The 42,660-nt window shown below is 43.9% G+C and carries 35 protein-coding genes; 17 read left to right on the plus strand and 18 right to left on the minus strand.

Going from position 1 to position 42,660, the window contains the following annotated elements; genetic code table 11:
* Window positions 1–179 precede the first annotated feature (179 nt).
* Window positions 180–1,646, minus strand: a complete 1,467-nt coding sequence (locus tag LPH68_RS16725) for a glycoside hydrolase family 10 protein (protein ID WP_151923492.1) — start codon at window positions 1,644–1,646, stop codon at window positions 180–182.
* Window positions 1,647–1,755: 109 nt separating this feature from the next.
* On the opposite strand from LPH68_RS16725, the gene LPH68_RS16730 reads away from it, so the two are divergent.
* From LPH68_RS16730 to LPH68_RS16740, 3 genes are read left to right on the plus strand one after another with little or no spacing between them, the layout of a single operon-like run.
* Window positions 1,756–3,186, plus strand: a complete 1,431-nt coding sequence (locus LPH68_RS16730) for a carbon starvation protein A (RefSeq protein WP_087323873.1) — start codon at window positions 1,756–1,758, stop codon at window positions 3,184–3,186.
* Complete coding sequence (locus tag LPH68_RS16735; RefSeq protein WP_004300962.1) at window positions 3,183–3,413, plus strand: hypothetical protein; 231 nt, start codon at window positions 3,183–3,185, stop codon at window positions 3,411–3,413. The genes LPH68_RS16730 and LPH68_RS16735 overlap by 4 nt, the downstream gene beginning before the upstream one ends.
* A 4-nt stretch (window positions 3,414–3,417) precedes the next feature.
* Window positions 3,418–3,903 (plus strand): outer membrane beta-barrel protein, encoded by a 486-nt coding sequence (locus LPH68_RS16740; protein ID WP_004300961.1) that lies wholly within the window; start codon window positions 3,418–3,420, stop codon window positions 3,901–3,903.
* A 96-nt stretch (window positions 3,904–3,999) separates the two neighbouring features.
* Here the strand turns inward: LPH68_RS16740 and uvrA are convergent, their stop codons facing one another.
* The gene (gene uvrA / locus LPH68_RS16745) at window positions 4,000–6,771 is read right to left on the minus strand and encodes an excinuclease ABC subunit UvrA (protein WP_004310291.1); all 2,772 of its coding nucleotides are present in this window, start codon (window positions 6,769–6,771) and stop codon (window positions 4,000–4,002) included.
* A 16-nt stretch (window positions 6,772–6,787) separates the two neighbouring features.
* On the opposite strand from uvrA, the gene LPH68_RS16750 reads away from it, so the two are divergent.
* Complete coding sequence (locus LPH68_RS16750; RefSeq protein ID WP_182425092.1) at window positions 6,788–8,374, plus strand: glycoside hydrolase family 10 protein; 1,587 nt, start codon at window positions 6,788–6,790, stop codon at window positions 8,372–8,374.
* Window positions 8,375–8,485: 111 nt separating this feature from the next.
* On the opposite strand, the gene LPH68_RS16755 is transcribed toward LPH68_RS16750, so the two are convergent.
* The 4 genes from LPH68_RS16755 to purL form a co-directional block, all read right to left on the minus strand.
* Window positions 8,486–9,034 carry a chromate transporter gene (locus LPH68_RS16755; protein ID WP_004300958.1) on the minus strand — a complete coding sequence of 183 codons (549 nt, stop codon included), beginning with the start codon at window positions 9,032–9,034 and terminating at the stop codon, window positions 8,486–8,488.
* 118 nt (window positions 9,035–9,152) lie between these two features.
* Window positions 9,153–9,695 (minus strand): chromate transporter, encoded by a 543-nt coding sequence (locus LPH68_RS16760; RefSeq protein ID WP_004300957.1) that lies wholly within the window; start codon window positions 9,693–9,695, stop codon window positions 9,153–9,155.
* On the minus strand, window positions 9,692–13,696 hold the full coding sequence (locus tag LPH68_RS16765) for a response regulator (protein ID WP_151923493.1): 4,005 nt from the start codon (window positions 13,694–13,696) through the stop codon (window positions 9,692–9,694). Before LPH68_RS16765 ends, LPH68_RS16760 begins: the two co-directional genes overlap by 4 nt.
* A 268-nt stretch (window positions 13,697–13,964) precedes the next feature.
* The gene (purL, locus tag LPH68_RS16770; RefSeq protein WP_009040525.1) at window positions 13,965–17,669 is read right to left on the minus strand and encodes a phosphoribosylformylglycinamidine synthase; all 3,705 of its coding nucleotides are present in this window, start codon (window positions 17,667–17,669) and stop codon (window positions 13,965–13,967) included.
* 258 nt (window positions 17,670–17,927) lie between these two features.
* On the opposite strand from purL, the gene LPH68_RS16775 reads away from it, so the two are divergent.
* The 11 genes from LPH68_RS16775 to LPH68_RS16825 all read left to right on the plus strand — a co-directional run bounded on the left by LPH68_RS16775 (window position 17,928) and on the right by LPH68_RS16825 (window position 28,262).
* Entirely contained in the window at window positions 17,928–18,581 is a 654-nt protein-coding gene (locus tag LPH68_RS16775) for a LysE family translocator (protein WP_004310295.1), read from the plus strand.
* 11 nt (window positions 18,582–18,592) lie between these two features.
* On the plus strand, window positions 18,593–19,138 hold the full coding sequence (locus tag LPH68_RS16780; RefSeq protein WP_004304427.1) for a DUF4924 family protein: 546 nt from the start codon (window positions 18,593–18,595) through the stop codon (window positions 19,136–19,138).
* Complete coding sequence (rfbD, locus tag LPH68_RS16785) at window positions 19,139–20,005, plus strand: dTDP-4-dehydrorhamnose reductase (RefSeq protein WP_004304426.1); 867 nt, start codon at window positions 19,139–19,141, stop codon at window positions 20,003–20,005.
* A 97-nt stretch (window positions 20,006–20,102) separates the two neighbouring features.
* Window positions 20,103–21,677, plus strand: coding sequence for a peptide chain release factor 3 (locus LPH68_RS16790; protein ID WP_004304425.1), 1,575 nt, complete (start codon window positions 20,103–20,105; stop codon window positions 21,675–21,677).
* Between the two features lie 77 nt (window positions 21,678–21,754).
* Window positions 21,755–22,345 (plus strand): RNA polymerase sigma factor, encoded by a 591-nt coding sequence (locus tag LPH68_RS16795; protein ID WP_004304424.1) that lies wholly within the window; start codon window positions 21,755–21,757, stop codon window positions 22,343–22,345.
* A gap of 10 nt (window positions 22,346–22,355) precedes the next feature.
* Window positions 22,356–23,195: a FecR family protein gene (locus LPH68_RS16800; RefSeq protein ID WP_004304423.1), complete on the plus strand. Its 840-nt coding sequence runs from the start codon at window positions 22,356–22,358 to the stop codon at window positions 23,193–23,195.
* 983 nt (window positions 23,196–24,178) lie between these two features.
* Window positions 24,179–24,439 carry an OadG family protein gene (locus LPH68_RS16805; protein WP_004311386.1) on the plus strand — a complete coding sequence of 87 codons (261 nt, stop codon included), beginning with the start codon at window positions 24,179–24,181 and terminating at the stop codon, window positions 24,437–24,439.
* Window positions 24,440–24,465: 26 nt separating this feature from the next.
* Window positions 24,466–26,301 carry a biotin/lipoyl-containing protein gene (locus LPH68_RS16810; RefSeq protein ID WP_230297031.1) on the plus strand — a complete coding sequence of 612 codons (1,836 nt, stop codon included), beginning with the start codon at window positions 24,466–24,468 and terminating at the stop codon, window positions 26,299–26,301.
* A complete protein-coding gene (locus tag LPH68_RS16815) occupies window positions 26,301–27,536 on the plus strand; it encodes a sodium ion-translocating decarboxylase subunit beta (RefSeq protein WP_004300937.1) in 1,236 nt (411 codons plus the stop codon). The genes LPH68_RS16810 and LPH68_RS16815 overlap by 1 nt, the downstream gene beginning before the upstream one ends.
* Before the next feature lie 131 nt (window positions 27,537–27,667).
* Entirely contained in the window at window positions 27,668–27,931 is a 264-nt protein-coding gene (locus tag LPH68_RS16820) for a hypothetical protein (RefSeq protein ID WP_049703533.1), read from the plus strand.
* Window positions 27,921–28,262, plus strand: coding sequence for a hypothetical protein (locus LPH68_RS16825; protein WP_008025994.1), 342 nt, complete (start codon window positions 27,921–27,923; stop codon window positions 28,260–28,262). Before LPH68_RS16820 ends, LPH68_RS16825 begins: the two co-directional genes overlap by 11 nt.
* Before the next feature lie 107 nt (window positions 28,263–28,369).
* Here the strand turns inward: LPH68_RS16825 and LPH68_RS16830 are convergent, their stop codons facing one another.
* The 6 genes from LPH68_RS16830 to LPH68_RS16855 all read right to left on the minus strand — a co-directional run bounded on the left by LPH68_RS16830 (window position 28,370) and on the right by LPH68_RS16855 (window position 34,872).
* Window positions 28,370–29,641, minus strand: coding sequence for a TolC family protein (locus LPH68_RS16830; RefSeq protein ID WP_032851517.1), 1,272 nt, complete (start codon window positions 29,639–29,641; stop codon window positions 28,370–28,372).
* A gap of 48 nt (window positions 29,642–29,689) precedes the next feature.
* Window positions 29,690–32,722: an efflux RND transporter permease subunit gene (locus LPH68_RS16835; RefSeq protein WP_074705402.1), complete on the minus strand. Its 3,033-nt coding sequence runs from the start codon at window positions 32,720–32,722 to the stop codon at window positions 29,690–29,692.
* Window positions 32,723–32,788: 66 nt separating this feature from the next.
* A complete protein-coding gene (locus tag LPH68_RS16840; protein WP_004300926.1) occupies window positions 32,789–33,844 on the minus strand; it encodes an efflux RND transporter periplasmic adaptor subunit in 1,056 nt (351 codons plus the stop codon).
* Window positions 33,845–34,034: 190 nt separating this feature from the next.
* Complete coding sequence (locus tag LPH68_RS16845) at window positions 34,035–34,130, minus strand: smalltalk protein (RefSeq protein ID WP_149939068.1); 96 nt, start codon at window positions 34,128–34,130, stop codon at window positions 34,035–34,037.
* 49 nt (window positions 34,131–34,179) lie between these two features.
* A complete protein-coding gene (locus tag LPH68_RS16850; RefSeq protein WP_074705404.1) occupies window positions 34,180–34,689 on the minus strand; it encodes an HU family DNA-binding protein in 510 nt (169 codons plus the stop codon).
* Window positions 34,690–34,725: 36 nt separating this feature from the next.
* Window positions 34,726–34,872, minus strand: a complete 147-nt coding sequence (locus tag LPH68_RS16855) for a hypothetical protein (protein WP_008771318.1) — start codon at window positions 34,870–34,872, stop codon at window positions 34,726–34,728.
* Window positions 34,873–34,922: 50 nt separating this feature from the next.
* On the opposite strand from LPH68_RS16855, the gene LPH68_RS16860 reads away from it, so the two are divergent.
* Window positions 34,923–35,117, plus strand: a complete 195-nt coding sequence (locus LPH68_RS16860; protein WP_004304415.1) for a DUF4248 domain-containing protein — start codon at window positions 34,923–34,925, stop codon at window positions 35,115–35,117.
* Between the two features lie 3 nt (window positions 35,118–35,120).
* On the opposite strand, the gene LPH68_RS16865 is transcribed toward LPH68_RS16860, so the two are convergent.
* The 5 genes from LPH68_RS16865 to LPH68_RS16885 form a co-directional block, all read right to left on the minus strand.
* The gene (locus LPH68_RS16865; RefSeq protein WP_008644865.1) at window positions 35,121–36,920 is read right to left on the minus strand and encodes a DnaB-like helicase C-terminal domain-containing protein; all 1,800 of its coding nucleotides are present in this window, start codon (window positions 36,918–36,920) and stop codon (window positions 35,121–35,123) included.
* Window positions 36,921–36,948: 28 nt separating this feature from the next.
* Window positions 36,949–38,253 carry a Lin1244/Lin1753 domain-containing protein gene (locus LPH68_RS16870; RefSeq protein ID WP_151936529.1) on the minus strand — a complete coding sequence of 435 codons (1,305 nt, stop codon included), beginning with the start codon at window positions 38,251–38,253 and terminating at the stop codon, window positions 36,949–36,951.
* A 338-nt stretch (window positions 38,254–38,591) separates the two neighbouring features.
* Window positions 38,592–38,957 (minus strand): SH3 beta-barrel fold-containing protein, encoded by a 366-nt coding sequence (locus LPH68_RS16875; protein WP_004311392.1) that lies wholly within the window; start codon window positions 38,955–38,957, stop codon window positions 38,592–38,594.
* A 306-nt stretch (window positions 38,958–39,263) separates the two neighbouring features.
* Window positions 39,264–39,695: a hypothetical protein gene (locus LPH68_RS16880; RefSeq protein ID WP_004300918.1), complete on the minus strand. Its 432-nt coding sequence runs from the start codon at window positions 39,693–39,695 to the stop codon at window positions 39,264–39,266.
* A 733-nt stretch (window positions 39,696–40,428) separates the two neighbouring features.
* Complete coding sequence (locus LPH68_RS16885; RefSeq protein ID WP_004300910.1) at window positions 40,429–40,836, minus strand: hypothetical protein; 408 nt, start codon at window positions 40,834–40,836, stop codon at window positions 40,429–40,431.
* A gap of 193 nt (window positions 40,837–41,029) precedes the next feature.
* Here LPH68_RS16885 and LPH68_RS16890 point away from each other — a divergent pair, with 193 nt between their 5' ends.
* Entirely contained in the window at window positions 41,030–42,244 is a 1,215-nt protein-coding gene (locus tag LPH68_RS16890; RefSeq protein ID WP_004300908.1) for an ATP-binding protein, read from the plus strand.
* An 80-nt stretch (window positions 42,245–42,324) separates the two neighbouring features.
* Here LPH68_RS16890 and LPH68_RS16895 read toward each other — a convergent pair whose 3' ends face one another.
* A complete protein-coding gene (locus LPH68_RS16895; protein WP_004300906.1) occupies window positions 42,325–42,579 on the minus strand; it encodes a type B 50S ribosomal protein L31 in 255 nt (84 codons plus the stop codon).
* Between the last annotated feature and the right edge of the window lie 81 nt (window positions 42,580–42,660).

A 42,660-nucleotide genomic window follows, 5' to 3' on the forward strand; every position in this document is an offset into this window, starting at 1 on the left:
GGGCAGGAAGCAAACTACTGAGAGCCAAGATTCTTTATTCACAATAGAAGAAGTACCACCAAATTTGACGAAGAACCGTTTTTCAACTTTATAGTAGGAAAAACTTTCGTTCATTTCTGCACCGTTTCATTCTTTTTTATACTGTTTTGAAACAAATAAGTCGATTCTAAATACTTGGTTTACTGCTGGACCGTTTGCTCCTGTGTCGCTGTACTTTCATTTCCATAGCGGTCAATAGCCGTCACTGCGAAGTGCTTTTTTGCATTCCAAGGCAGGATAGGGGCATATACGTAACTCGTCTCTCGAATATTTTGTGCAACGATATTTTCTGGTCGGTTGATATCTACCGGATAATCATTAGAAGCATAAATAACATACATGGGCTTGTTGCGCTGATCGTTATCAGTAGCAGCCTGCCAGGTTAATTCCGTATATCCATTATCAATGTGAGTAACTTTCAGTACAGAAGGAGCAGTTGGCGCAATATTATCTAACCATGGCATCGGAGGCTGTAAAGCAGGGTATGCATAAAAATTCTCGGATAATTCATCATAAATCCCCTGCGTGTTCTCCATCAGGTATTTCACCCGGTAATGCCCTTCACCCGCCATTTTCTGCTTGCGGATAAAGTTCATCTGACGATCTATTTCGTCGCGTGTCCATTTACCTTCATCGGGATGGAGAAAATAAATGCCGAGTCCCGGAATCACCTGCCGTCCGTTGCTCTGTTCCTGCCAGTCGAGGGCGAAAGGGTAGAAATTGTTTCCCTGGAAATACATCATCGGATAAATCTGATCCATAATACCTTCTCCCATCCAACCTTGCGGGTCCTGATAAACGGTAAAGAAAGCATTCCATCCACGGGAGGGGTAACGAGAAGTATCACGGTATTTACCTACCGGGCAGGTACTTACTTTCACCCAAGGCTTCATAGCTTTTACACCTTTATATATATAACGTACAATTTCGGAGATATTATCCCGGCGCCACTGATCCAGTGTGCGTCCTTTATTGTATCGTCGGAAATCATATTTATCAGGAAAAAGAGGAGCATTCTCCGGATAACGCAGATAGTCGAAATGCACTCCGTCCACATCATAACCGCTAACGACTTCCCGCACCAGTTTCATCAAGTACTCCTTCGTTGCCGGATGTCCCGGATTGAGGAAATATTCGCGCTTGTAAGGAACGCATATTTCTTTCATCCGCTTGGTGACAGACTGACTGCCGAGCGAAGCAACATGCTTCTTATTTCCTAGTGGGATAGTTACCATCCAGGCATGACATTCCATCCCTCGCTTATGACATTCTTCAACGGCAAAAGCCAGTGGATCATATCCTGGATTTCCTCCTGTCTTTCCGGTCAGGATCGAATTGAAAGGTTCGATTGCCGAAGGATATAATACATCTCCACGAGTACGGGTTTGAAATAGGATAGTGTTGAAGTTGGCAGCCTTCAACTTATCAAGAATATCTATTAACTCTTCTTTCTGCTTGCGGATTGTTTGAGGGGTTGTTGCACGTGTGCGAGGCCAATCCAATCCGTACACCGCTGTCACCCATGCGGCACGAACTTCGTGCTTGGGTTGCGCAACAATTGAGAGGAAAGGAAGCAAAAGTGAAAGAATGAAAATAGTATAGCGCATATCCTTTATTTTTTGTTTTAAATCCCTGCAAAGTTAGTAAAAGTGTCGGTATTGTTGGGCTGTTTCGTGAGATTATGTTACATTTGCCAAGTTAAAAAAACGACACGCTATGATTACATTTACTCTATGCCTGCTGGCGTTGATAGTAGGCTATTTTACGTACGGACGCCTCATGGAACGCGTCTTTGGTCCTGACGACCGTAAAACACCGGCTCTTACCAAGGCGGATGGAGTGGACTATATTCCATTGCCCACCTGGAAGATATTCATGATTCAATTTCTTAATATTGCCGGATTAGGTCCTATTTTCGGAGCAATCATGGGAGCGAAATTTGGTAGCTCTTCATACTTGTGGATTGTGCTGGGAAGTATTTTTGCGGGGGCAGTGCATGATTATTTTGCCGGAATGCTTTCTTTGCGTAATGGGGGTGAAAGCCTGCCGGAAATTATAGGTCGTTATTTGGGACTGACTACCAAGCAGGTGATGAGAGGATTCACTGTCATTTTAATGATTCTGGTGGGTTCGGTTTTTGTTGCAGGTCCTGCCGGATTGTTGGCAAAACTCACTCCGGAAAGTTTGGATGCTACGTTTTGGATTATCGTTGTATTTGCATATTATATTTTGGCTACTTTGTTGCCTGTTGATAAAATAATAGGTAAAATCTACCCATTGTTTGCGGTTGCCTTGTTGTTTATGGCAGTAGGCATTCTGGTGATGCTCTACATTAACCATCCGGCTTTGCCGGAGTTATGGGACGGATTGCAAAATACTAACCCGGAAGCGAGCGAACTTCCTATCTTCCCGATTATGTTTGTGAGTATTGCTTGTGGTGCCATTTCAGGTTTCCATGCTACGCAAAGCCCATTGATGGCACGTTGTATGACTTCGGAACGGCATGGACGTCCGGTATTTTACGGTGCAATGATTACCGAGGGCATTGTTGCTCTTATTTGGGCTGCTGCCGCTACTTATTTTTTCCATGAAAACGGAATGGAAGAAAGCAATGCTTCTGTTATCGTTGATGCCATCACAAAAGAATGGTTAGGGGCAATCGGCGGAGTACTCGCTATTTTGGGGGTGATTGCCGCTCCGATTACTTCGGGAGATACGGCCTTCCGTTCGGCACGTCTGATTGTGGCGGACTTCTTGGGAATGGAGCAAAAAAGTATGCGCCGTCGTTTGTACATTTGTATTCCGATGTTTGTAGTGGCTATTGGTTTGCTTTTGTATAGTTTGCGTGATGCAAACGGATTTAATATGATATGGCGTTATTTTGCCTGGGCAAATCAGACATTGGCTGTGTTTACCTTGTGGGCTATAACAGTTTTTCTGACGGTATCCAAGAAACCTTATATCATCACTTTGATACCGGCACTGTTTATGACATGTGTATGTTCTACTTATATATGTATTGCTCCTGAAGGATTGGGACTTTCGCATACAGTTTCCTATGGCATTGGTATAGTGTGTGTAGTAGTTGCGGCAGTTTGGTTCTATATCTGGATGAATAAGCAAAAAACAAGAAAATTATCAGAATGAAGAAAATAAGAAAATCAACAGGAGTGGCGCTTGCATTCCTTATTTATGTATCCGTAACAGCGGCTTATTTGTTGCCTCGTAATACGGAGGTCAGCCTGACAGAGAAAATAATTACGGTGGCAGTTTCTTATGTCATCGTTCTTCTTCTTTGGCTGGTGCTTCGGAAAAAGGAACAAATGCGCGAACGCCGCAAAAAAGACGAACAATCTATTCACTTAAAAAAGTAAGTTTATGAAGAAATTAGCTTTGGCTCTTTGCTTATTGGCAGTCTCTTTTACTGCACAGGCGCAATTTGAGAAAGGAACTACGATTATTAATCCTTCATTATCGGGGTTGGACTTTTCGTATAGTAAAAACGATAAAGCAAAATTTGGAGTTGGTGCACAGGTCGGTACATTTTTTGCCGAGGGTATTGCCTTGATGGTAAATGCTGGAGCCGACTGGTCGAAACCAGTAGATGAGTATACACTGGGTACAGGAGTACGTTTCTACTTCAATAAAACTGGTATCTATCTGGGTGGCGGACTCGACTGGAACCGCTTCCGTTGGAGTGGTGGAAAACATCAGACAGACTGGGGACTGGGCATCGAAGCCGGATACGCTTACTTCCTTTCGCGTACGGTGACCATTGAACCTGCCGTTTATTATAAATGGCGTTTCAATGATGGAGATATGTCGCGTTTCGGTGTGAAGATTGGATTCGGTTTCTACTTGTAAGAGAGATTGATTTTTTTCATATATTAAGCCCTGCAGATATAGAACTTCTGCAAGGGCTTAATTACATAGATGTATTATTATAGTTTTGACGATTGCTTATCCTAGTTTTTCTTTCAGAAACTGCCCTGTATAGCTTGCTCCGCAGGCAGCAACTTCTTCCGGGGTACCCACTGCTACGATATTTCCACCCTTATCTCCACCTTCCGGTCCGAGATCGATTACATAATCGGCACATTTGATGACGTCCATGTTATGCTCGATGATAACGATGCTGTGTCCCCGGCGAATCAATGCGTCGAAAGCATCCAGCAGTTTGCGGATATCATGAAAGTGTAATCCTGTAGTCGGTTCGTCAAAGATAAACATCGTTGGGTCAGCTTTCTCCTGACTTAAATAAAATGCGAGTTTGACACGTTGGTTTTCACCACCGGAAAGGGTAGAAGAAGCCTGTCCTAATTTGATATATCCCAGTCCTACGTCCTGCAAAGGAAGTAACTTCTTCACAATTTTCTTCTGTCCATGTTCGTTGAAGAACTCAATCGCTTGGTTGACGGTCATCTCCAATACATCGTAGATGCTTTTATCGTTGAATTTCACTTCCAGCGTGTCGGATTTGAAACGTTTTCCGTGACAAGATTCACACTCCAACACCAAGTCTGCCATAAATTGCATTTCTACAGTAATGGTTCCTTCTCCTTTACACTCTTCGCAACGTCCGCCTTCGCTATTGAAACTGAAGAATCCGGGGGTATATCCCATTTGTTTCGCCAAAGGCTGTTCGGACCATAGTTTGCGGATTTCGTCGTAAGCCTTGATGTAAGTCACCGGATTTGAGCGCGATGATTTGCCAATCGGGTTCTGGTCTACAAATTCTACATTCCGCAGGTCACGCAAACTTCCTCCGATTGAAGTGAATTCTCCCGGTCGGTCACTACATTCGTCTAATTCACGTTTCAATGCCCGGAAGAAAATATCTCTTACCAATGTACTCTTCCCGGAACCGGAAACACCCGTAACAACTGTCATTACATTGAGAGGGATACGTACGTTTACTCCTTTCAGATTATTCTCACGTGCGCCTTTCAATTCTATATAGTTATTCCATGGCCGGCGATGCTTCGGAACGGGTATTTCATCTTCTCCTAAAAGATAACGTACCGTATAACTGTTGCTTCCCTTCTTTAAATCCTTCATATCTCCCTGGTAGACAACTTCTCCACCTAGGCGTCCGGCATTGGGACCTATGTCGATAATGTAATCGGCTGCACGGATAATTTCTTCATCGTGCTCTACCACCACTACCGTATTTCCTAATTGTTGCAGTTGACGCAACACATGGAGCAGACGGTCTGTGTCACGGCTATGCAGTCCGATACTTGGTTCATCGAGAATATAAAGACTACCTACAAGGCTACTTCCCAGCGAGGTTGCCAGATTGATACGCTGGCTCTCTCCACCCGATAAGGAATTACTAAGCCGGTTCAAAGTCAGATAGCCCAAACCTACATCAATTAGAAAACGAATCCGGCTATTTATTTCAACCAGGATACGTCGGGATACGTTGTTGTCGTGTTCGTCCAGTTCCAAATGATCGAAGAATTCCTTCAGCTCTGTGATAGGCAAATCTACCAGTTCGGAAATGTTTTTTCCACCCACTCGTACATATCCGGCTTCCGGTTTCAGGCGGGTGCCGTGGCATTTCGGGCAAAGCGTCTTTCCCCGGTAACGCGCCAGCATCACCCGGTATTGTATCTTATATTGATTCTCTTCCAGCATCTTGAAAAAATCATTGATGCCGTGGAAATATTGGTTGCCCTCCCAAAGTAACCTGCGTTGCGCGTCTGTCAACTCATAATAAGGAGTGAAAATGGGGAAGTCGAATTTCTCCGCATTATGAATTAATTCTTCTTTCCATTCACCCATCTTTTCGCCACGCCAGCATACGATAGCTCCTTCATGCACCGATAATGAACGATCCGGAACGACTAAGTGCTCGTCGATGCCGATTACTTTGCCGAATCCTTCGCACGCCGGACAAGCGCCGATAGGCGAGTTGAATGAAAACATCTGGTCGTTCGGTTCTTCAAAGATGATGCCGTCCGCTTCGAATTTAGTGCTGAAAGTATGAAGTTTCGTAGTTCCATCCGATAGAAAAAAACGCAGCATACAGGTTCCGTCGCCTTCATACATGGCTGTTTCGGCAGAATCAGTCAGCCGGCTGATGGCGTCTTTGCTGTTGGCAACAGCCATACGGTCCACCAGTAGATATACTTCATCACCTGCCACAGGCGTATATTCATCAATACGCTTCATCTCACCGTTCACTTCGATACGGTTGAACCCTTGTTTCAGGTCTATCTCCAGTTGCTGTTGCAAGGTGCGGTCTTCACGCAGGCGGATGGGTGTCAGTACCGTATATCTTGTACCTTCCGGGTATGAGAGCATGCAGTTGACAATGTCTTCTGTAGAGTGCTTCTTTACTTCTTGTCCGCTGATGGGGCTATACGTTTTCCCTACCCGTGAATATAACAGGCGTAGATATTCGTAAATTTCAGTCGAGGTGCCCACAGTAGAACGGGGATTGCGGCTGTTCACTTTTTGTTCGATAGCAATGGCGGGAGGAATCCCTTTGATAAAGTCACATTCCGGTTTGCTCATTCGCCCCAGGAACTGGCGCGCATAGCTGCTTAAACTTTCCACGTAGCGGCGTTGTCCTTCTGCGTAGAGCGTATCAAAAGCAAGAGATGATTTTCCCGAACCCGATAATCCGGTGATGACAACAAGCTTGTTGCGGGGAATATCTACATCGATGTTTTTTAGGTTGTTGACGCGTGCGCCTTTGATCGAAATATAGTTGTTTTCTGACATAAAATACTCCTTTTTTATGGTAGTCGGCAAAGTTAGCGAATTTATCGGGAGTTTGTATTATCTTTGCGTCACATTATTACGATTTAAGAATATTATGAAGCTGAAAAACTATCTTTTACTTTTAGCTCTTCTTCTGGTGGTAGGAGTGAGGGCACAGGTGCCATCAGGCAATAAATATCCTAAACGTGAATTCCGTGGAGCGTGGATACAAGCTGTTAACGGTCAGTTTCGTGGCATTCCCACAGAGAGGCTGAAACAAATATTGATTAGTCAGTTGAACTCTCTTCAGGAAGCTGGTATTAACGCAATCATCTTTCAGGTGCGCCCTGAAGCGGATGCATTATACGCTTCCCAATATGAACCATGGAGCCGCTTCCTGACAGGAACGCAAGGGCAGACGCCTTCTCCTATGTGGGACCCGATGCAGTTTATGATTGAAGAATGTCAGAAACGGAATATGGAGTTTCATGCCTGGATCAATCCTTACCGTGTGAAGACTTCATTAAAGAATAAGTTGGCGCCGGAACATATTTATCACCAGCATCCGGAATGGTTTGTTACTTATGGCGATCAGCTATATTTCGACCCGGCACTTCCTGAAAGTCGGGAATATATCTGCAAAATTGTGACTGATATCGTGTCCCGCTATGATGTGGACGCTATCCACATGGATGATTATTTCTATCCTTATCCGGTTAATGGATTAGATTTCCCGGATAATGCGAGCTTTGCCCGTTATGGTGGAGGTTTCACAAACAAGGCAGATTGGCGTCGTAGTAATGTGAATGTGTTGATAAAGAAACTTCACGAAACGATTCGTGGCATCAAGCCTTGGGTGAAGTTTGGTGTCAGTCCGTTTGGTATCTATCGTAACCAGAAGAGTGACCCGTTGGGAAGTAATACCAATGGCTTGCAAAACTATGATGATCTTTATGCCGATGTACTGCTTTGGGCACGTGAAGGATGGATTGATTATAATATTCCGCAGATTTACTGGGAAATCGGCCATAAAGCGGCTGACTATGAGACATTGGTGAAATGGTGGGCTACTCATTCGGAAAACCGGCCGTTGTTCATTGGCCAGTCGGTGCCAAAGACTGTTCAGTTTGCCGATCCGCAGAATCCTTCTATCAATCAGCTTCCCCGTAAGATGGCTTTGCAACGTGCTTACCAAACAATTGGAGGCAGTTGTCAATGGTATGCGGCAGCTGTTGTTGAGAACCAGGGTAGATATCGCGATGCTTTAATCAGTGAATATCATAAATATCCTGCTTTGATTCCAGTCTTTGATTTTATGGATGATAAAGCTCCGGGCAAGGTACGTAAAATGAAAAAGGTATGGACGGAAGATGGCTATATCCTTTTTTGGACAGCTCCGAAAGCTGATACAGAGATGGATAAGGCAGTTCAATATGTAGTCTATCGTTTTGACAGTAAAGAAAAGGTGAATTTGGACGATCCTTCTCATATTGTAGCTATCACGCGCAATCCATTCTATAGACTTCCTTATGAAACAGGAAAAACAAAATGCCGTTATGTAGTGACAGCTTTAGATCGTTTACATAATGAATCGAAATCCGTAAGTAAGAAGTTAAAACTGTAAAGGTATAGAATAAACAACGATAAAACGGTGAACACTCTGCTGAATGATAACGCAGTTTATTCACCGTTTTTTTGTTTACTGTTTTTTTGTTTACTGTTCAGCCGCTCGTTATTAATAGAGCAGCAAACCTGCAATACCACAGGCGATAATCATTAATATCGGATTGGCTTTATATTTTCTTGTTCCGATGAATGCAATCAGAAAGATAATGATACTGATAACGAATGAATAAGTATCTTCCGTAGGCGAACCGAAGTTTTCTGCGTTCATTAATACCAACGCGGCGGAGGCGAGTAATCCGACTACTGCCGGGCGTAATCCATTAAAAATAGATTCTACTATCGGATGTTTCTGGTATTTTAGGAAGAATTTACTGATGGTCAACATCAAGATGAAAGAGGGAAGGACTACGGCAAAGGTAGCAATGATGGAACCCCATACGCTACCCGTAGAAGTAAACCCTACATAAGTAGCTGCGTTGATACCAATAGGTCCTGGAGTCATTTGGCTGATTGCGACAATATCCGTGAACTCCTGCGAACTCACCCATCCATAGCGGGTTACCACTTCGCCTTGAATCATGGAAAGCATGGCATAACCGCCACCGAAGCCAAAGAGCCCGATCTTGAAAAATGTATAGAATAACTGTAGGTAAATCATGTGATTAATAATTTATTATATAATAATTTTAGGCATGGATTACACGGATTTCCCGGCTTTTAGAATTATGAATCTGTAAAACAACAGCGTTAATCCGCGCCTTCTCAACTCTCCATTCTCAACTCTCAACTTTTCTAAATTTCCCCCACAGGAAACCTCCTACACCGGCCGCAATAATAATCCAGATAGGGGAGAAGCCCAACAGCCAGATTAATATTGCCGAGACAACAGGAATCCACAGATTGTAGCGGTTGATTTTTGCGGATCGTCCCATGGTAAAGGTCGGCGCCGCGATGAGTGCCACCACTGCCGGGCGAATTCCTTTAAAAATACGTTCCACTATCGGATTGTCTTTGAAACTATGAAAGAACAGGGCGATAGCCAATATAATAATGAAAGACGGCAAAATTGTTCCCAATGCTGTGATAATACTTCCCCGGATTCCACGCAGCTTATATCCTATAAAGATAGAAATATTGACTGCCAAAATTCCCGGTGCGGATTGGGAGATAGCCAGCAGATCGATAAAATCTTCCTGCGCAATCCATTTCCGTTTGGTGACAATTTCATTTTCAATCAGTGGCACCATTGCATATCCTCCTCCAATAGTAAAGGCGCCTATTTTAAAAAAGATTCCAAATGCTTCGAGATAAATGTTCATTCTTTCTTTTCTCCTCCTTCCTTACTAACTGCTTTTTTCTCTTTGCCATATTGACTGGGACTTACATTATAATGCTTCTTAAACACTTCGCGGAAGTACTTGGCGTCACTGAATCCCGTCATTTCTGCAATTTCTGTTATGCTATGTGTGTCTTCTTTTAGTAATTGTACGGCACGTTTCAGACGAATCAGCCGGATATAATCTCCCGGTGCCTGATCGGTTAATGCCCTTAATTTATTGTAAAAACTTGTGCGACTCATTCCCATCAGGCTGCATAATACATCTACCGTGAGAGCAGGATTGTCAATGTTATCTTCCACGTTCTTTTTGACGTTTGCTATGAATTTCCAGTCAATGTCTTGCGAACAGTTGATGCAGTCTTCATCATTTTCCTCATCATTCAGATCTAAATTTGCGAATTTGCTGCGCAATAGTGCACGGTTAGCCAGCAGATTGGCAACATTAGCTTTCAATATACCAATATTGAATGGCTTCACAACGTATTCATCCGCACCAATCTGAAGTCCCGAGAGAATATCTTTCTCATTATTCAAAGCAGTCAGCAGGATAACAGGAATGTGGGAGGTTTCGATATTATTCTTGATAGCTTGGCATAATTCATCCCCCCGCATTTCAGGCATCATAATGTCTGAAATAACCAGCTCTGGTTTGTACTCGGGAATAATCGTCAATGCTTCTTTTCCATTGGAGCAAACCTGTACGAAATACTCCTCGGATAACGTTTGCGACAGATAGTTGCGCAACTCATCATTATCTTCCACAATTAAGATACGACGATGATTTATGTTCTCTTTCTTCTGTGCGTTTTCGTAGATTTCAGGCGATGAAGACGGAACGTTTTCGATTTCTATACGCTGTTTGCTCGGAGTTGCCAGATGTGCTTTCCGGAAACGCTTGCTGTCTTTGGGGAACGTTATTTTGATAACTGATCCCTGGTTTTCGATACTTGACAGATTAATCTTTCCTTTGTGCAAACGGACTAACTTCCATACAAGCATCAGACCGATACCACTTCCTGTTACTTTGGAGTTAATGGCATTGCTGCCGCGGAAATGGAGCTTGAACAGCTTCTTTTGTTCGTTAGCCGGAATTCCGATTCCTGTGTCTCTGACTTCCACACTCCATGAATCTGTTGTTTCAGAAACGAAAACCTGTACATTTCCATTTTCGGGAGTATATTTCAATGCATTCGAAATGATGTTCTTAAAAATAGACTCCATTTTCTCTTTATCAAACCATACATTCATATACCTGAAATTACTTTCATAAGTGAAGTTGATATGTTTGATGTTGGCGTACTGCTGAAATGCATTGAATATTTCATTCATAAACGTGTTTAGTTCATGCTCTGAAATATATAGCTCGGAAGAATATACGTCCGCTCTCTCAAAGTTGATAAGATTGGTCGTCAGGCGTAGCAGGGCATTTACGTTTCGTAATGCCGTATTCATGTTCGAAATCCCTTCTTTGCTCAACTCCTCTTTCTCGCGTAGCTCTTCCAAAGGTGCTTTGATAAGGGTCAATGGGGTACGGATATCATGCGCTGTATTGATAAAGAAATGTATTTTCTCATCGGAGACTTTGCGTTGCTTCCTCAAAATCAGTATACGCAATAGGACGATGGCAATGAGACAAAGGATAGCTGTATAAACCAGCATGGCCCAGAATGTCAGCCAGAAAGGTTGGGCTATGATAATATCCATACTTCTTTCTTCAAGCATGATGCGTTTGTCTTCATTGGAGATGGCACGTACCCTTAGCGTATATTTGCCCGGGGCAAGATTGGTGTAACGAATCGTGTTCTCTGTTCCGGGTTTGCTCCATTTATCATAGAAACCTTCTAGCCTCCAAGAGTAAAGAATATTGGAAGGATAGTCATAGTTGATGGAAGAAACCTGCAAAGAGAATATGTTTTGATTGTATTTTAACTTTAGTACCTTTGTATCATTGATGCTTGCTTTCAACGGAGAATCCTCATCACCCGGATAGATTGTTTGATAAAAAAGCTTGAAATCGCTGAAAATCATTTTAGAAGAATAACTTCTGGGCAATTTCATATCCTTGTCAAATTCCACTGCTCCGTCAGAACTGCCTAAAATGAATTTATTGTTTTTCCGTAACGTACCTGATAGCGCATTGAAATGGGTGGTCATCAATCCCATATCTTTGGTCCAGTTATAGAATTTTTTCTCATTGGGATAAAAACTTGTCAATCCGCTTTCTGTACTCATGATTATATCTTTGTCCGCATCCGATAATATGGTATAGATATTATTGGATATCAAAGCACAGTTTTCCGTGTGGTAATGAGTGAACAGTTTTTTATTAATATCGTAAATCAATAGTCCCGACCCGCTGGTACCTATATACAATGAACCGTTTTTTGCTTGGTACAGGGAATAGATATAGCTCGACTCTACCGGAAGTTTTATGCGCTCGAATTTTCCGGATTCTTTATCTAAAAGACATAGGCCGGTGGCACTACCGATCCACATACTTTTTTCATCTTTCTCAACGATGGCGGTAATGGAATTTAATCCATCATAAAACCGTACTTCCTGCGTCTTCAGATTAATACGCTTGAGGTTGTAGAATCCTCCCGACCAGATATAACCCTGCATATCTGTACGAATATCACGTATATATTTATCCGGTCGCTTGTTTGTATGAGTGTACAAAGGCGGCATGAAATAGCTGACACTGAACGTTTTCTTATCTATCTGGTAAGCACCGGAAGAGTACCCGCCTGCCCAGATAATTCCGGGAGCCACTTCGCATATAGTAAGAAAGATATGGCTTTTATTACCTTGCGACTCTTCAAAAGCACTAAGCACCGATCGCCATTGTCCGGTCTTTGAATTAAAAAAACTGATGCCATTGTTCGTTGCAAACCATAAATCTCCCTCTCTGTCTTCAATAATGGCATTTACTTGATCGTTGATTAAAGACTGTTTGTTACCGATGGAGTGCTTAATCCATTTGTAGCTCGTATAACGGTTGTTTTGTATCGTGATTCCGATGGGATAATTAGCCAGCCATATCCGTTCTTCATCATCCACAAAAATGTCATTGATACTGTTACCGTTCATGCCACAATTACTGTTATAATCAGCCACAATTTCGGGTACTATTTGATAAGTATCCATATTTATTTTGTGTACTCCTCCGCCATCGGTAGCTATTAATAACTCTTTGTCATTTAGCGGCTTGAACCGTGTGATACTGATATCTTTCAGGTTATAATCCGGTCGTATGACGGATTTGGTATTCATATCATAAACCATAATTCCCCGCAAGAAAGTGCCGATGAATAGTTTCCGAATCTTTTTGTCGAAGTGTAAATCGCTTACTTGGGCTTTCACGCTCTCCAACTTATCGCAATTGATAAGTTTCAATGCGTTGTTTTCTAATTGGGCATAATGAATCCCCATTTCCGTACCGATGAAGAAATGCGATTCGTCTATTTGTTCAATATCAGTGATTTCTTCACTTATATCATTCTTTATATGGGTGACTTGTTTGGTGTCCGTATTATAGAGAAAGATAGTATCTTTATTGCATAGCCAGATGTGTTTGTTCTGGTCGAGCCAGGCATAAGTGACCGGGTCCGGCTGTTCGCTGAAACTTTCCATCGGTAATTTATATACAAGACTGAAGCAGTCGTGAATCTGGTCATACCGGAATACTTTTCCTTTTTTCCCGATTTCCCATAAGACTCCTTCCTGATCAATATAAAGCCAGTTTAGATTTAACAGAGAGTTCACTTCTGCGTCACCATCCATTAACTTATATCGTTTAAACTCTTTTCCATTGTATCGATCAATACCTTCGTGCGTGAGGAACCACATGTATCCGGTTTTATCTTTTTGAATGCAGTAAACCCGCCGGTTACTTAACCCATCCTCCACTCCGAGATATCGATACGTCTGCGCGACACAAATTAGAGGAAACAATAAGATTAGAAAAAGCCATTTTTTCATACAAATAGGACTTTTAAGGGTTATTGAATCTTTTATGAGGGGGAAAGTTTGACAAAATTAAGAAGATTTTTTGATATTACAAAATTTTGATGAAAGATAACAGCGCTCCAAAAATGAAGAAAATAGACTATTTTATAACTATTTGTATATACTGTTTGTTTTCGGTATTTTGGTATCTATCAGAAGTCTTCCGGTAGAATGGAAAGTTCCGTAAAATAAGAGGCTGGCACTATTTAAAGTACCAGCCTCTGTAAAATATGGAAATGATTTATTTCATTTTCGCTTCCACCCACTTGCGGGCATTGACAAACGCTTCTATCCATGGAGTAACCTGATCGCTGTTCTTGCGGTCGGCCGGATAGCAACCGTTCTGCCATGGGAAGATGGAACGTTCCAAGTGAGGCATGATAGCCAAGTGGCGTCCGTCTGCGCTGGCCAGTGCTGCGATAGAATAATCGGAACCGTTCGGATTGCCCGGATATTCATCATAGCTATACTTCGCTACTACATTATATTTATCTTCGTCATATGGCAAAGAGAATTTTCCTTCTCCGTGAGCTACCCAGATACCCAGTTTGCTTCCACTTAAAGAGCCGAACATCACACTGCGGTTAGTCGGGATAGTAAGACCAAGGAAGCGTGATTCGAATTTGTGTGAATTGTTATGTAGCATTTTTCCTTTCTTCTTCAGTTCCGGGTTGATAAGATTGAGTTCCATCATCAGCTGGCAACCGTTGCAGACACCCAATGACAATGTATCTTCGCGTGCATAAAATTTATCCAATGCTTCTTTAGCTTTCGGGTTGAACAGGAATGCGCCTGCCCATCCTTTAGCAGAACCCAGTACATCGGAGTTAGAGAAACCACCGCAGTAAACGATCATGTTTACGTCTTCCAGTGTTTCGCGTCCGCTGATGAGGTCGGTCATTGTAACGTCTTTTACGTCGAAACCTGCCAAATAGAGTGAGTAAGCCATTTCGCGCTCACCGTTTGTACCCTTCTCACGGATGATAGCCGCACGGATACCGCTTGGGGTACGACGATCCGGAGTGATACCGTATTGAGAAAGCTTACCTTTGAATTCCGGCATGAAAGCGAATTCAACAGGTTGCATCTTATAGTTTTCAAAACGTGCTTTTGCGCAACCGTTCATAGATTGTTTGCGGTCGAGCAGGTAAGAAGAAGAATACCATACGTCACGCATATAATCGATACCAAACTGGTAAGTAGCACCGTCTTTAGATACCAAAATGTGGCGTTCGTCAGTCGGTTTACCCAGCTTTATATAGCCTACGCCTGCATCTTCCAGAATCTTCTTCACTTCATCCTTATGCTTGTCGCTGATCTGGATAACGATACCCGGATTTTCAGCAAACAGAATCTTAACGATATCCTGTTCTTTCATCTTGTCGAGGCTGATTTCCATACCGCCTTCTACATTAGAGAAGCACATTTCGAGCAATGTAGTGATCAAACCACCGGCAGAGATATCGTGTCCTGCAAGAATCAATCCTTTGTTGACAAGTTCCTGTACGGCAAGGAAAGCATCACGGAAATATTCGGCATCTTGTACGCAAGGTACTTCGTCACCAACTTTACCCAGAGATTGTGCAAAAGCCGAACCACCCAGTTTCAGTTCATCGAAGCTGAAGTCAATATGATAAAGCGTAGTCTTTTCATTGTTAACCAATACCGGAGATACCACTTTCTTCACGTCGGAAACTTCACCACCGGCAGAAACAATCACAGTTCCCGGAGAAATCACTTTCTCGCCGTTCGGATACTTCTGTGTCATAGATAGAGAGTCTTTTCCGGTAGGAACATTGATCTGCAGCGCGCAACAGAAATCGCTTAAAGCTTTTACAGCTGTGTAAAGACGGGCATCTTCACCTTCTTGAGAGCGGCAAGGCCACATCCAGTTGGCAGACAGTGAAATGCTATCCATACCTTCCGCCATTGGAGCCCAAACAAGATTGGTCAGCGCTTCGGATACAGAAAGAATAGAGCCGGCAGCCGGATCAGCCAATGCTGCTTGCGGAGCATGTCCGATAGAGGTAGCGATACCTTTCTCGCCACGGTAGTCGAGTGCTACGACACCGCAGTCGCTCAACGGCAACTGAAGTTCACCCTGACATTGCTGACGAGCCACTTTGCCTGTTACCGAACGGTCTACCTTGTTTGTCAACCAGTCTTTGCAGGCTACAGCTTCAAGCTGCAATACATTCGTCAGATATTCATGTAGTTTAGACAATTCGTATTTCGGCATTTCATAATGACGTTCTACGGTCTTGTCTACCATATAGGTTTTGGGAGAAGAACCGAACATCTGTTCTACGGCAAGGTCGAACGGACGTACACCGTCAGCCTGTTGGAAAGCGAAACGATGATCACCGGTTGTTTCACCGACTACGTACATTGGAGCGCGTTCGCGTTCGGCAATCTTACGTACATGTTCAATAGCCTCTTCTTTAATCAGCAGACCCATACGTTCCTGACTTTCGTTAGCGATGATTTCTTTGGCAGACAAAGTCTTGTCACCGATAGGCAACTTGCTCATATCGATCAAACCACCACATTCTTCCACGAGTTCGGACAGACAGTTTACGTGTCCGGCAGATCCGTGGTCATGGATAGAAACCACCGGATTCACCTCTTCTTCACAAAGAGCGCGTACTACGTTATTGGCACGTTTTTGCATTTCTGCGTTGGCACGTTGCACGGCATTCAACTCGATGCCACTGCTGTAACGACCGGTATCAACAGAAGATACGGAACCGCCACCCAGTCCGATACGGTAGTTGTCACCACCGATAACCACTACTTTGTTTCCAGCTTCCGGTGTGCCTTTCAGGCAGTCGCGTTGTGTACCGTAACCAACACCACCGGCAAGCATGATTACTTTGTCGTAACCATAAACTTCTTTGTTTTCTGTATGTTCGAAAGTCAGTACCGAACCGCAGATCAGCGGTTGGCCGAACTTGTTACCGAAGTCGGAAGCACCATTGGATGCTTTGATTAGAATCTGTTCCGGAGTCTGGTATAGCCATTTGCGTACCGGAAGAATCTCTTCCCATTCGCGTCCTTCTTCTGTGCGTGGATAAGAAGTCATGTAGACTGCAGTACCTGCAATCGGCCATGAACCTTTACCACCACCCATACGGTCGCGGATTTCACCGCCGGTACCGGTAGAAGCACCATTGAATGGCTCAACAGTAGTAGGGAAGTTATGAGTTTCCGCTTTCAGTGAGATAACACTCTTGATGTCCTTTACTTGGAAGAAATCAGGTTTTGAATGATCTGCCGGAGCAAATTGTTCCACAACCGGACCTTCAGCGAAGGCTACGTTATCTTTATAAGCAGAGATTATTTTATTCGGATTTTCCTGTGTAGTCTTTTTAATCATCTGGAACAGGGAAGATTCCTGCTCTACGCCGTCGATGATAAACGTTCCGCCGAAAATTTTGTGGCGGCAGTGTTCGGAGTTGATTTGTGCGAAACCGAATACTTCAGAGTCGGTCAGCTTCCGTCCGAGGTCCTTTTCTACTTTCTTCAGGTAGTCCATTTCTTCTTTGGAAAGAGCCAAACCTTCTTTTTCGTTGTACACTTCGAGATCTTCAATGTAGATGATTGGTTCCGGCTGACGGTTTGTCGTGAATACGTTTTGGTCGAGTCCTTTGTACATGCGTTGGAGCATCGGGTCGTAATCGGCATTTTCGTCCTTAACAGGGAAGTACTCCTCGATGCGGCTTATGCCTTCGAGCCCCATGTTTTGGGTGATTTCTACTGCGTTTGTACTCCAGGGAGTGATCATTTCGCGGCGTGGGCCAACGAAACAGCCTTTCAGGTTTTCTTCACTTTCCATCACGGCTTCGCCAAAAAGCCAGCAGAGTTTATTACTTTCGTCAGGGGTGAGCTGATGGTTGCTCTCTACGGCAATCACGCTCTTGGAAGGGGTTCTGAAAAAAAGAATCATGTTGTATATTTACGATTTTACGATTTACGATTTTACGATTGAAGTTCCTGCAGGAGAAACTCTTCTCTTTTTCTGTGGCGCAAAGATAATCAATTTCGTTGGTGGTAGGAAAAAAATAGAGAATAAATTCCTATACCTTATTTAATATGTTTATTTTCGATGTACGTTTTACTTATTATCGCTATATATAGTGATTCTTGTGTGGAAAAAACGTTAATATACTATCCCCATATCACAAAAAAGTGCGATATTTGCGACATGATTCAGATAGAGACAATATTCGATATATTAGTGAAAGGCTTTATTATTGGCGTTGTTGTGTCCGCACCCCTCGGTCCGGTGGGCGTATTATGCATCCAGAGGACTTTGAATAAGGGGCGTTGGTATGGATTTGTAACAGGTCTGGGAGCCTCTTTGAGCGATATAGCATACGCTTTGCTCACCGGCTACGGGATGAGCTTTGTGTTCGATTATATTAATAAGAATATTTTCTATCTGCAATTATTGGGGAGCATCATGCTACTCCTTTTTGGTATATATACCTTTCGTAGCAACCCGGTGCAGTCCATTCGTCCGGCTTCCTCCAGCAAAGGTTCTTATTTCCATAACTTTATTACCGCATTTTTCGTCACTCTCTCCAATCCCTTGATAATCTTTCTGTTTATCGGACTTTTCGCCCGTTTTGCCTTTGTGCAGCCGGGGGTGCTGGTCTTTGAAGAGATCACGGGATATCTTGCAATTGCTATAGGAGCATTGACCTGGTGGTTGGGTATCACTTATTTTGTGAATAAGGTGCGCACTAAATTCAATTTACGTGGTATCTGGATACTGAATCGTGTTGTAGGAAGTATCGTAATGCTGGTATCTGTTGCCGGATTGATTTATACTTTGTTGGGAGAGTCACTTTATTAAGAGATAACATAATGAATCAGATAGCACAACAACTGAAAGAGAAGAATATTGCCGAATACCTTATATATATGTGGCAAGAGGAAGACTTGATCCGTGCCAATCATTGTGAACCGGAAGAGATGGAGGCAAATGTAATTGCCCGCTATCCGGAAGAACAGCGGCCTGCCATGCGAGAATGGTATACCAACCTGATTACGATGATGGGCGAGGAAGGAGTACGGGAAAAGGGTCATCTGCAGATTAATAAAAATGTAATTATCAATCTGACAGAGTTGCACAACGCATTGTCCTCTTCTCCTAAATTTCCTTTTTACAGTGCTGCTTATTTCAAGGCATTACCGTTTATCGTAGAATTACGGAATAAAAACGGCAAGAAAGATGAACCCGAACTGGAAACCTGTTTTGAAGCGTTGTATGGAGTACTCCTGCTTCGTCTTCAAAAGAAGCCTATCAGCGAAGGAACTGCCAAGGCAGTGGAAGCTATCACTAGTTTCCTTTCTATGTTGGCAAATTATTATGATAAAGACCGTAAAGGTGAATTAAAACTGGATGAATAAATGAGAATTTTAGTAACGGGTGCCAACGGTCAGCTTGGCAATGAGATGCAGGTGCTTGCGAAAGAGAACCCGCAACATACGTATTATTTCACAGATGTGCAGGAACTCGACATCTGCGACAAGCAAGCTGTGTGGACTTATATGGCAGAGAAGCAGATTGAGCTTGTTGTTAATTGTGCTGCTTATACAGCTGTAGATAAAGCTGAAGATAATCAAGAATTAGCATACAAATTGAATTGTGAAGCACCGAAACAACTGGCAAGTGCGGCCCAAGCCAATGGTGCTGCCATGATACAAGTATCTACTGATTATGTATTTGACGGTACTGCGCATACTCCATACACGGAAGACTGCAATCCTTGCCCGGATTCTGTATACGGCACCACTAAACTGGAAGGAGAAAAGGAGGTAATGAATCACTGCGAGCAAGCAGTCGTTATCCGTACCGCATGGCTCTATTCTATTTTTGGCAATAATTTCGTAAAGACGATGCTTCGTCTTGGAAAAGAGCGTGACAGCCTGGGAGTTGTTTTCGACCAGATCGGGACTCCGACGTATGCCAATGACCTGGCACGGGCCATCTATGCTATTATTAATAAAGGTATTGTTCGCGGTATCTACCATTTCAGCAATGAGGGAGTTTGTTCCTGGTATGATTTCACGGTAGCTATTCATCGTCTGGCAGGAATAACCACCTGCAAAGTGAAACCTTTGCATACAGCCGAATATCCCGCGAAAGCAAACCGCCCGGCATATTCCGTGCTTGATAAAACAAAAATAAAAACAACGTTCGATATAGAGATTCCTCATTGGGAGGAGAGCCTCAAACAATGCTTGATAAAATTAGGAATGAAAAATGAAGAATGAAGAATTTCGATGCGGCTTTATAGATAGCGTAACAATTCTTCTTTCATCATTCATCATTCATCATTCATCATTCTTCATTCTTCATTCATATTAATATATGGCAGATAATACAGAAATTTTGAGACGGCGAACGTTCGCCATTATTGCGCATCCGGATGCCGGTAAGACATCATTGACGGAAAAGCTATTGCTTTTCGGTGGTCAGATACAGGTAGCAGGTGCTGTAAAGAGTAATAAGATTAAAAAGACGGCTACGTCCGACTGGATGGAAATCGAGAAACAACGTGGTATTTCGGTAACGACTTCCGTGATGGAATTCGACTATCGGGACTATAAGATTAACATTCTCGATACTCCCGGTCACCAGGACTTTGCCGAAGATACATATCGCACACTGACAGCTGTAGACAGTGTTATCATCGTTGTAGACGGTGCGAAAGGTGTGGAAACGCAGACACGTAAACTGATGGAGGTGTGCCGTATGAGAAAGACTCCGGTAATAATCTTCGTCAACAAAATGGACCGTGAAGGAAAAGATCCGTTCGATTTGCTTGATGAACTTGAAGAAGAACTGATGATTCAGGTTCGTCCCTTGTCCTGGCCGATAGAGCAGGGAGCACGTTTTAAAGGGGTATACAATATCTATGAACAGAAACTGGACTTGTATCAGCCATCCAAACAGATGGTAACAGAGAAAGTGGCAGTCGATATTCATTCGGAAGAACTGGATCAGCAGATTGGCAAGTCGTTGGCAGACAAACTGCGTGGCGATTTGGAACTGATTGAGGGTGTTTATCCGGAATTTGATTCTGAATCCTATTTGGCAGGAGACTGTGCGCCTGTATTCTTTGGATCAGCGCTGAACAACTTCGGTGTGCAAGAGTTGCTGAACTGTTTCGTAGAGATAGCTCCCAGCCCTCGTCCTGTACAGGCAGAAGAGCGTGAAGTGAAACCTGACGAACCGAAATTTACCGGATTCATCTTTAAGATAACCGCCAACATTGATCCCAACCATCGTTCTTGTGTGGCATTCTGTAAGATTTGTTCCGGTAAGTTTGTTCGCAATGCTCCATATACACACGTCCGTCATGGAAAGACCATGCGTTTTTCGTCGCCTACCCAGTTTATGGCACAGCGTAAAACAACGATTGATGAAGCTTATGCAGGAGATATTATTGGTTTACCGGATAATGGTACTTTTAAGATTGGCGATACGCTGACAGAAGGTGAAATGCTCCATTTCCGTGGATTGCCGAGTTTCTCACCGGAGATGTTCAAGTATATTGAGAATGCCGACCCGATGAAACAGAAACAGTTGGCAAAAGGCATTGACCAGTTGATGGATGAAGGTGTGGCACAGTTGTTTGTCAATCAGTTCAATGGCCGTAAGATTATCGGTACGGTGGGACAGTTGCAGTTTGAGGTCATTCAGTACCGTTTGTTGAATGAATACAATGCGTCCTGTCGCTGGGAACCGGTAAGTCTTTATAAAGCCTGTTGGGTAGAAAGCGATGATCCCGCAGAACTGGAAGCCTTCAAGAAACGTAAATACCAGTATATGGCAAAGGATAGAGAAGGGCGCGATGTGTTCCTGGCAGACTCCGGTTATGTACTTCAGATGGCGCAGATGGACTTTAAACACATCAAATTCCACTTTACAAGTGAGTTTTAAAACATATTCCGTTGATTTTAACTAAAAAATCAGGTAAAAAAAGGAAAAACATATCTCATATAAATGAGTGAATAGAAATGAAGACACTATCCTGGGATAAAATTCAGCAAGGGGATGAAGAGGCATTCCGGCAGCTTTATGAGCAATATGCAGATTTACTGTATGGATATGGCATGAAGATAGCCGGTGATGAGACTCTGGTAACCGAGGCGATACAGTCGTTGTTTGTTTACATCTTTGAGAAAAGAGAAACTTGCACGGCTCCTCAATCCATACCCGCTTACTTATGTGTTTCGTTGAGACACATGATAGTGAACGAACTGAAAAAGGAGAATAGTGGCTCATTAAAATCACTGGATGAAGTAGGCACAAACGAATATCAGTTTGATCTGGAGATCGATATTGAAACTGCTATTATCCATTCAGAGTTGGAAAAAGAACAGCTGGAAGTTTTACAGAAAGAGCTGAACAATTTGACAAAGCAACAGCGGGAGGTATTGTATCTTAAGTACTATAAGAAGATGAGTCCGGAAGAAATAGCCCAGGTGATGGGACTCACTTCACGTACGGTTTACAATACTACTCATATGGCTATCTCCAGTTTGCGGGAGCGTATGAGCAAATCTTTCTTGTTGTTGGTAGCAGCTAATTTGTGGATTTTTAATTGAGGTGTGAGATATGGAAAAGTGGACAGAATCTTTAGATAAATACTTAGAAGAAGGAAAACTTCCTCTGGTTGGCGAAATCTTTTCTCGTAAAAAAGAAATAGGTGATAAGCTGAAGTTGCAACGTGAGGAGAGCCATAAGATCGCCTTAAGCCGGAGAAGAAAGCAAGGTGCGGGGAGAAGTTTCTCTTTCTCATGGGGAGTGGCAGCGGCAGTTGTCCTTCTTTTGGGGATAGGCGGTTACTTCCTGGCAGAAGAAAAGGTGGTGACTGATAACACTGCTATGAACTATGAATTGCCGGATGGCAGTACTGTGCAGGTGATGGAAAATTCCCGCCTGACTTACAATCATATCACATGGCTTTGGGAGCGCAAATTGCAACTATTGGGTAAAGCCTCTTTTAACGTAACCAAAGGCAAGACATTCACGGTCCGTACAGAAGCCGGCGACGTAACCGTACTGGGAACGAAATTCCTCATCGATCAGCAAGGAAAGAAGATGACCGTCAACTGTGAGGAAGGAAGTGTGCAAGTCGAGACTGCTGTAGGTAAGCGTACATTGCTTGCCGGGGAAAGCGTTCATTGTGATGAGAACAAGATTGTGCCGGTAGAGAAAAAGGCAGAAGAATCGGAGTTCCCCGAGGTGTTGGGGTATGAAGACGATCCGCTAATAAATGTAGTGGCAGATATTGAGCATATATTTGAAGTAACAGTCGTCGGACATGAGAAATGCGAGGGGCTGACCTACAACGGGACGGTCTTAACGAAAGACCTGAACGCCACACTGGAAAAAGTCTTTGGATCGTGTGGGATCAGTTATCAAATTCGAGGGAAAGAAATTATTTTGCAATAAAAAAAGCCTCTTCTGACTATCCAGAAGAGGCTTTTTTGTTTTTCTTCAAATTTTCTTCATTTTTTCTTGGTAAAAAAACAACAGATGCTTCTCTTTCTAATAGATGAGCTATTTAATGATATTTGAAGAAAACGGTAGAATTGATTAGAAGATTAAATGTTGTAGTAGAAGAAATTAGAAATTATCCGGCAGAAATAAGGCCGGGATTCAGAACAAACAATAGATGTTTTATAGAGAATTACAAGCTAAACTCAAAACAAACAATAGATGCTTTTTATAAAATTTAAATTTAACCCAAAACAAACAATGTTTTAAAAGAAATGCAAACTAGGGCTCAAAGCAAACAATAGACAGCGGCAGATGAATTATTCCTGCCACAAACGTAAGCCGGAAAGATTCCCTCATCGGACGTGATATGAGCTTTAGAGGCTTGTTTTTTCCGATTAAACAGACTTAGTTGGCTTAAAAAAGAGTTTTTCAACTAGACTGCTACGCTAATTAAAAGAATGAAAGCCGTGATGGCGCATGAGAGGTTTAACAAGGCCGGTTTTATCTGGTAGTTTAATAGTAGGTTAAGAGAGTATGAAACCAGAAAAGGGCTGAACCGGTCTATCATTGAGTATTTTTATTTAATAATTGTTTTATCAGAATGTGAGAGAAAGTTGAGGGGCTTTCTCTCACATTTTTTTGTAGGAACGATAGATAGGACGATTTACTATTGGACTATTTACTATTTACTATTTGGGTTGTGCAATAGAAGCAGATAGTAAATAAGATAAATGGGAATTTAGTTTAGATGTGGATGGCACGCTAAATCATAAATCATAAATTATAAATCATAAATCATAAACTTCCCCAGTTTTCCAATCAGAGAAATGACGTTTTTATACATTATATTCCTTTCTTAATTTATTTTATAATAAAAATTTGGTATTTTCGAACGCTTTTTAGACGAACAACTTAAAATACTAATAGTTTATTATATGGAAAATATCGAAACAGCGATCCTGCTGATGGTGGTCGGAATGGCTACCGTGTTTGTTATTCTGCTGATTGTGATTTGTTTAGGTAAGTTGTTGATTACATTAGTCAACAAGTATGCTCCTGAAGAAGTGGTTCCTGTGAAGCGGGAAGCATCGCAAGGTCCTGCCCCTGTTCCGGGAAACATCTTAGCCGCCATTACAGCTGCTGTAAATGTGGTGACACAAGGTAAAGGAAAAATCACTAAAGTAGAAAAATTATAAATCTATAAAGAATATCACTGAAAGACATGAAAAGAGAAGTAAAGTTTAGTTTGGTTTTCCGAGATATGTGGCAATCTGCCGGAAAATACGTACCTCGTGTAGACCAACTCGTAAAGGTAGCTCCTGCCATCATTGAAATGGGCTGTTTTGCCCGCGTAGAAACAAACGGCGGAGGTTTTGAACAGGTAAATTTATTGTTTGGTGAAAACCCGAATAAAGCGGTACGCGAATGGACAAAACCGTTCCACGAAGCCGGTATTCAAACCCACATGCTCGACCGCGCACTGAACGGACTCCGTATGAGCCCCGTTCCGGCAGACGTCCGCAAATTATTCTACAAAGTAAAGAAAGCACAAGGAACAGACATTACCCGTACGTTCTGCGGATTGAACGACGTGCGTAACATTGCTCCTTCCATCACATACGCAAAGGAAGCAGGCATGATTTCGCAATGCTCGCTTTGCATCACTCATTCGCCTATCCATACCGTAGAGTACTACACCAATATGGCGCTGGAACTTATCAAACTGGGAGCAGACGAAATCTGTATCAAAGACATGGCAGGTATCGGTCGTCCCGTATCGTTAGGTAAGATCGTAGCAAATATCAAGGCGGCACATCCCGAAATCCCCGTTCAGTATCACAGTCATGCAGGTCCCGGATTCAATATGGCAAGCATCCTCGAAGTATGCGAAGCCGGTTGCGACTACATCGACGTAGGCATGGAACCGCTATCCTGGGGAACAGGCCATGCTGACTTGCTTAGTGTGCAGGCGATGTTGAAAGACGCCGGATATCAAGTGCCCGAAATCAATATGGAAGCCTACATGAAAGTGCGCGGCATGATTCAGGAATTTATGGACGACTTCCTCGGCTTGTATATCAGCCCGAAAAACCGTCTGATGAATTCCTTGCTGATTGCTCCCGGACTTCCCGGCGGTATGATGGGTAGTTTGATGGCCGACCTCGAATCCAATTTGGAATCAATCAATAAATATAAGGCAAAACACAATCTGCCGTTTATGACACAAGACCAGTTGCTCATCAAGCTCTTTGATGAAGTAGCTTACGTATGGCCTCGTGTCGGTTATCCTCCATTGGTGACTCCGTTCAGCCAATACGTGAAGAACCTCGCCATGATGAACGTGATGGCCATGGAAAAAGGAAAAGAACGTTGGGGAATGATTGCCGATGATATCTGGGATATGATTCTGGGTAAAGCCGGACGTCTGCCGGGCAAACTTGCTCCCGAAATCATTGAAAAGGCAGAACGTGAAGGCCGTAAGTTCTTTGAAGGTGATCCGCAGAATAACTATCCTGATGCTCTCGACAAATATCGCAAACTGATGAAAGAGAACAAATGGGAAGTGGGACAGGACGACGAAGAACTCTTCGAATATGCTATGCACCCGGCTCAATATGAGGCTTACAAGAGTGGCAAAGCAAAAGAAGACTTCCTGGAAGATGTAGCCAAACGTCGTGCCGAAAAAGATAAATCTCCGGAAGAAGATGCCAAACCGAAGACGCTGACTGTACAAGTGGACGGACAGGCCTATCGTGTGACGGTAGCATACGGTGATGCCGAACTACCTGCTGCTCCTGCGGGTGCTGCCACTGCTCCGGCAGGAGAGGGAAAAGAAGTACTTTCTCCGTTGGAAGGCAAGTTCTTCTTAGTGAAAGGTGCGCAGGAAATTCCTTTGCAAGTAGGTGACACTGTGAAAGAAGGTGATGTAATCTGCTATGTAGAAGCGATGAAGACCTACAATGCCATCCGTGCAGAGTTTGGCGGTACAGTGACTGCTATCTGTGTCAACCCGGGAGATGCTGTTTCAGAAGATGACGTATTAATGAAGATAGGATAATGAACGAAATATTTGAGAACTTATATGACATGACTGCGTTCAGTAATATCATTGCCGAACCGCAGTTCCTGATAATGTATGCCATCGCGTTCGTTCTGCTCTATTTGGGTATTAAGAAACAGTACGAGCCGTTGCTGCTTGTCCCCATCGCTTTCGGTGTGTTGCTAGCCAACTTCCCCGGAGGAGATATGGGCGTGATTCAGGCCGACGAAAATGGTATGGTGATGGTAAACGGAGTGTTGAAGAACATCTGGGAAATGCCTTTGCATGACATTGCCCACGAACTGGGAATCATGAACTTCATCTACTATATGTTGATTAAAACAGGTTTCCTGCCTCCGATCATCTTTATGGGTGTCGGTGCGTTGACGGACTTCGGGCCGATGTTGCGTAACCTGCATCTTTCTATATTCGGTGCAGCCGCACAGTTGGGTATCTTTACCGTATTGCTGGTAGCCATCCTGATGGGATTCACTCCACAGGAAGCCGCTTCTCTGGGCATTATTGGTGGTGCGGATGGTCCGACAGCCATCTTTACCACCATCAAACTGGCGCCGCATTTGCTGGGCCCGATTGCCATTGCCGCTTATTCGTATATGGCGCTCGTTCCGGTGATTATTCCGCTGGTAGTGAAACTGTTCTGTACGAAGAAAGAGTTGAGCATCAACATGAAAGAACAGGAAAAGAAGTACCCTTCGAAGACTGAAATCAAGAACCTGCGTGTGTTGAAGATTATCTTCCCGATCGTGGTAACTACTATTGTTGCCCTCTTCGTGCCAAGTGCAGTGCCTTTGGTGGGTATGTTGATGTTTGGTAATCTGGTGAAAGAAATCGGAACCAACACATTCCGCTTGTTCGATGCCGCTTCTAATAGTATCATGAATGCTGCCACCATCTTCCTCGGACTGTCCGTAGGAGCAACGATGACAGCCGAAGCATTCCTCAACTGGACAACAATCGGTATTGTGATCGGTGGATTCCTTGCATTTGCACTTTCTATAACCGGTGGTATTTTCTTTGTGAAACTGGTAAATCTCTTCTCGAAGAAGAAAATCAATCCGCTTATCGGCGCCACTGGTTTGAGTGCCGTTCCGATGGCGAGCCGTGTAGCCAATGAGATTGCTTTGAAATACGATCCGAAGAATCACGTATTGCAGTATTGCATGGCAAGCAACATCTCCGGAGTAATCGGTTCTGCCGTGGCTGCGGGTGTGTTGATCTCCTTCCTTGCGTAAGCGGGGAGAATCTTCATCATTGAAGATCTTATTTCTTCATGGAGAAATACTTTTTATACATTCAAGTTTGGCAGACTCATTTGATAACGCTACCTTTGTGAGTAATGTATAACAGTAAAAACGGAAAGCGTATGAGCACAATGTCATTAGAGGCGGAAAAGAATGCACTGATTCGTCAGATTCTGGATGTGGATGATATAGCTATCCTGAAAAAGATAAGATCAATGTTGAATCATGAAGAAGAACAGGTGAGGGTGGTTGCTGAAGAGGCAACTCCTTATCGGACAAAGACCGAAATTCTGGAAAGCCTTGATGAGGCGTGCAAGGAATTGAAGTTGAATCTGGAAGGTAAGCTGGATTTTAAGCCAGCGGAGGATTTGCTGGATGAGTTGTGATATAACGTATTCTCCTCGTTTTGCGAGAGAATTGAAAAAATTGAGCAAACATTACAAATCTCTGAAGTTGGATTATGCCAATTTATTGGAATCTCTGAAAGCGAATCCTGAACAAGGAGTCAGCTTGGGGAATAATCTTCGTAAGGTTCGCATGGCCATTACTTCGAAGAATAAAGGAAAGAGCGGAGGTGCGCGAGTGATAACCTATACGGTGATTCTGACAGAGATAGATTCGGAAATAAAGTTGCTTACTATCTATGACAAGTCCGAATGTGAAAGTTTGACAGATAAGGAAATAGAAGATATCCTGAAGCAAAACGGTATTTTGTAATCCTTATGATATAAAAAGAAATCGTCCTGTTTCACGGTTACGTGATAACAGGACGATTTCTTTTATAAGACTAAGACTTTGTGAACAAGTTTCTTTTGTTTCTAAATTTATTCACTGATAACCTTTCTGTATTCCGCTACCGCCATCTTTTCCGACAGATACGCATTAATCAGATTGGTGTGCGCCTGCGTCCATGACAATTGCGCGGAGAGCACATCCACCATGTTTGCCTTTCCTTCATTATACGAGAAAGAAACCAAATCAAGATTTTCATTAGCCAGATTCATAGTCTCTTTGGCGGTTTTCACTTGATATTCCGTTTCCGTCAGTTTGGTTAGGGCGGCAGAAAGTTCCTCGTTGATATTATCCGTCACATAACTTTGTTGCAGTTTCTGTATGCTGATATACGCTTTCTGCTGACGGTTTGTTTTGAACCGGGCTCCCCAACGGAAGATCGGTATATTCAGGTTAATGCCGACGATGGGATTGAAAGAAACATCATAACCGAGGTTAGGTGTAGCTGTAGCCCATCCACCGCTGAAATACATATTCAATTGCGGGTTGAACTGGCTAAGAGCCGCTTTGCGTTGCGCCTGACTTTTCATGATGTTTACTTCCGTACTTTCGTAATCCGCGCGACGTTGCAGTACATTCTCCAGAGAAAGTATCTGCACCGGAGCGGAAGCCGTGTCAATCGTGTACAGACTGTCTACGGGATTGTTCGGCTCTTCTCCCATCAGGATATTCAGCTTTTGCAGCGCCAGCGTATAGTTCTGACGCGCCTTGATATATTGCAATTCCGCTTCTTTCAACCGGGTGGAAATCATTAATAAGTCCGTTCGACTAATCATCCCGTCGTTGAAACGATCCTGAATGATGTCATACTGTTGCTTCACAATACTTTGATACTTGTCCGCCGCCTGCAACATAGCCTGTGAAGCGGAAGCATTCCAATAAACTGCATCGCTCTGATAATGAATCTGGTCGATGGTAAGCTCCTCATTTAGTTGATTCAGCTTTTCGTCCGCTTTGGCAATCTTGTGCTGGGCGTTGAGTGCCCCGCCCGTGTACAACGGTTGCGAGACGATAAATACACCTTGATAGGTGTGGTTGCGGTATTCGCCTACCGGTTCGTTCCAGGCATTAAGGTCGCTCATGTTGAGTGTCCCGTCCGCATTGACATCAATTTTTGGCAAGAATCCCGTGTGAGCAATCTTTCGTGCTTCCGTACTTGCCATCGTCTTTAGTTTCTGTTGCTTCAGAATCTGACTGTAAGCTTCCACTTTATCCCGGTAAGCTTCCCGGCTAAGATAGGGCTGCTGTGCTCCGGCTGTGAGGCCAAGGAGCAGCAGAGACAGAGTTATAAGTTGAGTTTTCATTTTATTCAATCTAAACAATAAATTCAAGTTTCATATAAGAGAAGGCAATCAGCCTTTGATTCTTTGAATGGCACAATAGGCTACCGGAAGAACAAACAATGTCAGTGCCGAAGCCACTAACAAACCTCCCATAATCGTAGCCGCCATACCGCCGAACATCGCGTCGAACAACAATGGCAACATACCCAGAATGGTAGTGCCGGACGCCATTGCTACGGGGACAATACGACTCGTTGTAGCACTGACAACAGCATCCAACGGCTTTTTGCCCGTTTTTGCCTCCAGATCAATCTGTTCCACCAGTACAATCGCATTTTTGATATTCATCCCAATCAGTCCGAGCAAACCAAGGATGGAGAAGAAGTCGAACGACTTGCCTAGCAACACCAATCCCAAAACGATACCGATAAAAATAAGCGGTAACATCAACAAGATCACTGTCGGCTTACGATACGTCCTGAACAGGAACAACAGCGTGACGAACATCAGGAAGAACGTCAACGGTAAATTCTTGGCTAACGCCTCGTTAGACTCCACCTGACTTTCCTGTTCCCCGAAATACTTCATCGTATACCCCTCCGGCACTTTAATCTCTTTCTGCACCAGCGGCCAAACCTCATTGAAAGCAGCAATCGCATTCACTCCGCGACGCGGATCGCATTGCGCCATCATCACCATTTGCCGGTTGTAATCCTTCACATTCGAGAAACGATATTGGAAATCAAATTCCGATACCACCTGTTCCAGACTGGTCGTTTCATTCCCCGTGCCGAACACGGGCAACGTGCGCAGGTCGTTGATGCGGAACGAATCCACCGTGTTATCCTTCAATAAGATAGGAAGCACCTGATCGCCCTGCCGGTACTCTCCAAGCGTCATGCCTGTGGTTCCGATCTGGATACTTTGTGCCATTCCCTGACGCGATACCCCTAACGGTTGCGCCCGTTCGGGACTATATACAGGCTTCCATACAGGAACTTTATTTCCCCACGAATTGCGCACATTGATTAAATCCGGATTCCGGTGCATAATCTCCAAAGCCTGATTGGTGAGCGCCACAAGCGTGTCTACATTCGGACCGATAAACCCGATTTCGATAGCGGCATCCACCGCAGGCGACAGTTTGAACAGACTGGTACGGGTAATCGCATTCGGATAATTCGCCTTCATGTACGCGTCGAAATCTTCCTCATACTCTTTTGTATATTTACTGTCCGTCAATTCAACCAATACATTGGCAAAATTCGGTTTCGGACCTACCGAAGTAGAAGCCAGATAATACCTTAACGGCGTGCTGCCGAAGGTGATCGACACTTTCTTCACTTCCGGCTGCTTTGCCAGATGCTCTTCCACGGATTTCATCTCTTTCACTACATCATTGATGCTATACCCGTCGGGATAGAACACGTCCGCCCGGAAATAAGGCTTATCGAGAGAAGGGAAGAAGTTTTGCGGCATCATTCCCATGATAACCAGCGAAGCAACAAAGAGCACTACCATCGAACCCAGTGTCAATGTTTTCTTGCGAATCAGCGTGCGGAGGATGGAGGCGAATTTGTGATAGAACGGTTTGTCATACGGATCTTTCGTGCCGTCCTTTGCTTTCGCTTTCAGGATGAAATTACCGAAAACGGTGGTCTGTGTCAGCGCGAGCACCCAGCTCAATCCTAGCGAGATGGCAAGCACCACAAAAAGCGGTTTCACGATTTCCGCCACGGCAGAAGGAGCAAGGTAGAGTGGGAGGAACGAACAGATAGCGATGAACGTAGCCCCAAGCAATCCCCATTGCGGACCGGTTGCTCCGTCTATCAGCGCTTTCCGCCGGTCTACTCCGCGGGCGATGGCAATCTGTGCGTTGTCCGTTACCACGATGGCGTTATCCACCAGCATCCCCATGGCGATGATAAATCCCGCCAACGAAGTACGGTTCAGCCCGACACCGAAGAAAGACATGATAAGTAATGTGCCGCCAATAGAGAAAATCAGTGACGAGCCGATCAGCACACCTGCGCGCAAACCCATCACCAACATGATAATCACAATTACAATCAGAATCGATTCGATCAGATTGATGATAAATCCGTTGTTGGCTTCGTTGGCAATTTCGTTCTCCAGATACAGGCTTTGCAGTTCCAGTCCCACAGGCATCAGTGGCAACAATTCGTCCAGTTTGGCTTTCACGTTCTTGCCCGTCTGCACCACGTCCCGTTGCGGGTCGGTGGAGACGCCGATGCCGATGGCACGTTTGCCGTTCACGTGCATGATGTTGGATGGAGGGTCCATGTATCCTTTTTCGATGACGGCGATATCGCCCAGTTTCACCTGTCCGGCTTTGGTGGTAATCACCTGGTTGCGGATATCGTCTACGGTGGTATACATACCGTTGGCAGTCACTCGTAGCTGTTGTTCGCCGGCACGGATTTCTCCGGTATTGATAATCTGGTTCTGCGATTGCAACAGACTGGCAAGCTGTTTCGGGTCGATGCCCATACCTACGAGCTTATTGGTGGAAATAAAAATATTGACCACCTCCGTCTGCGTCCCGAATAGGGCGACTTTCATCACCCCGTCCGCCGTCACTACCTGTGTCTTGATTCGTTCCGCCCAGTTGCGCATCTCTTCGTATGTGTAACCGTCGTCCGCCGTCAGACCGTAATAGATGCCGAACACGTCGCCGAAATCATCGGAAACCGTCGGTGCGGAAGCACCGCTCGGCAATTGTGGCTGTATATTTAGCACCTTCCGTCGCAACTCATCCCACTTCTGCGGAATGGAGCTTGCCGACAAGGAAGGTTGCAACTCGAATGTGATTTTTGAGAGCCCGTACATCGATTCCGATTTTATCTTGTACACACCGCTCATACTTTGAATCTCACGAGAGATAGGCTCGGTAATCAACCGCTCCACTTCTGCCGGTTCAGCACCCGGATAGCGGGTCATAATAACCGCCGACTTTATGACGAAAGGAGCATCCTCTTTCTTACCCAGCTTGCCGAAGGAAGTGATTCCCCCAATCAGCAATACAGCAAGAAAGAAATAGATGATTTTCGTATTATCTAATGAATATTTGGCTAAACTCATAATAAATGATCGTTGATAATTGATGAATGACAGCGGATAAATGATTACATAATCATTTACCAACTATCACCTGTCAACAGTTGTGATAGATTCTCCTTCTACTAGTTGGTATACGCCTGCTATGACGATTTTTTCACCGGGTTTCAAACCTTCCGAGATGAGCGCCTGTGCTTCTCCGGTCGGGGCGTTGACGGTCACTTCCCGTTTGTGGACTTTGTTGTCTTCTACCACCCAGACATACATTTTATTCCCTTCGCTTTCGCCGAATACGGCACTAAGCGGTACGATCGTCCAGCTATCCTGCACCAACGGACCTACATCTGCCGTGAAACGGATGCTGCACGTGAAACCGGGTTTCACAGCATACAGATCGCGGTCGAATGACGGATCGTCAATCGTGATGCTGACCGGAATTCCTGTGCCATCCGTAGAAATATCAAGATATTCTTCCAGTTTCGCTTGAAACACGTGTCCTTTAAATGTGTCGAACTCTACAAGGAAACGCGGGTCTTTGGCGCGCAACAAATAAAGATACGCATCCGGAATGGTGAATTTGATACGCAGATTGTGTGTATTGACAAGCTGCACGATCCCCTCACCGGAGTTGACACGCTGATAGTTTTCCACCAGTCGTTTTTCGATTGAACCGTCGAAAGGAGCTGTCAGCTTGGTGTCGCGCATATTGTTGGCAGACAGTTCGTATTCAGACTTCGCCTTCTGGAAGTTGGCGAGGCTGATTTCATATTCCTGTACGGAGATCGCTTGCCGGGAGAGGAGCCGTTTGTTACGTTCCACTTGTGCCGAAGCCGTTTCGTATGCCGATTTCGTGGCGGCATATTGCAACGCGATGTCTCTGGGGTCGATAGCCGCGATGAGCTGTCCTTTTTTCACTTTCTGTCCTTCGATGACAGGAAGCTGGATGATTTGTCCGTTGACCCGGAAAGCCAGCTTCACATATTCCACCGCTTCCACGATTCCCGAGAAATCTTTTCTGATAATCGATCTTGACTCGACAATCGTAGTCTTTACGGGACGTGCAGTTGTCGTTGTCGTTTCTTTTTTCTGTCCGCAGCCAGCCAGCAAGATTGCAGCCGCCAGGACGAATCCAAATTCCTTTTTCATATACCACGTTGATGTTTAGAGGTTTTGCGTTGATAAATAGCGAATAATATACTAAAACAACTCCTGTTTATTTATGTTCAATATTCCTGTCTTTTCATATCCTGCCTCTTAACCTTTATATGGAACACAAAAAAAACGGGAACTTTACCGTTTCTAAGGTAAAATTCCCGTCCAACTCTTTTGTTTCATTTTACATCATCAGGTTCTGACCTCCAATGACGCCTGCAATAGCAGTAGCAACCGCAATGACGACTTTTAAAATCGTATTCCAAATGGATTTCTTCATAATTCAACACCTCCTTTCCATACCACACTATCCTCTATCACCTATTCTATCACGCTGCCGGATCGGGCGCTTCCTGACCACCGCCACCCGGTTTGTCATCACCCGAACCTCCGGTGTTGCCACCGCTTCCCGCTCCCAGTGCTTTCGTCAACTGGTTGACGTGGATATATGACGCTCCCTGAATCAGCGCACGGGTGATATTTCCACCGGCATCCCGCGTATATTCCGGGGTAAACTGGCAACGCAATCCCGTGATTTGTGCCGGACTAACATCGGCTTCCGCATCCACCCCCTTGCAGCGTGACTGGCACACCATGGTAAATGTGCCCAATCCTTCGAGTTTCACTGTCCTGCTGTTGAGCAACTGCTCGCGCATCACTGCCATCAGGTTTCGGATCACGTTGTGCACGTCACCGGCCGTCAGTGATGACCGTTCGGCAATCGTTTCGCCAATCATTTGCGTATCCACTACGTTTCCCATTTTAATCAGACAGGGATGCCATTTCTTCTTTTTGTCCTTCGATGCGATATTGGACTGAACCGCTTTGTAAATCAACATACTGATTTCCTCCTTTTTAAGTGAATAAATAAGATTTTATTGAGTCAGTAAACGAACGTTTTCTGTCTCTTTTACAGTAGCAAAGATACCCCAACCGGCAGGGGAGGAAACATGAAACGGTATCTGCCGGTAAGTGAAGGCAAACGCTTGAATATCTGTGTATTTGCTTGCATTTCTACGCAAAAAACAGTATCTTTACATGACGTAAATAATAAATTAAAAGAAGAAAATCTATGAAGAAAACGGAATTGGCATTACTCTATATGCCGTATGCAAGTGCCGATGTGGCAAGAAGACATTTAAATAAATGCATCCGCCGAAACCGGGAGCTGCTGGAGGCTCTCGAAGCTACCGGCTGGGCGTTTTGGATACATTGGCTCACACCGTTGCAGGTGGAGCTGATTGAGAAGTATTTGGGAGAGCCTTAATCCCTAAATCCATCCCTCTGACGAGAATAAGTCTTTGGCTCCCTTCCACGGTTGCACCTGCATGCCCGGTTCGGGTGGTGGCGTACAAGGGGAATATCTTCCGTTGGTCACATCGTAGCAGAACGCTGCGTTTCCCTTTGTTCCGAAATTACGGAAACGGGTTTTCTCGACGTGTATATACACGATCCCCATTTCATCCTGACGGTCTACCACTATTCCGTAGTCCGTCATGTTGAAAAAGTTGGCCGAGCCGTTGATGTCATACATGGTGGGAACTTCCGTTTTCTGCGTGCCGTATTGCTTGTTCATCTTTCTCGGATGCGCCACCAGAATGACGAGGCAGGAGTTGAGCCGGGCAAAACGTGCCAGACTATTCATGAATGAGCCGATATACCCCGTCTCCGTCATGCCTGCCGGGATCTGATGGTTGATGTAATTGTACGGGTCGATGACAAACACACGGATGCCGTGACGGTGCACCAGTTCGCGTGCTTTCGACAAGACGTTGCCCAGTGTGAAATCCCCGTCCGGAAGAATGTGCCAGACGCGTTGCGAAAGATAATCCACTACGCGGGCGAATTCCTCCTCCGTAGAGAAATCTTTGCGGAAACGGTGTCCCAGCAGTTTTTCCGCCAGTTTGGCATGATGATACTCGATTGGCGTGTTCTCCGGACTGAAATATCCCGCTCGCCAATCTTGGCGGGTGCAGAGCCGGAGCACTATCTCATCTACAAAGTCCGATTTGCCATGTCCGGGAATACCGGTGACGGTGAGCACCCGCCCCGTTTCCAGCCTCATGATTTCGTCCAGATTCGGTATTCCCAATTCCACGCCCGAAGTATACCCCTCTTCAAACAGTTGGTGCAACCCCTCCCGTAAGTCTTCTGCCGTAAACGTACCTTCCAGGCGGGGGATGGGCGCGTCCTCCAGTGCCTTCAGTAGTGCGTCCGGGCCTTCCGCCACGAGCAGTTCGTTGGCGTCCTTGTATGCTTCGCCGTAGGTGACGATACGGCAGCGGTCTACCCCCAGCCGTCGGGAGAGTTCCCGGCACAGTTCCCGTCCCTTGCGGTCGGTGTCCACCGACAGATAAATCACTTGTTTCTGCTCGAAATGAGATTCCGACAATTCGTCCAGCCAGTCCAGTTGACTGTTGGCACCGTTCGGCACGGAAATGACATCCGTCCGGCCGACAGCCATGTAGGAGAGAGCATCAAATTCCCCTTCCACGAGGATGCACTCCGGCGTGTCGCGGATAGCGTCGATGTTGTAAGGGATGGTGCGCGCTCCTTGCAGCAATTTGAAGTGCTTTTGTGAGTCGCGGAACTTTGTGTTCACCAATTCCCCGTTTTCGAAAAAGTTGAAGCAGAGACAGTCCCTCTTTTCCCAGCCTTTCTCCTTTCCGGATATAGGCATCGAGATGGAGGCGAAAGCCACGCCAGCTTCCACCAATACTTCCGGCGGAATGTGGCGGACGTCACGACACCATTCAATTTGCTTCTGTGTGAGTGCCCCTTGCTCTGGGTCGCCGTGCGGCTTTTCAGAGGGCGGACAACTGGAGTTGCTACCTGTTGCCGTTGGAAATTTGACCAACGGATCACCCAGCTTTCTGCCTTTTCCGGCATATATGGCTGCCGAACCGTGTGCGCCGCAGTAGTGGCACAAATACAGTTTGGTATCGAGGTTGACACTTAGTGATTTATCACGCTTATCCGTCCGTTGGGCATGACACCAGGGACATTTTGTTTTCATTTTGCCGCTTGTGCGACCGTGGGTATCAATACCCAGTTCTTTGAATCTATCCATATTTAGTAAATGATTGAGAGATAATATGCTATCGTGTCCATTCGTTCGTCACCGGATTCCAGATATGTGCCGCCGAAGGTCGCGGCTTGGCATAAGCGGGGATGGGATGCCCGTCGTAGGTACGTATTCCGTTGGTGATGGTTTCGTAGGGCGAACATTGCTGTTGCTCTTGCCGGTTTTTGAGAAACCTCTTCAGTGCCACCTGCGTTGTGGATGACACATGGCTTCCCTGCCGGGTGAGATTGGCGAAATAGTTTTTTATTTCGTGCAGGCTGTTCATCGAGCTTTCATTCCCCCGTAAGATGATTTGCTCCCGTAAATAGTTGAAGAACCATTCTTTTTCTTCCATCATCAGCCGGGGGATGCCCGACTGAATGGCTACGACTTCATACCAGGATGTGTCGTTCATTGCCTCCTGTAGATTTTCTTCCCATGCGTTGGGGCGCATATCGGGTGTCACAGCGTTCAAGTCCGTCACCTTCAAACCATTTTCTTCTTCTTTTTCTTTTCCGCTTTCTTCAGAAGAAGAATTTTTTTTGTTTATTTCTTTATTTATAATGGGGGATGGATTTTTCTGTATATTTGACGTATTTTTCATTTCCCGAGTGTTAAAATCCTCTGCATTTCCGTTGGCTTTCAGAGAGTTATTGACGTGCGGTTTCGTGTTGCGCTTTTTTTTATCTTCCATGTTGTCAAGTGCTTCCCTATAATCGTCTATTGCTTTAGAATGGAGGTTCATTTTCTCATCCAGATAAAAGAGTCCGTAATTGTATAATACACTTTCCATCAGTTCATCGCTCACATCATAAAGGTTCTGGATGAAGGAAGCAGTTTGCGGTGCCAGAAAATGTTGTGGCTGTTGATAGAGCTTTTCCATCACAAGCCAATATAGTCCGTAGGCTTTCAGTCCGTCTTGCATAATCATCCGCAGCAGTTCGTTGTCGGTGTATGCCAGTAGGGGGTGCGGAAAATAACTTCTGATGGCAGATTCTTCGCAAAAGTCGGCATAGAGTATATGCGAGTTGTATCCTTTGCCGGGACGCCGGAAATAATGGTGGTAGAGGAGCTCAAGATGTTCGGGTTGGGCATGGAATATATTGGCGATGATTCCCATTGTCTGGATATTGACGCAGCATTTAAGCTGTGCATGAGCTTCTTCGAGCATCACCCAGTATAGTCCGTATATTTCCAGTCCTTGTTCCCGTATCAAAATACTCATGGGTATATTGCTGGAAGAAGAAGTGGGATGATTGAAGTAACCGTTATGAATCGGTTTTCTCTTTTGTGATGCGTTGTTCGATTGTTTGGTATTTGCTGAATTAGATGTTGTCATAATAAAATATATTAGTTTCTGTTTTAAATTCTATTTTTCTGAAAATACAGATACGAAGAATCCGGCCACTTCTTAGGAAAGCAGCAAATATCGTACTCATTCTTCATGATGGAATCGGAGTATTCTCTTCGTGTATGTAATCTGTAATATAGGGAATTTTCGGAGCAGGGGAGATTTAATTCCGAAGTTCTGAAAAAGCAATGCTGGAAAAACAGATAACTGCCTCTGTCAAAAAACAAGGAAGCAGCATTGACATGATTTTTTCTCTTACTTGCGGTTGCAAAGTAACTACTTTATTTCGTATATGTCCTACAACTTTCCTTATTTAATCCATGAAATTAATTTTTTTTCACAGAAGAGCCGAATACAATCCCTGCCACTCGACACGTAAGCCATTTTCTACAATGCACGTCATAGTATGGGAGAAACCTGTTGGAGGGGTTTTCGTAGTAGGGGCGGCCGAAATAGTGTTCATATTCTGTCAGTGTCCCTGTAATGGAAAGGCAGGTTCCGTCTGTTCGTTGCAGGCAGAAATCGGCGTTGTCCCATCTCATCCGGTCTATCAGTTCTTCTACTTGGTATGCACGGCGCATAGATTCTCCCAGTGTCAACAGTGTGCCGTAATTCTCTTCCGCATCTTGGCGGATAATAGCTGCCCGACGGGAAACCGTCAGGCAACTGTCATTCTTCATCGTTTTTTTCATACAGATTTCTTTGTGCTGAAATGTGAGCATTTCAGTTCTTGTTAGTGGTGTAAATGTAGTGAATTTACTTGACTTTACAAAGGATAAAATTACTTATATAATAGATGATTAGTTAAATAAATGGAATAAAATATTTTGTATTTTCATTGTCTGAATATAGGCTTTAAAGAGCTTATGGAGGAGTTTAAAGAAAGCTGTGGAGGGAATGGAAATAGGCTGCAAAGGGCAAAGGACGGCCCTCTTTATCCTCTGTAGTGAAAACCGTGCAATAATGTTCCACATGGTAATTGGTACACTGATAATTATTCACCATTGAAACCTTTTGCGCAGCCTTTTTATCCAACTGTCGCTACGTATAACGTTGTTATTCTGTCCAATCGCTTTTTTCAAATCCCGGATTCGTTCGTTTTGTCTCTTCATTGCTGCCTGTATTTCGTTTATCAACGTATTTATTTCCTTCTGCAGCTGAATTTCCTTTTCTTTCAATTGAATAATGTGGGCGTATTTCTCGCAGACCATCGTTTTGTCTATGCACAGTTGTTCCAGCGTATCAATATATTCTGCTGTAATGCCGGCTTTACTTCGGCGAAAGAGTTCCAGAATACATTCTTCGTCAACGTTCGGAACATTGTCTATGTATAACATAGGGAATTGTCCCATTTCCACCCAAAGCAGGATCGCTTCTTTTTCGATGTGATACTTAATCACTGCTTTTTCTACACTAATCCATTTTGGCATATCGCTTTTGTTTTAATGTGTTATAAAAAAGGAGTAAATAACGTATTGTCCGGAGAGGTGCAACGAACACCCACGATTTTTATGATTTCGGTCGGCTGGGGAATTGGTTGGGGTATAAGGATTGTTGAAACCGACCGGATACAATAAAAGCGTGAGTGCTGTTGTACCATTATCTAAACTTAAGGCTTAGCAACACCCTTCACCAGATAATGATAAACAACAGACACCCACGCCAAACGTTTATATATAACAAATCTCTAATCGATATGTTGATATACGACTATCTACGTGGAGTATCTGTTGTATCATCTCTCGGTGTGAAAAAACTGCTAATTTTTAAGTTTGAGAGACAATACGTTATTTACTCCATTAAGGAATAAAAAAACGCTTTTGCCTGTTTCATCACGCTGATGGGCAGAAAGCGTGTGACAAAGATATATGTTTTTTTCGGAATAGGATGGAAAAGAGGAAATAAATGCAGGAAATATGGTATGAGAATAGAGAGTATGGTATAAAGATGGTAAATATGCTATACGGGTGGCAAATATAATGTGATGATAAAAAGGAGGGAGCCAAAAGTAAAACCATCTATTAGATTGATATTATTTAGGTACGGATTACACGGATTTCGCGGTTTTAGTCTAATGGAACCGTGAAACCCGTGTAATCCGTGCCTAAATGAAAGCCATAAAAGTCTTTTGACCTCGTATTGTCTTTCCGTGCAATTCTTTTTTTAGCTGCGATTTCTTTTGGGCTTTCCGGAGAAGATAGTCAGTTCAAGAATTGCAAAGATGATTTCCGTTGTGGTATATCCGGTAAATGAATATTCTAAATTTTCATTTTCGGAGAAGTATTTGAGATAAACGGTTGGAGTGCCATTGTGGAAGTCGAGAAAAAGGTAAGAAGTATAATCATAGATGCCAAGATCGGCAAACTCGTTCAGAATCGCTGTGTTGAAAATCGTGCATTGGCCTGTCTTTGATTCATTTCCGGACATTTCGAATCTGCGATGTTCTTTTGCGAGATCGTCTTTATTCACATGCCTGAATTGTTCTTGCAGTTCTTTACTGAAAGAAAGGCGTTGTCTGATGAAATTAAAAACTTCTTCCTTTGTCATTTGTTTTAAATCGGTTATTTCCATTTTTTATTAATTAGTCGGGTAAAGGTACTTTCTTTATTTGGTAATAAATCGGATTTAGTCATATTTCTTTTATTTATTTTTCGGCTTATAACCCTAAAAGAATCTGAATTTATGGATTTATTTAGGGTTATAACCCTAAAAACTTTCCGAAAATAGTATATCTTTGTGCTTATAACCCTAAAAACTTTTGAATATGATTAATCGTGAACAGTATATGGAACAAATTGTTCCTTTTATAGATAAGCCGTTTGTAAAAGTGATAACGGGTATTCGTCGCAGTGGAAAGTCGGTAGTGCTGCGTCTGATTCGTGACGAACTGTTGAGGAGGGGAGTTCGTGAAGAACGTATCATCTATCTGAATTTTGAAAGTTTTCAGTGGATAGATTTGAAAGAGGCGAAGGCTTTGTATGCTTATATTCGGGGACAGGCGGGAGATGCGGGTAAATATTATATTCTCTTGGATGAAATTCAGGAAGTGGACGGTTGGGAAAAAGTGGTCAACTCACTTCTGGTAGATTTGGATACGGATATTTATGTGACCGGCTCCAACTCACGTATGTTATCGTCCGAACTGGCAACTTATTTAACGGGACGGTATGTCGCTTTCCATGTCATGACCTTGTCTTTTAGAGAATATCTGACTTTCCATGACTTGCAGGCCAATGATCCGACGCTCAACCGGAAGGAGGAATTTCAGAAATATCTCCGTATGGGAGGATTTCCGGCCATACATACTGCCGATTATGGATATGAGGCTATCTATAAAATTGTCTACGACATCTATTCTTCTGTCATTCTTCGTGACACGGTGCAGCGTCACAATATCCGGAATGTGGAACTGCTCGAACGGGTAGTGAAGTTTGTTTTCGATAATATAGGCAATAAGCTGAACGCTAAAAATATAGCCGATTACTTCAAAAGTCAGCAACGGAAGGTGGATATGAATACCATCTATAATTATCTGAATGCATTGGAAAGTGCTTTTATCATTCAACGTATTCCCCGGTATGATATTAAAGGAAAGGAAATTCTGCAGACGAATGAAAAGTATTTTGTAAGTGACCTTTCTTTGATTTATTCCGTGATGGGCTATCGTGACCGGTTGATTGCAGGTATGTTGGAGAATCTGGTCTGTCTGGAGTTGAAAAGAAGGGGTTATGAAGTGTATGTAGGCAAACAGGATGATAAAGAAGTGGATTTTGTAGCCATCCGTCGGGAAGAAAAGATTTATGTGCAAGTAACGTATCAGTTAGCTTCACAGGCCACTGTTGAGAGGGAGTTTGCTCCTTTGCTCGCCATTAACGACCATTATCCTAAATATGTAGTTAGCATGGACAGCTTGTGGCAGGATAATGTGGAGGGTGTCAGGCATCGTCATATAGCCGATTTCTTGTTGGATGATGCTTGACGTTAAGGAATATAGAAAACGAAAAAGAGGAAATTCTCTGCGAGAATCTCCTCTTTTTTCATCTTTCACGAAAGATCGAATTATTTCTTCTTACGGTCACCGTAACGGCTCATGAACTTGTCAACACGACCTGCAGTATCTACCAATGTAGATTTACCTGTATAGAACGGGTGAGAAGTGTTTGAGATTTCAATCTTCAGCAACGGATAAGTTTCACCTTCGAATTCGATGGTTTCTTTAGTTGCTACAGTTGATCTAGACAAAAACATGTCACCATTTGACATATCTTTAAATACTACCGGACGGTATGATTCTGGATGAAGGCCTTTTTTCATTTCAGTATCTGTTTTTTTAATTTATATTCTGTTACTATTTTGGTAAGAAATAGTGTAATGGTCATTTTCAGAGCGCAAAGA

The sequence above is a fragment of the Bacteroides sp. 1_1_30 genome (assembly GCF_020982715.1).
Lineage (GTDB): Bacteria > Bacteroidota > Bacteroidia > Bacteroidales > Bacteroidaceae > Bacteroides > Bacteroides xylanisolvens.

What these genes read in the sequence shown, in the direction of transcription:
- LPH68_RS16725 (WP_151923492.1), bottom strand. Translation starts at nt 1,646, where the DNA reads ATGCGCTATACTATTTTCATTCTTTCACTTTTGCTTCCTTTCCTCTCA.
- LPH68_RS16730 (WP_087323873.1), top strand. Translation starts at nt 1,756, where the DNA reads ATGATTACATTTACTCTATGCCTGCTGGCGTTGATAGTAGGCTATTTT.
- LPH68_RS16735 (WP_004300962.1), top strand. Translation starts at nt 3,183, where the DNA reads ATGAAGAAAATAAGAAAATCAACAGGAGTGGCGCTTGCATTCCTTATT.
- LPH68_RS16740 (WP_004300961.1), top strand. Translation starts at nt 3,418, where the DNA reads ATGAAGAAATTAGCTTTGGCTCTTTGCTTATTGGCAGTCTCTTTTACT.
- uvrA (WP_004310291.1), bottom strand. Translation starts at nt 6,771, where the DNA reads ATGTCAGAAAACAACTATATTTCGATCAAAGGCGCACGCGTCAACAAC.
- LPH68_RS16750 (WP_182425092.1), top strand. Translation starts at nt 6,788, where the DNA reads ATGGTAGTCGGCAAAGTTAGCGAATTTATCGGGAGTTTGTATTATCTT.
- LPH68_RS16755 (WP_004300958.1), bottom strand. Translation starts at nt 9,034, where the DNA reads ATGATTTACCTACAGTTATTCTATACATTTTTCAAGATCGGGCTCTTT.
- LPH68_RS16760 (WP_004300957.1), bottom strand. Translation starts at nt 9,695, where the DNA reads ATGAACATTTATCTCGAAGCATTTGGAATCTTTTTTAAAATAGGCGCC.
- LPH68_RS16765 (WP_151923493.1), bottom strand. Translation starts at nt 13,696, where the DNA reads ATGAAAAAATGGCTTTTTCTAATCTTATTGTTTCCTCTAATTTGTGTC.
- purL (WP_009040525.1), bottom strand. Translation starts at nt 17,669, where the DNA reads ATGATTCTTTTTTTCAGAACCCCTTCCAAGAGCGTGATTGCCGTAGAG.
- LPH68_RS16775 (WP_004310295.1), top strand. Translation starts at nt 17,928, where the DNA reads ATGATTCAGATAGAGACAATATTCGATATATTAGTGAAAGGCTTTATT.
- LPH68_RS16780 (WP_004304427.1), top strand. Translation starts at nt 18,593, where the DNA reads ATGAATCAGATAGCACAACAACTGAAAGAGAAGAATATTGCCGAATAC.
- rfbD (WP_004304426.1), top strand. Translation starts at nt 19,139, where the DNA reads ATGAGAATTTTAGTAACGGGTGCCAACGGTCAGCTTGGCAATGAGATG.
- LPH68_RS16790 (WP_004304425.1), top strand. Translation starts at nt 20,103, where the DNA reads ATGGCAGATAATACAGAAATTTTGAGACGGCGAACGTTCGCCATTATT.
- LPH68_RS16795 (WP_004304424.1), top strand. Translation starts at nt 21,755, where the DNA reads ATGAAGACACTATCCTGGGATAAAATTCAGCAAGGGGATGAAGAGGCA.
- LPH68_RS16800 (WP_004304423.1), top strand. Translation starts at nt 22,356, where the DNA reads ATGGAAAAGTGGACAGAATCTTTAGATAAATACTTAGAAGAAGGAAAA.
- LPH68_RS16805 (WP_004311386.1), top strand. Translation starts at nt 24,179, where the DNA reads ATGGAAAATATCGAAACAGCGATCCTGCTGATGGTGGTCGGAATGGCT.
- LPH68_RS16810 (WP_230297031.1), top strand. Translation starts at nt 24,466, where the DNA reads ATGAAAAGAGAAGTAAAGTTTAGTTTGGTTTTCCGAGATATGTGGCAA.
- LPH68_RS16815 (WP_004300937.1), top strand. Translation starts at nt 26,301, where the DNA reads ATGAACGAAATATTTGAGAACTTATATGACATGACTGCGTTCAGTAAT.
- LPH68_RS16820 (WP_049703533.1), top strand. Translation starts at nt 27,668, where the DNA reads ATGAGCACAATGTCATTAGAGGCGGAAAAGAATGCACTGATTCGTCAG.
- LPH68_RS16825 (WP_008025994.1), top strand. Translation starts at nt 27,921, where the DNA reads ATGAGTTGTGATATAACGTATTCTCCTCGTTTTGCGAGAGAATTGAAA.
- LPH68_RS16830 (WP_032851517.1), bottom strand. Translation starts at nt 29,641, where the DNA reads ATGAAAACTCAACTTATAACTCTGTCTCTGCTGCTCCTTGGCCTCACA.
- LPH68_RS16835 (WP_074705402.1), bottom strand. Translation starts at nt 32,722, where the DNA reads ATGAGTTTAGCCAAATATTCATTAGATAATACGAAAATCATCTATTTC.
- LPH68_RS16840 (WP_004300926.1), bottom strand. Translation starts at nt 33,844, where the DNA reads ATGAAAAAGGAATTTGGATTCGTCCTGGCGGCTGCAATCTTGCTGGCT.
- LPH68_RS16845 (WP_149939068.1), bottom strand. Translation starts at nt 34,130, where the DNA reads ATGAAGAAATCCATTTGGAATACGATTTTAAAAGTCGTCATTGCGGTT.
- LPH68_RS16850 (WP_074705404.1), bottom strand. Translation starts at nt 34,689, where the DNA reads ATGTTGATTTACAAAGCGGTTCAGTCCAATATCGCATCGAAGGACAAA.
- LPH68_RS16860 (WP_004304415.1), top strand. Translation starts at nt 34,923, where the DNA reads ATGAAGAAAACGGAATTGGCATTACTCTATATGCCGTATGCAAGTGCC.
- LPH68_RS16865 (WP_008644865.1), bottom strand. Translation starts at nt 36,920, where the DNA reads ATGGATAGATTCAAAGAACTGGGTATTGATACCCACGGTCGCACAAGC.
- LPH68_RS16870 (WP_151936529.1), bottom strand. Translation starts at nt 38,253, where the DNA reads ATGACAACATCTAATTCAGCAAATACCAAACAATCGAACAACGCATCA.
- LPH68_RS16875 (WP_004311392.1), bottom strand. Translation starts at nt 38,957, where the DNA reads ATGAAAAAAACGATGAAGAATGACAGTTGCCTGACGGTTTCCCGTCGG.
- LPH68_RS16880 (WP_004300918.1), bottom strand. Translation starts at nt 39,695, where the DNA reads ATGCCAAAATGGATTAGTGTAGAAAAAGCAGTGATTAAGTATCACATC.
- LPH68_RS16885 (WP_004300910.1), bottom strand. Translation starts at nt 40,836, where the DNA reads ATGGAAATAACCGATTTAAAACAAATGACAAAGGAAGAAGTTTTTAAT.
- LPH68_RS16890 (WP_004300908.1), top strand. Translation starts at nt 41,030, where the DNA reads ATGATTAATCGTGAACAGTATATGGAACAAATTGTTCCTTTTATAGAT.
- LPH68_RS16895 (WP_004300906.1), bottom strand. Translation starts at nt 42,579, where the DNA reads ATGAAAAAAGGCCTTCATCCAGAATCATACCGTCCGGTAGTATTTAAA.